The 57671-nt window shown below is 62.9% G+C and carries 40 protein-coding genes, 1 tRNA gene and 1 riboswitch (2 of these 42 only partly in view); of the genes, 22 read left to right on the top strand and 19 right to left on the bottom strand.

Going from position 1 to position 57671, the window contains the following annotated elements; genetic code table 11:
* The 6 genes from BH682_RS04880 to BH682_RS04855 all read left to right on the top strand — a co-directional run.
* On the top strand, positions 1–1110 hold the 3' portion of the coding sequence (locus tag BH682_RS04880) for an ABC transporter substrate-binding protein (protein WP_075832264.1). Its footprint begins 513 nt before the window's first position; only the last 1110 of its 1623 coding nucleotides appear in the window; its start codon lies off the left edge, out of view; the stop codon is at positions 1108–1110.
* Complete coding sequence (locus BH682_RS04875; protein WP_007734398.1) at positions 1107–2141, top strand: ABC transporter permease; 1035 nt, start codon at positions 1107–1109, stop codon at positions 2139–2141. The genes BH682_RS04880 and BH682_RS04875 overlap by 4 nt, the downstream gene beginning before the upstream one ends.
* Positions 2134–2955, top strand: a complete 822-nt coding sequence (locus tag BH682_RS04870; protein ID WP_070162105.1) for an ABC transporter permease — start codon at positions 2134–2136, stop codon at positions 2953–2955. Before BH682_RS04875 ends, BH682_RS04870 begins: the two co-directional genes overlap by 8 nt.
* On the top strand, positions 2952–3869 hold the full coding sequence (locus BH682_RS04865; RefSeq protein ID WP_075832262.1) for an oligopeptide/dipeptide ABC transporter ATP-binding protein: 918 nt from the start codon (positions 2952–2954) through the stop codon (positions 3867–3869). The genes BH682_RS04870 and BH682_RS04865 overlap by 4 nt, the downstream gene beginning before the upstream one ends.
* 1 nt (position 3870) lies before the next feature.
* On the top strand, positions 3871–4518 hold the full coding sequence (locus BH682_RS04860; RefSeq protein ID WP_075832260.1) for an ABC transporter ATP-binding protein: 648 nt from the start codon (positions 3871–3873) through the stop codon (positions 4516–4518).
* Between the two features lie 70 nt (positions 4519–4588).
* Positions 4589–5887 (top strand): HNH endonuclease signature motif containing protein, encoded by a 1299-nt coding sequence (locus BH682_RS04855; RefSeq protein ID WP_075832258.1) that lies wholly within the window; start codon positions 4589–4591, stop codon positions 5885–5887.
* Between the two features lie 85 nt (positions 5888–5972).
* Here BH682_RS04855 and BH682_RS04850 read toward each other — a convergent pair whose 3' ends face one another.
* Both BH682_RS04850 and BH682_RS04845 read right to left on the bottom strand, forming a co-directional pair.
* Positions 5973–8120: a glycosyltransferase family 39 protein gene (locus BH682_RS04850; RefSeq protein WP_075832256.1), complete on the bottom strand. Its 2148-nt coding sequence runs from the start codon at positions 8118–8120 to the stop codon at positions 5973–5975.
* Positions 8117–9358, bottom strand: coding sequence for a glycosyltransferase (locus BH682_RS04845; protein WP_075832254.1), 1242 nt, complete (start codon positions 9356–9358; stop codon positions 8117–8119). The genes BH682_RS04850 and BH682_RS04845 overlap by 4 nt, the downstream gene beginning before the upstream one ends.
* Positions 9359–9445: 87 nt before the next feature.
* Here BH682_RS04845 and BH682_RS04840 point away from each other — a divergent pair, with 87 nt between their 5' ends.
* The 3 genes from BH682_RS04840 to BH682_RS04830 all read left to right on the top strand — a co-directional run bounded on the left by BH682_RS04840 (position 9446) and on the right by BH682_RS04830 (position 11801).
* Entirely contained in the window at positions 9446–9874 is a 429-nt protein-coding gene (locus BH682_RS04840) for an HIT family protein (protein ID WP_042449536.1), read from the top strand.
* A 238-nt stretch (positions 9875–10112) separates the two neighbouring features.
* Positions 10113–10748, top strand: a complete 636-nt coding sequence (locus BH682_RS04835; protein ID WP_064443148.1) for a ScbR family autoregulator-binding transcription factor — start codon at positions 10113–10115, stop codon at positions 10746–10748.
* A gap of 156 nt (positions 10749–10904) precedes the next feature.
* Complete coding sequence (locus BH682_RS04830; RefSeq protein WP_054188096.1) at positions 10905–11801, top strand: serine hydrolase; 897 nt, start codon at positions 10905–10907, stop codon at positions 11799–11801.
* Positions 11802–11872: 71 nt separating this feature from the next.
* Here the strand turns inward: BH682_RS04830 and BH682_RS04825 are convergent, their stop codons facing one another.
* From BH682_RS04825 to BH682_RS04795, 7 genes are all read right to left on the bottom strand, one after another.
* On the bottom strand, positions 11873–13492 hold the full coding sequence (locus BH682_RS04825; protein ID WP_058039306.1) for a PucR family transcriptional regulator: 1620 nt from the start codon (positions 13490–13492) through the stop codon (positions 11873–11875).
* Positions 13493–13539: 47 nt separating this feature from the next.
* Positions 13540–14655, bottom strand: coding sequence for an o-succinylbenzoate synthase (gene menC, locus BH682_RS04820; protein ID WP_075832252.1), 1116 nt, complete (start codon positions 14653–14655; stop codon positions 13540–13542).
* Positions 14652–15590 (bottom strand): GNAT family N-acetyltransferase, encoded by a 939-nt coding sequence (locus BH682_RS04815; protein WP_202426978.1) that lies wholly within the window; start codon positions 15588–15590, stop codon positions 14652–14654. Before BH682_RS04815 ends, menC begins: the two co-directional genes overlap by 4 nt.
* 2 nt (positions 15591–15592) lie before the next feature.
* The gene (locus tag BH682_RS04810; RefSeq protein ID WP_075832250.1) at positions 15593–16687 is read right to left on the bottom strand and encodes a M20 family metallopeptidase; all 1095 of its coding nucleotides are present in this window, start codon (positions 16685–16687) and stop codon (positions 15593–15595) included.
* Between the two features lie 143 nt (positions 16688–16830).
* Positions 16831–17688 carry a tryptophan 2,3-dioxygenase gene (locus tag BH682_RS04805; RefSeq protein WP_003945883.1) on the bottom strand — a complete coding sequence of 286 codons (858 nt, stop codon included), beginning with the start codon at positions 17686–17688 and terminating at the stop codon, positions 16831–16833.
* Positions 17689–17702: 14 nt separating this feature from the next.
* Positions 17703–18983: an MFS transporter gene (locus BH682_RS04800; RefSeq protein WP_037132270.1), complete on the bottom strand. Its 1281-nt coding sequence runs from the start codon at positions 18981–18983 to the stop codon at positions 17703–17705.
* Positions 18984–19191: 208 nt separating this feature from the next.
* Positions 19192–20037 (bottom strand): M55 family metallopeptidase, encoded by an 846-nt coding sequence (locus BH682_RS04795; RefSeq protein WP_007734371.1) that lies wholly within the window; start codon positions 20035–20037, stop codon positions 19192–19194.
* A 203-nt stretch (positions 20038–20240) separates the two neighbouring features.
* On the opposite strand from BH682_RS04795, the gene BH682_RS04790 reads away from it, so the two are divergent.
* Positions 20241–21716 carry an amidohydrolase family protein gene (locus tag BH682_RS04790; RefSeq protein WP_058039182.1) on the top strand — a complete coding sequence of 492 codons (1476 nt, stop codon included), beginning with the start codon at positions 20241–20243 and terminating at the stop codon, positions 21714–21716.
* A 47-nt stretch (positions 21717–21763) separates the two neighbouring features.
* Positions 21764–23074, top strand: a complete 1311-nt coding sequence (locus BH682_RS04785) for an alanine racemase (protein ID WP_075832248.1) — start codon at positions 21764–21766, stop codon at positions 23072–23074.
* Between the two features lie 24 nt (positions 23075–23098).
* Here the strand turns inward: BH682_RS04785 and BH682_RS04780 are convergent, their stop codons facing one another.
* Entirely contained in the window at positions 23099–24550 is a 1452-nt protein-coding gene (locus tag BH682_RS04780) for a sensor histidine kinase (protein WP_003945873.1), read from the bottom strand.
* Complete coding sequence (locus tag BH682_RS04775) at positions 24547–25263, bottom strand: response regulator transcription factor (RefSeq protein ID WP_007734368.1); 717 nt, start codon at positions 25261–25263, stop codon at positions 24547–24549. Before BH682_RS04775 ends, BH682_RS04780 begins: the two co-directional genes overlap by 4 nt.
* 164 nt (positions 25264–25427) lie before the next feature.
* Here BH682_RS04775 and BH682_RS04770 point away from each other — a divergent pair, with 164 nt between their 5' ends.
* The 6 genes from BH682_RS04770 (at position 25428) to BH682_RS04750 (ending at position 29763) form a co-directional block, all read left to right on the top strand.
* Positions 25428–25928, top strand: a complete 501-nt coding sequence (locus BH682_RS04770; RefSeq protein WP_075832246.1) for a hypothetical protein — start codon at positions 25428–25430, stop codon at positions 25926–25928.
* Positions 25915–26361 carry a hypothetical protein gene (locus BH682_RS36640; protein ID WP_223304389.1) on the top strand — a complete coding sequence of 149 codons (447 nt, stop codon included), beginning with the start codon at positions 25915–25917 and terminating at the stop codon, positions 26359–26361. Before BH682_RS04770 ends, BH682_RS36640 begins: the two co-directional genes overlap by 14 nt.
* A 51-nt stretch (positions 26362–26412) precedes the next feature.
* Positions 26413–27186 (top strand): hypothetical protein, encoded by a 774-nt coding sequence (locus tag BH682_RS36635; RefSeq protein WP_223304388.1) that lies wholly within the window; start codon positions 26413–26415, stop codon positions 27184–27186.
* Positions 27187–27229: 43 nt separating this feature from the next.
* Positions 27230–27295: riboswitch (guanidine-III (ykkC-III) riboswitch) on the top strand.
* 14 nt (positions 27296–27309) lie between these two features.
* Positions 27310–27624 (top strand): DMT family transporter, encoded by a 315-nt coding sequence (locus tag BH682_RS04760; protein ID WP_007734365.1) that lies wholly within the window; start codon positions 27310–27312, stop codon positions 27622–27624.
* Between the two features lie 47 nt (positions 27625–27671).
* Positions 27672–28487 (top strand): hypothetical protein, encoded by an 816-nt coding sequence (locus tag BH682_RS04755; RefSeq protein WP_003945831.1) that lies wholly within the window; start codon positions 27672–27674, stop codon positions 28485–28487.
* Positions 28488–28965: 478 nt separating this feature from the next.
* Positions 28966–29763 carry a GAF and ANTAR domain-containing protein gene (locus BH682_RS04750; RefSeq protein WP_075832244.1) on the top strand — a complete coding sequence of 266 codons (798 nt, stop codon included), beginning with the start codon at positions 28966–28968 and terminating at the stop codon, positions 29761–29763.
* A gap of 70 nt (positions 29764–29833) precedes the next feature.
* Here BH682_RS04750 and BH682_RS04745 read toward each other — a convergent pair.
* Positions 29834–29905 (bottom strand) — tRNA-Thr (locus tag BH682_RS04745).
* A 122-nt stretch (positions 29906–30027) separates the two neighbouring features.
* Here BH682_RS04745 and BH682_RS04740 point away from each other — a divergent pair.
* On the top strand, positions 30028–31455 hold the full coding sequence (locus tag BH682_RS04740) for a threonine/serine ThrE exporter family protein (protein ID WP_007734361.1): 1428 nt from the start codon (positions 30028–30030) through the stop codon (positions 31453–31455).
* 83 nt (positions 31456–31538) lie between these two features.
* Here the strand turns inward: BH682_RS04740 and BH682_RS04735 are convergent, their stop codons facing one another.
* The 4 genes from BH682_RS04735 to BH682_RS04720 form a co-directional block, all read right to left on the bottom strand.
* Entirely contained in the window at positions 31539–31787 is a 249-nt protein-coding gene (locus BH682_RS04735; protein ID WP_003945538.1) for an MbtH family protein, read from the bottom strand.
* Positions 31784–33130, bottom strand: a complete 1347-nt coding sequence (locus BH682_RS04730; protein WP_007734359.1) for a lysine N(6)-hydroxylase/L-ornithine N(5)-oxygenase family protein — start codon at positions 33128–33130, stop codon at positions 31784–31786. The genes BH682_RS04735 and BH682_RS04730 overlap by 4 nt, the downstream gene beginning before the upstream one ends.
* Positions 33131–33280: 150 nt before the next feature.
* A complete protein-coding gene (locus BH682_RS04725) occupies positions 33281–49990 on the bottom strand; it encodes a non-ribosomal peptide synthetase (protein ID WP_075832242.1) in 16710 nt (5569 codons plus the stop codon).
* Positions 49991–50075: 85 nt separating this feature from the next.
* Positions 50076–50660, bottom strand: a complete 585-nt coding sequence (locus BH682_RS04720) for a class I SAM-dependent methyltransferase (protein ID WP_003945672.1) — start codon at positions 50658–50660, stop codon at positions 50076–50078.
* A 143-nt stretch (positions 50661–50803) separates the two neighbouring features.
* Between BH682_RS04720 and BH682_RS04715 the strand changes: the two genes are divergently transcribed.
* The 3 genes from BH682_RS04715 to BH682_RS04705 all read left to right on the top strand — a co-directional run bounded on the left by BH682_RS04715 (position 50804) and on the right by BH682_RS04705 (position 53825).
* The gene (locus tag BH682_RS04715) at positions 50804–52951 is read left to right on the top strand and encodes an MMPL family transporter (protein WP_073512094.1); all 2148 of its coding nucleotides are present in this window, start codon (positions 50804–50806) and stop codon (positions 52949–52951) included.
* Between the two features lie 103 nt (positions 52952–53054).
* Positions 53055–53465 (top strand): DUF302 domain-containing protein, encoded by a 411-nt coding sequence (locus tag BH682_RS04710; protein WP_003945447.1) that lies wholly within the window; start codon positions 53055–53057, stop codon positions 53463–53465.
* Between the two features lie 90 nt (positions 53466–53555).
* Complete coding sequence (locus BH682_RS04705; protein WP_007734349.1) at positions 53556–53825, top strand: metal-sensitive transcriptional regulator; 270 nt, start codon at positions 53556–53558, stop codon at positions 53823–53825.
* 59 nt (positions 53826–53884) lie between these two features.
* Here the strand turns inward: BH682_RS04705 and BH682_RS04700 are convergent, their stop codons facing one another.
* Complete coding sequence (locus BH682_RS04700) at positions 53885–54688, bottom strand: alpha/beta fold hydrolase (RefSeq protein WP_003945829.1); 804 nt, start codon at positions 54686–54688, stop codon at positions 53885–53887.
* Between the two features lie 110 nt (positions 54689–54798).
* On the opposite strand from BH682_RS04700, the gene BH682_RS04695 reads away from it, so the two are divergent.
* Entirely contained in the window at positions 54799–55734 is a 936-nt protein-coding gene (locus BH682_RS04695) for a methionyl-tRNA formyltransferase (protein WP_007734348.1), read from the top strand.
* Positions 55735–55778: 44 nt separating this feature from the next.
* Here the strand turns inward: BH682_RS04695 and BH682_RS04690 are convergent, their stop codons facing one another.
* Positions 55779–57566 carry an ABC transporter ATP-binding protein gene (locus tag BH682_RS04690; protein WP_411561096.1) on the bottom strand — a complete coding sequence of 596 codons (1788 nt, stop codon included), beginning with the start codon at positions 57564–57566 and terminating at the stop codon, positions 55779–55781.
* A gap of 11 nt (positions 57567–57577) precedes the next feature.
* On the bottom strand, positions 57578–57671 hold the final stretch of the coding sequence (locus BH682_RS04685) for an ABC transporter ATP-binding protein (protein ID WP_080726624.1). Its footprint extends 1661 nt past the window's final position; the window shows 94 of its 1755 coding nt (coding positions 1662–1755); its start codon lies beyond the right edge, outside the window; it ends in the stop codon at positions 57578–57580.

Here is a 57671-nt window from a genome sequence, read left to right as displayed (position 1 = left end):
GGCATGGTCCCGTCGGAATCCCTCGCGACACCCGGACTTGCCGCCGAATCGCCGTTGAACACCGCGCCTGTCGGTACGGGTCCGTACACACTCGTCGATCTCTCACCGGATCGAGCGGTCTTCGAGGCGAACGAGAACTACTGGGACGGTGCACCGGAGATCAAGAAGCTCACTCTCCTCTACGTTCCGGACGACAACACCCGCGCCCAACGTATGGTGTCGGGCGAGATCGACGGAACCAATCTCCCTCCACTGCTTGCCAATACGTTCTCAGGCAAAGACAACATGTCGGTGACTGCCCATCAGTCAGCGGACTGGCGCGGTCTCTCACTTCCGACGAACAATCCCGTGGCAGGCGACAAAGCCGTACGGATGGCGCTCAACCTCGCCGCCGATCGCCAGTCGATGATCGACAACGTCCTGGGCGGACACGGCCGCGTCGCCGCCACTCCGATCCCCGAGGTCTACGGCGATTCGTACAACCCGAAAGCAACCTTCGCCTACGACCCGGCCGAGGCCGAGCGAATTCTCACCGAAGCGGGCTGGATCGAAGGTGCCGACGGAATCCGTTCGAAAGACGGTCAGCGGGCGCAGTTCACGATCATGTACAACTCCGTCGACACCGTTCGACGTGATCTCGCTCAGGCATTTGCCTCCGATGCTCTCGCTGTCGGCATCGAGGTGGATCTCGAAGCGCTCTCCTGGGACCGCATAGACCCTCGAATCAACCAGGATTCGACGCTTCTCGGTGGTGGAGACGAACCTTTCGATCCAGACACGCAGGCGTACGACGCGCTGAACTCGAAGTACATAGCGCCCGGGGTCGGCAGCATCTACGACAACGCCAGCGACTACTCCAATCCAGCAGTCGACGCAGGCTTGGAAGTAGGACGCCGCAGCCTGGATCAGGCAACGCGTGACGCCGCGTATCGCGACGTGCAGCAGGCGTACGTCGAGGATCCCGGATTTGTCATCCTCGTATTCCTCGACCATACGTACGTTTCGAAGGATTCCGACTGGCAGATGTCCGGACCTGTACTCGAGCCACACTCACACGGTGTGACCTGGGGCCCGTGGTGGTCACTGCAGACGTGGGCCAGAGGGCAATGACAGCGGTCGACGTTCGGGTAGACGCGCGGCAATCGCTCGACCACCGTGGCAACTCCCGCCGAAAGGCCATCCTCACGATGGTCGGTCGGCGGGCGTTGTTCATCGTGCCGGTGATCGCCGTGGTGTCCGCGGGACTCTTTGCCGCCGCCGCGATCTCACCGTTCGATCCACTTGTCGGCTACCTGGGCACGCGATACATGACGACCAGCGACGCGGACAAAGCGTTGATCGCCGATCAGATGGGTTTCGACAACCCCTGGTACAGCACGTACTGGAATTGGCTCCAGGGCGTGTTCACCGGTGATCTCGGGATCTCCAGATCGTTCAATCAGCCTGTTTCCCAAGTTATCTCCGAGCGTCTGCCATGGACCCTGCTGCTGGTCGGTATCTCACTCCTCATCGCGATTCTCGCCTCGCTGACACTCGGTGTTCTCGCCGGAATCCGCAGTGGAGGATTCTTGGACAAGACCGTGTCCGGGCTGAGCGTCGTGGTCCAAGGACTTCCGCCGTTTGTCTTGTCGCTGGGTGCCATCGCGCTCTTCGCGTTGACTCTCGGCTGGCTCCCGGTCGCCGGGTTGACCGACGGGGGTGCCGATCCCACACCGGGACAGGTGATCCGGCACTTGGTCCTACCGGTGACGGTCCTCTCCATCTCGCAGATGCCGTGGCTCCTACTCGCGGTCCGAGAATCCGTCGTGGGTTCGAAAAGTGAGGGATTTGTCGCGGGCGCCGTAGCACGCGGAATCCCGACGCCGACCATCACGAAACGCCACATACTGCCGACCTCACTGGCGCCTTTCGTGAACATCGTCGGCGTGCGACTGCCCGAGCTGATAGTCGGGGCAGTGCTGGTGGAAGAGGTCTTCAGTTGGCCAGGGATCGCCGGCGCCATCGTCTCGTCAGCCCGTGACCTCGACATGGCACTGCTCGCGTTCCTCACCGTCGGTACGACATTGACGGTCATGCTCGGCTCACTGATTGCCGACGTCCTCGTTGCAGTACTCGACCCGAGAGTGAGTACCGATGGCTGAACGACGCTTCAAGATCGCCGTCGGCGTGCTGATCCTCGTGGCGCTGTACGCGGCGTTGGTCCCATGGTTGGCCGACGTCGACGACCGAGTCACAGACTTCTCGGCGGCTCGCCTGGCTCCGTCGTTCGATCACCCGTTCGGAACTGACTCGGCGGGCCGAGATCTATTCGTGCGCATAGCTGCAGGCATTCGAACCTCACTTCTGATCGCACTCGCCTGCGCGCTGCTCGCCACGGTGATCGGCGTCGCCGTTGGCACTACGGCCGGACTGGTCGGCGGCTGGGTGGACAGGTTCGTCATGCGCGGCACCGATGCCGTCAACGCACTCCCCCACCTGTTGCTCGGCATCGTCATCGTCGCGATGTTCCGTGGAAGCATTGCCGCCATCGTGCTTTCGATCGCACTGACCCACTGGACCCAAGTGGCCCGGATCATCCGCTCCGAGATCTTGAGTCTGCGCGAGCGTCCCTACATCGACGCCGCCATTCTCGCGGGAGCCAGTCGACGTCACGTGATCATGCGCCACCTCGTGCCGGCGACGGCGCCGCAGGCTTTGATCGCAGTCGTTCTCCTGCTGCCCCACGCCGTCTGGCACGAATCGACGTTGTCCTTCCTGGGATTCGGCCTTCCCCCGCACAAGCCCAGTCTCGGGACGCTTCTCGAAGAGGCACGCAGTTCTCTGCTCCTCGGCGGTTGGTGGACGCTGGTATTCCCCGCCGCAGTTCTCGTGATCGCCACCGTCGCAGTTGCCGTCGCCGGTTCGGCCCTGCGGTCGATGCTCACGCCCCCTCGACCTTCGGAGTTGCGACTGTGAACCACGGCCTGCGCATCGAATCTCTCACCGTCAGGATCCCTCTACTCGGAGGATCGGTAGTTCACGCTGCGAGCGACATCGACCTCGACGTTCCAGCCGGCACGGTGACCGCACTTGTCGGGGAATCGGGGTGTGGCAAGTCGATCATCGCCACCTCGGTCATGAACATGTTGCCGCCGAATGCTTCTCGAACCGGAACGGTCACCGTCGGAACACCGGACCTCGAGATCGACGTCTTCTCCGGCACCGCGTTCCGTGGGCGGCACGTGGCTCTCGTTCCACAATCCGCCGCAACACATCTCACCCCCGTCCGGACTGCGCGATCGCAACTACAGGAGACGATCGACGCACTCGGCAGCGATCACACTTGCGATGCCTTGGCACTTCGCGTCGGACTCGAACCGTCGGCCCTGGACTGCTACCCGCACGAACTGTCGGGCGGCATGGCGCAACGCGTGGCCATTGCCGGTGCGCTGGCCGGGAATCCGTCGGTGATCGTCGCAGACGAACCCACCGCCAACCTCGACCGCGAACTCACCGACCACGTCATGGGATTACTTCGAGAGTGCGCTGACTCCGGGGCGGCTGTCCTGCTCATCACCCATGACCTTGCATCACTCACCCGCAGCGGTGTCGCTGATCGACTTGCCGTCATGTACGCATCACGCATCATGGAGACCGGTCCGGCCACAATGGTGTTCAAAGATCCGCTTCACGATTACACCCGAGACCTTCTCGGCGCCTTACCTTCCAGAGGTTTGACTCCCATGCCGGGATCGCCACCGCAACTCACCGATCTCCCCGAGGAGTGCGTCTATCACCTACGACGCCCGGAGTCGAAACAATCCGGTGGCCCGACCGAACTCGTCACATTGGGTGACCGCACGTACCGAACGCTGCGGAAGGTGGGCTGACATGAGTCTGCAAGCTCTGGGAATCACCAGCGGTTACCGTCGCAACCGGCCAGTTCTCGAGAACGTCTCGCTCGAGATTCCGTCGGGAAAGCTGATCGGCCTGACCGGGCCTTCGGGCACCGGAAAATCAACACTTGCAAGGATTCTCGCCTCACTGGATGCACCGTGGTCAGGCGAAGTGCGGATCGACGGATCACCCGTTGTGGGTACCAGATTCTCGGTACCCGCGGCACTACGCGGCACGGTGTCCATGCTGTTTCAGTCACCTCGCGCATCGACCGACCCTCGGCAGACGCTCGCCTCGATCATCGGCCAACCCGGTGACATTGCCAGTAGGTCAATCGATGTGGCCGCGCTGGCAGCAGAAGTTGGCCTCACTCCCGATCTCTTGTCCCGTAGACCCCACCAGGTGAGCGACGGCCAACTACAGCGCGCCTGCCTGGCGAGATCGCTGGCGCAACAACCGAAATACCTCATCTGCGACGAGGCGACTGCGATGCTCGACGCCGCCACGACGGCCGCGCTCATTCGGTTGATCGAGAGTCGCGCCTCCGAAACCGGCGTCGGCGTATTACTCATCAGCCATGATCGCGAATTACTCGACGCCTGCTGCGACGTGGTCCACGACCTCGACAGTATTAGCGCTTAGCCCCTGCGAAATCCACCCTTGACTCGAACGGGTGTTCGAGTATCCTTTGGGGAGGGGATCGGGGGATTCAATGAGTGTCTTGTTGTCGGATGTGGTGTCTGGTTCTGCGGTGGGGTTGCGCGGACGCCTGTGGCAGTTGTCTGCTTCTGAGTTGCGTGCTGCTGCTGTCGAGGCGAGTGCGGAGATTCTGCGTCTCGAGGCTGTGCGGGTGGCGGTGGTGGACGGTTTGTCGTTGCGTTCCGATGATCAGGTGATTGCCAGCCGCGGGGTGGGTGCGTGGTTGGCGGCGAACACGATGCTGCAGGTTCGGGACGGGAAGAAGATCGCCGCGTTGGGTGCGGCGTTGCGGCCGTTTCCGGCGGTGGCGGCTCGGTTCGATGGTGGGGATTGCTCCTTCGATCATGCCGTGTTGATCGTGGCGTTCTGCGAGTCACCGCCGAAAGGCATGCCGGAGGAGGCATTACCGAAGTGCATCGATTTGTTGTTGGCTGCTGCGTCGGGTGTGGAGGCGACGACGACGAAAGTGCGGAACGTGATCGCGACCCTGGAGCGGTTGTTCGAATCGGATGAGATCCCGCCCGCCGAGGATGTCGATCTCAATGAGTTGCGGATCGCTTCGACGCTGAACGGTCGGGTGGTGGTGCGTGGGGATTTCGATGCCCTGACCGGTGAGATGTTGCTGTCGGCGTTGTCGAGTCTGACGATGCCCACCCCGGCACCGGACGGGACGCCGGATTCTCGGTCGGCGGCGAAACGGACCGCGGATGGGTTCACGGAACTGATCCGCCGTTACCTGGACTGCGCGAAGACCGGTACGGATGGTGGTCAGCGTCCGCATGTGAACGTGCACATCAATGCTCGGGATCTGGCGGAGCATCGGGACTGCGCCGCCGCGCCTTCCGATGGTGAAGAGTCTCCGTCTGATCTTGATGTCGGGCACATGCCCTGGCTGGGACCGCTGTCGGTGTCGCAGACCAGACTCCTTGGGTGCGATTGTTTCCTGTCCACTGTTCTGCTCGACGATCACGGCGCGCCCTTGGATGCGCAACCAGGAAAGAGGTTGGTCACCGCCGAACAACGGACTGCGTTGATCGCCCGAGACAGAGGCTGCGCGTTCCCCGGCTGCACATGCGTGCCCGCCTGGACCGATGCGCACCACATTAAGCACTGGGCCAACGGCGGCCCGACGGTGATGAACAACCTGGTCCTGCTGTGCCGTTCACATCACCGGCTGATGCACCGAAAAGCCGGGTTCGTTGGGAAATGGGTGATCCGAATCGGAGTCGACAACAAACCCTGGTTCATCCCGCCACCCTCGATCGACCCGCAGCAGCAACCACGGCCGGCGAATACCACCTTCAAAACCTGAGGACGAACCTCAGGCATACAACTTCACGCCAGGTCCGCATCGGAGGAAGCACCTCCGATGCGGACCTGGCGTGCGTTCATTATGGTCAGCCTGCAACCGTCAAGTCGTAGAGGGTTACTCCGTCTACCGTTGTGGCGGTGAAGTTTTCGGTCACCCACGTCGAGATAGCGGTAGCGGTGCCTTCGGCGTTCATACCGCCACCCATCCCACCGCCGGCGATGAAGAAGTGAATCTTGCCCTCTGCCACGTACTGCTGGAACTGCGCGAGCGTCGGCGACGGATCGCTCCCGTTGAACCCTCCGATAGCCATGACCGGTGACTGCGTCGCAAGCTGATAACCCGATGCGCTGTTGGACCCGATTGCGGCGGCTACCCACGTGAACTGGTCGGAGTTCTCTTCGAGAGTGGACACAACAGCGGCTCCCGGCGTGCTGCCCTGCAGTAGACCACCGGCACCGCCTCCCATTGCGCCTCGCGTCCCGTCGGTGGTCGGCGTGGTACCGCCCGGAACTGTTGCACCACCGGGCATCTGACCCATTCCTACAGGGGGCGTGCCCGGCATTCCGGTCCCAGCCCCGTCAGTCCGACGGCTACCGCCATCAGCCGAGCCACCGAATCCACCGAAGCCTCCGCGGCCACCGCCGGGCCCGCCCATTCCACCTTCGACGCTCGGTCCGGCCGAAACTATGGAACCGGTATGCGGAGTGTTGATCGTGTCGATCGCGTATGCAGTCGGACCTGCCAGACCGGTGAAGATCGCTGCGAGAATCACTGCCACAGCCAATCGACCTCGCGTCACTGCCGGAATCAGCACTGCCACGGCACTGACGATGCCGACCACCAGAATGGTCCAGCGAAGCCACGGTACGAACGAAGGCGAGCGTCCGAGCAGTACCCACGCCATCGCGACGGTTGCGGCCAAGGACACCGCCAGAATGATGCGAACCCAGAGGACGTCACGATGACGCCACGCCACTACCGATCCTGAACCGATCAGCGCGGCGATCGCCGGCGCAAGCGCAACGGTGTAGTAGGCGTGGAAGATTCCCGCCATGAAACTGAAGGTCAGTCCGGTCACCAACAGCCACAGTCCCCAGACGATGAATGACGCGCGCTGTGTATCAGCGCGGGGTGCCCTGCCTCGCAGCACGATTCCAGCCACCAGAAGTATCAGCGCAGCAGGAATCAACCAGGCGATCTGTCCGCCCTGGGCCGATTCGAACAGTCGGGTAATGCCGGTACTCCCCCACATACCACCGCCGGCCGCACCACCTGGTGCCATACCTCCCCCGGCCATACCGCCTGCGGCCTCGCCCATACCTGGGAAACCGCCCGCAGCAGCGCCGGCCGCGGCATCACCAGCACCGCGCATTCCGCCGCCGCCGACGCTTCCGGTCTCGTTGCCGCTCAAGCGCCCGAGCCCGTTGTAGCCGAGCGTCAGTTCGAGAATCGAATTGTTCTGTGAACCACCGATCCACGGACGCGAGTCGGCCGGCCACAGTTCGACGATTGCCAACCACCATCCGGCGGAGACGATCAGTCCGCCCAGTGCCGCGAACAGTTGGAGTACGCGCTTACCCAGTTTCGGCGGTCCGGCGATCAGATAGGTGAGCGCCAGCGGTGGAACCACCAACATGACCTGTAATTGCTTTGTCAGGAAACCGAATCCGCAGAAGATACCGACCAACACGAGCCAGCGGGTGCGGCCGTCCTGCACGGCGCGCATCATCGCCCACACTGCTGCGATCATCAGGAGCACCAGCAGAGCATCCGGGTTGTTGAACCGGAACATCAGCGCCGCTACGGGTGTGAGCGCAAGTACCAGGCCCGCGAGGAGGCCGGCGGCCGCACCGAAATACCGTCGAACCGTTCCCCACAACAATGCAACCGATCCGACCCCGAGGAGTGCCTGCGGCACCAACATCGCCCAGGAATTGAGTCCGAAGATGCGAACCGACAGCGACATCAACCACAGGGACATGGGCGGCTTGTCGACGGTGATCGAGTTTGCAGCGTCCGAGGAGCCGAAGAAGAAAGCCTTCCACGACACCGAACCTGCCTGTACCGCAGCGGCATAGAACGAGTTGGCCCATCCGGACGCGCCCAGGCCCCAGATGTAGGCAACTCCGGTGCCCACTAACAACACTCCCAGCGCCCACGGTTCCCAGCACACCTGACGTTGCGGTTCCGGCGCTGGCAGCGGCGCGGCGAGTGTCCCTGCAGTGGCGGTCATCGATTGGCTCCTACGGATTGTGCGGTGCGAAACACCCAGCGCAGTGCGATGAATCGACTGACTGTGGCAACAAGATTGGCGATGACGAGTACGGCAAGCTCCACGTGCTTGGAAGCATCGGGCGCCATGACGTCGAGCACGAACAACGATCCGCTGGTGAGCAGTAGACCGAACCCGAACACGAGCAGTCCCTGCATCTGGTGACGAGCGGATCCTTCCGACCCTCGGATCCCGAAGGTGAAGGCCCGGTTGGCGGCGGTGTTGAATACCGCGGTCACCAGCAATGCGACGGCGTTGGCCCACTGCGCACCCATGATCGAGTGCAGAGCGAGGTAGAGCAGCGCGTACGCGAGCGTCGAAATGACTCCCACCACGGCAAAGCGTGAGAGCTGCCCGACCATTCCTCGTGGAACTCCGGGAACCAACGGTTCACGTCCGAAACTTGCCCTGAGCTCGGTCAATGGAAGGGAACCGGTAGACAGTGCTCGCCCGACACGGACCACACCTTTGAGGTCGGCAACTGCCGTGGCAATGATGTCTACCCGACTGTCCGGGTCGTCCACCCAGTCGACAGGGACCTCGTGAATCCGCATGCCCGCTCGCTCGGCCAGCACCAGCAATTCGGTATCGAAGAACCACCCGGTGTCCTCCACCAGCGGAAGTAGTTGCCGTGCAACATCGACGCGCATGGCTTTGAATCCGCACTGGGCGTCGGAGAAGCGAGCATGCAGTGCGCTTCGGAGGATGAGGTTGTAGCTACGTGAGATGAACTCACGCTTGGGGCCGCGCACCACGCGGGACGATCGTGCCAGCCGGGAACCGATGGCGATGTCCGAGTGTCCGGAGAGCAACGGAGCAATCAACGGCATCAGGGCGTTGAGGTCGGTCGAGAGGTCGACGTCCATGTACGCGACCACGTCGGCATCGGACTCGCTCCATACCTGCCGCAGTGCTCGACCACGACCCTTCGCATCCAGGTGGACGACCCGGACGTCGTCGAATTCTTCGGCGAGGGAACGGGCGAGTGCCAACGTGCCGTCGACACTGGCGTTGTCCGCGATGGTAATTCGTGCAGAGAATGGCACCTGCGTGCGTAAATGCCGGCGCAGGCGCCGCACGCACGTCTCGAGGCCTGCCTCTTCGTTGTATACCGGGACGACCACGTCCAGCACTACAGTCGTCGCGGAGACCTCCTCTGCGTCCGTGCTGCCCGCGGTCTGCATGGCTTCTGTCGTCATGCGTCCTAGATTTGTCGGGCCGGCTCCGACGAACCTGCGTCCAGCCTGGGAGTTTCCTGGCAACCGGACGCGGGCTAATCTCGGGGTATGCCTTCAGTCTTCAGTGCCATCATCAACGGGGATCTACCAGGACGTTTCGTGTGGGAGGACGAGGACGTCGTCGCGTTCTTGACCATCGCGCCGGTAACGCAGGGCCACGTGCTTGTGGTTCCGCGAGCCGAGGTCGATCAGTGGCAGGACGTGGATCCTGAACTCTTTGCCAAGGTCACCGCTGTTGCCCGCAACCTCGGCCAAGCCGTGCGTAAGGCGTTCGACGCGCCTCGGTCGGGTCTCCTCATCGCAGGTCTGGAAGTTCCGCATCTTCACGTTCATGTTTTCCCCGCATACGACATGGGGAACTTCGACATCAGTGGCGCCGACACCTCGCCGTCACCCGAATCTCTCGACGAGGCACAGACCAAACTCAAGTCGGCGCTACGCGACCTCGGCTTCGAGGCAACTGTCTCGACTCGTTGATCGCATACCTTCGACCGAATTTCGCTGGCCGATAACTGGACTCCCCGCCGCAGCCTCCAACGGAGGTTGCGGCGGTCGCATTTGTCGCTCCTACCGACCGTGACCTGCGATTGCACACCGAACAGTCCGTTTCGCGCTGTCGCGCGAGCACGAGATTCGCTGCTACCGTAGGTCGCTGGTCCGGGACCTAGGGCCCTAAAACTGGTTCACGTGTTAACAGTCGGAGGACAAGGGAGCAATGCAGGAACGTGCCAAGATCAGTCGCCGACAGATTCTTCAAGGTGCTGCTGATCGGTTCGAAGTCACGGGGTACGGCAGCACGAGCATGAATGACATCGTGTCCGCGGCGCAGATGACCAAGGGCGCGGTCTATTTTCACTTCTCGTCCAAAGACGAACTGGCTCAGGCGGTGATCGAAGAACAGCACCAGATCTCGATCAGTGCCTTCACCGCAGTTGCAGCCACAGGCGCACCGGCACTGGAACAGCTCGTCATGGTGTGCCACGAGATGGGCCGCCAACTCGTCGCAGAACCTATTGTTCGTGCGGGAATCCGACTTACCCTCGAGTTGGCCTCTGCCGACGGTTCGCAAGGCCCGTACGTCGCGTGGATCCGCGAGCTTCGAAAACTGGCCGAGGCCGCGAAGCTCGAAGGCGACATCCGCGACGATGTGGAGCCGGAATCGGTGGGTCGCGTGGTGATCTCGGCATTCACCGGCGTTCAACTGGTTTCGAACGTGCTCACCAGACGAAGCGATTTGAACGACCGTATCGACGAATTGTTCGCCCTCCTGTTGGCAGGCGTGGTCTCCGACAAGCGACGCAGCGCCGTCGCCGAACTGGTCGGATGTCGCCTCGAAACTTATGTGTCCTGATCCGGAGAACACCCCGACGCCCGGATGATTCGGCGCATCAGCACCGAACCGTGCGCCAACCTTCGTCGATTCGTACAAGACCCCCCGTCGTCGACTCACTATCGTCAGATCCACGAATAACCCAGATACATGGATACCGACGAAAGGGCTTCTCGAATGACCGAAACCGCCACGTACGTTGAGAGCGCACAGCAGGAGATCGCTGCTGTACTCGCCGAAGCGAAGACCGATGCCTACGTCCACGCACGCGACATCGATTCCGGCGAAGAGTTCGGCTACGGCGCGGACGAAGGTGTCATCCTCGCCTCCGTTTTCAAGATTCCTGTTGTGCTTCAGTACGCCCGTGAAGTAGCGGCAGGCACCCTTGATCCGACCGAGCACGCCACGGTGACCTCCGAGTTCCGCTCCGGCGGCATCGGTATCGGCGGCTGCGCCGACGACGTGACTGCAAGCTGGCGAGACCTCGCTCTGCTCATGATGAGCTTCAGCGACAACGCCGCCACGGATTTCTTGTACGAACGTCTCGGACTCGACAACATCGTCGCAACGCTGCGCGGGCTCGGTTTGGAGAAGACCAACTTGGTCCGTGACTGCCGAGGCCTCTTCAAGACGGTCTACGACGACCTCGGCGTCGACAAGGGCACCTTGCTGGAAATGCCCCCCATCGAAATTCTTCGGACAATTTCCGTCATGGATCCCGCCCGCTCCAATTCCAGTACTCCTCGTGAGATCACAATGTTGCTGGCTGCAATCTGGAGGGACGAAGCCGGCCCCGCATCGGCTTGTGAAGAGGTCCGAACCATCATGAGCAAGCAGGTCTGGCCGCACCGCCTTTCGTCCGGTTTCCCCGACGAGGTCACTGTCGCCGCCAAGACCGGAACGCTGGGACTGGTACGAAACGAAGCCGGCGTCGTGGCGTACCCGGACGGCAAGCGTTACGCCGTCGGTGTCTTCACCAAGTCCCACGAGCTCACCCACCGCGCCCCGAAGATCGACGCCTCCATCGGAACCGTCGGCCGCATCGCTGTCGAAGCACTTCGCAACAACAGCTGATCCGAACCCACTGACAAAGAATGCGGGTCGCGCTGAGAAATCAGTGCGACCCGCATTTTTCGGCTTTCGAGCTAGCGTGGACCGCGCAGACGAAGATGCACCATCAACCGGAAGCGGACGTTGGGGTCGTCGAGATCCAACGCGGCCATACCCTTCAACTTGCTGAGGCGATACCGAAAGGTGTTGGGGTGCACGTGCAATGACGCCGCGGCGTCACCGACATCACCGAACGCGTTGAGCCACGCATCGAGAGTGTCCACGAACGAGGTCGCATGAGCGGCGTCGTGGCTGGCGATCGCCTCGATCGGTCCGAGGTCCGAGAACCCTTCGGCTGCAGCTTCCGACGCGATCTCCAACAGGATGGCATCGACGTGGACGCTACTGAAGGTGGCGACGCTGCCCGACGCTCGTCCCGCCAACAACACTTCGAGGGCATGTTCGGCGTCGCGCTTCGATCGGCTCAGCTGCGCCGGTCTGGTCACGACCCGGCCGATCCCGATGATCGTGTCGCCGGACGCTCCGGTGCGGTCCAGGAAGTCCGAGGCCACACGGAACGCCTGCAACTCGGCTTCGGCCGGGGAATGCCCTCGTACAGACAGCACCGCGTAGCCGGTTCCGTTGACCAAGGCTGCCGCCGACTGCGAGTGGACGGCGCCGAGGTGCATGGCCAGAGCGTCGGTCAGTCGCACCACGTGGGCGGCATCGTCCGGCTTCGACGATCCCTCGAAAGACCTACGACCCAAAGCCATCACGAGTGCGGGGCCGGTCCCGAGACCGAGGCGATTCATCGCGTCGACCGCACCTGACCCACCGTCGAGAAGGGTTGCGATCAGGTCTGCGCGCAGTCGGCGCTCGGCGTCGGCACCGCCGCGCAACCGCAACATCTGCAGCGCGATCAACCCGGCTGAATCGCGCAGAGCACGCATCCGGTCGTCGGACATCGGCTCACCGGTTGCCACCCACATGGAGCCGAGGAACTCGTCGCCGGCTCTGATGGACACGGCGATACGACCCATTTTGGTACCGAGGGTCTCGGCCGAGACCCACACCGGATCGTCGCTGCGATAGAGCCGGTCGAAGACCCCGGCCTCTTCGAGCACTCGAATGTACTGGTCAGGAACTTGCCGCTCCAGAACGGTCGCGATACGTGGACCGTCTCCTTCTTCCTGGCGGCCGGAGAAGGCGATGACCCGTGAGCTGCGGTCCTCGATCGTGATCGGCGCATCGAGAAGTGCGCTGACAGCGTTGGCGAAGGCGAACAGATCGCCGGCCGGGCCGCCTCCGCGTGAGTGGATGTGCCCGACTTCGTTTCGGGCCGAGAGCACCGAATGAAGCAGGCTTGTCAGCTGAACCCACGAGACTCCTCGCGCCAAGGCCAACAGCACGACGCCCGAGGCGATGACGGATTCGCGGTCCGCATCGCTGACCTCGGCGGTCACTCGCGCGACCACCACGCGTACTCCGCGCTCGGCCAGGCCGGCCACGGACTCCGCGATACGTTCGCCTCCGGTGACGCCGACGAGCAGCACCATGGAGTCCGGTGTCGAGGGTGAGTCGTCGTCGGGGTCGTGAATGACCACCGAGGCGATCTCCTGGACCGCCTCCGGGTCGCCGACAACCGGATTCAGCACCGTAGTTCCCACGTCTTCGAGAAGCCGCACCAAACTGATGCGAGGTCGTACGGTGCCCACGTCTATCACTCCTTCGTCCGGTGAACGAAGTGTGTCATAGTGATTCGTCAAAGCCGATCCATGCCGATCCATTCGACCGACGTGGTAATTGCTTCGAGCAGGTCGGGGATCGGTTCGACGCCGATGCCCGGTCCTTCCGGAACCTTCACGTAACCGTTGTCGAGTACGAACGGCTCGGTGATGTCTTCGGCGAAGTACCGGTCGGAAGCCGATGTATCGCCTGGTAGGACAAATCCGGGGAGCGCGGCAAGCGCGACGTTGGCGGCCCTGCCGATTCCGGTCTCGAGCATTCCGCCGCACCACACGGCAATTCCGTTGGCCTTGCAGACGTCGTGGATACGACGCGATTCCAGATAACCGCCCACACGTCCCGGTTTGATGTTCACCACGCTGCACGCACCGATTGCCAGCGCGTCGGCGGTGACCTTCGCGGAGGTGATCGACTCGTCGAGGCAGACCGGCGTCCGCATCATCTCGGCCAGCCTGGCGTGGCCGCGCAGTTCCTCTTCGGGAAGCGGCTGCTCGATCAGCAGGAGGTCGAAGTCGTCGAGCCGCTGGAGATGGCGGGCGTCAGCCAGGGTGTACGCGGTGTTCGCGTCGACCTGGAGGAGTACGTCGTCGCCGAACCTCTCGCGGACTGCGCGAACCGCCTCGATGTCCCAGCCCGGTTCGATCTTCAGTTTGATGCGCAGGTATCCGGCATCGAGGAACCCGCCTACCTCCTCTAGCAGCTCATCGATCGAATTCTTGATACCCACCGAGACACCCGCGGGTACGCGATCGACTACTGCACCCAGGTACGAAGACATGCTCGTCCCGGCAGCCCGTAACTCGGCGTCGAGAAATGCGGTTTCCAATGCCGCTTTGGCCATGGGGTGCCCGGCGAACTGTTCCATCGTCGCGCTCAGTGCGTGCACGTCGGGATCGGTGAGTTCACCCAGAGACGGAATCAGGAACTTACGAAGGACTTCGGCGGCGCCGTCCGTGTATTCGGAGCAGTAGCGAGGCTCGGACATCGCCACGCACTCGCCCCAGCCCTCCGACTCCGAGGTGACGACTTTGACGAACAACACGTCCTTGGTGGTCGCGGTGCCGAACGAGGTACGGAACGGCGCTTTCAACGGCATTGCCGCCCGGCGTAATTCAACTCCTTCGATCTTCACGATGTAACCTCCGCTGTTGTCCTGCCTGCCTGTGTTCCCGGCGCACGGTCCAGCACGTACTTTCCGGTTCTGGTAACTGCGAGAACCACTCCGTTCTCGGCGAGCACACCACCGAGAGTCTCGCGGACTGCCAGGCGCCAGTCGTTCGCTGCCGTCGGGTCCGACTTACGCAGTGTGTACACGTCATTCGGTGTAGCCACCGTGACGAATCGATTCTTGGTCGACTTCAACACGGGCAGGCCGGCTTCGGAGACGGACAGCAGTTCGCTCGCCCCCAAGGACTCGGGAGTCGGGACTTCTCCCGAACCGGCGACGACGTCGGCAACCTTGCTACTACCGATTTCCCAGTCGATCAGCAATCGGTCGCTGTCTGCGCCGCCGTTGAGACTGTCGTTCATCGGCGCGTAGAAACGCGGCAGATACTGGATCGGGAACGCACCGAGTTTCGAGACGTTGAAGTAGGCATTGCGTGCGACGAGCGGGTCGAAAGTCCACCGCACGTGGAGAATTCCCCGTTCCAGTGCCCACGCTCGCTGGAACAGTTTCAACGCGAGGCCGATGTGCCCGTTCTGCACGTTCGGGAGGATCCCCGTGATGTGTGAATGCAAAGAACGATGTTGCGGTTCCTCGAAGAATGCAACCGAGCCGCCGATCAGATCCCCGCCACGAAACGCGCCGGCGACGTAGTTACCGGAGTGTGCGAGCGCTTTCATCATGTCCCGATGGACGGGAGGGTTACCGCTCTCCGGCTGCCATACCTTCTCGAACAGACCGAATACCTGTTCCAACTCGGCATGCCCGGTGACGGTTTCGATAGTCACACATGCAAGCAGGGCGGCCTGCTCGGCCTGGCTGATTGCTTGCCGCATCCGTGAAGGCGATACACCTCCGAATGGTTGAACGGTCTTGCGTTGGACATTGTTCGGCGACGTCATAGTCACAGTCCTCCCTCCAGGATTCGAGTCACCAGACCGGCCAACAAGGTGGCGCGCGGGATCATCTGATCTATCTCTACGTGTTCTGTCGCTGCGTGGGCGCCACCGCCGACGGCACCGAGGCCGTCCAACGTGGGAGTTCCTACTGCGGCAGTGAAATTTCCGTCCGATGCACCGCCGACGGCGCAGTCGCGCAGCATCCCCAAACCGCTCTCACTGCTGACCTGGTGAGCGAGAAAGTACAGCTTCTCCGAAGACACTGATTCCAGTGGTCCACGGTTGGGGCCTCCGGACACCGAAATTCGACTTTCGGCCAGCGCCGGTGTCAGTGCACGGATCGAACGGTCGATGCGTTCCTGTTCCTTCGCCGACCACATGCGAACGTCACACCACAGTTGCGCTTGCGCTGCAACAGTATTGGTGGTCGTGCCGCCACTGATCACGGACGGAACCACCGACGTTCCCGCCACCGGGTCCGCGAGCTCCACCACGGCCTGAATCTGGTGTGCGAGCTCCACTACGGCGTTCACACCTCGTTCCGGTTCCAGTCCGGCGTGTGCAGCGCGTCCCTCGATGTCGACGCAGTACAGCGACATACCCTTGCGCGCTGTCTTCACTGCCCCTTCGGCTGCGGCTTCGAGGACCAGCACCGCGTCGACCTGACGTGCTTGCTCCTCGATCAGTGCGCGCGAGGTCGGGGAGCCGATTTCCTCGTCGGAATTGAGGAGCACGACCACCCCGTCGAGCGACGGAAGCGATGCGAGCGCGTGGAAGAGCTGGACGATGCCGGCCTTCATGTCGAAGACTCCGGGTCCGGTGGCGATGTTGTCGGTGACAGACCAGGGCAACTCCGCGAGCGTTCCGAGCGGCCAGACGGTGTCGAAATGGCCCAGGAGCATCACCTTCGGCTCCGCGCCGAACGACCAACGCAAGTGCTGGCGCCCGTCGATGCGGATACGTTCGGGGGTGCTTCCGAGGTGGCGTTCGCCGATGTCGGCCACCACGTCCGCACATGCATCGACTGCGCCGAGATCGGAACTAGGCGACTCGGCGGTTACCAACGCCGCCAGGTCTGCCACCATTGATTTCTTGTCCACTCCGACGCTCTCCTGTCACCGACTTGCAACTTCGCAGTCAAGCTTGGTCGAAGCGACCCTGTCGGATCTTGTCCAAGACTCCTGTCCTTCGGGCTCGGATTCGTCGTGTGTCACGAACAGCTGGGTGTCATCAAGCAGGTGTGTCAGGTACCGATCTCTGTTCGGGCGGCAAACAGCTCGGGAAAGAAGCTCAACTCCAGCGCACGTTGCAGGAAGCCGGCACCACCACTCGAACCGCCGGTCCCCTTCTTCATGCCGATCACCCGCAGCACCGTCCGAAGGTGCCGGAACCGCCACAGCTGAAAGCTCTCCTCGAGGTCGACCAACTCCTCGAACGCTTCGTACGCCGTCCAGTGCTGTTCGACGTTCTCGTAGATTGCTTTGACCAGCGGAATCAGTTCGTCGTTTCGCACGTAGGGCGCGCTGACGTCTCGTTCGAGAGCCGACGCCGGAACGTCGTACCCCTGCCTGGACAGGTACCGCCAGAACTCGTCGTACAGTGTCGGCTCCCCGAGCAGGGTCTCCAACAATCGATGGGCGGACGGATCCGATTCGAACACCTTCAGCATGCCCGCGTTCTTGTTTCCGAGCACGAATTCCACGGCGCGGTACTGGTACGACTGGAACCCCGATGAGTTGCCGAGAACGCCCCTGAACTCCGCATACTCCGCCGGCGTCAGTGTCGCCAGCACCGACCACTGCTCGGTCAAGGTGGCCTGAATGTGTTTGACACGTGCGATCCGCTTGAACGCGACCCGAATGTCGTCGGCAGCGATCGCTGCTCTGGCCGCCCGTATCTCGTGGAGAAACAGCTTGAGCCACAACTCGCTGGTCTGGTGCTGAATGATGAACAAGAGTTCGTCGTGGTGTTCCGGCTCGCTCACCGGGTGCTGCGAATCCAGGAGGGTGTCGAGTCCGAGGTAGGCCCCGTAACTCATCTTCCCGGAAAAATCGGTGACGACGTCGTCTTCGATCTTTCGTGTGCCGTCCGTTGCCGACATCTTCGGTCTCCTTGTCAGAATTTCGCCGGGGTCTGAGGAACGATCATGGCCACCAATGCGGCAGCGCTCGTCGCTCCGACCAGGACTCCGAATGCAGCCATGTACGAGAACTGGTCCACCATCCATCCCATCACGAGCGGGGTGATGAAACCGGCGAACTGACCACAACCGTTGATCAAACCCATTCCGGAACCGAGGAATTCGGCCGGAAGTGCCCGCAACGGCATCGCGAAGATCGACATCGAACACAGACCGCTGATGCCTAGAGCCAACGTCTCGTAGAACGTGAACATCGCGACGGTGTCAGCGGTGGTCATCAGGAACAAAAGGACTGCCGACGTGGCCATACACGGAACCAGAAGGATCCTGGCCCGGTCGTGGAAGTACTTGTCCACCAACCGCCCGCCCACAATCGTGGCCAGCGCCGTGACGATGAAGGGGATTGCGGCAAAGATTCCCGTGTCGATCAGCGAGAGTCCCTTGTCGTTGAGCAGATAACTCGGCACCCAGGTCATCAGCCCGTACGCGGACATGTTGGCCAGGCAGAACAGAATCGCGAACTTCCACACCGACGCGGACTTGAACACCGCGGCGCGAGAGTGCTCGCTCGCCAGAGGTTGCAAGGCTGCCTCGGGATCTTCCGAGATTTCCGTGTCCAGCGGTGCGGGCAGCACCAACCACACCACCGTGCCGATCACTGCGCCGACGATCGCCACCAGCCAGAACGCGTCACGCCACCCCACGGCCATGAGGACCGGCGCGATGATCAGCGGTGCGATGCCGGGGCCGAGGTTGTTGGCGCCGAGCATGAAACCCATCGCGGTCGCTCTGGTTTTCGGACGGGTCCGCTCAGCCAAAGCCTTGAACGACGCCGCTGGAAAGAGCCCCTGGCTGATGCCGAACATCGCACGCATGACCATCAGCGAGACGAGACCCCACGCGAACCCTGTCAACGCTGTGAACACCGACCACAGGATCAAAGCAACGATCAACAGGGGCCTGGGTCCGAAGCGGTCGGCCAACATTCCGCCGGGGACCTGCCCGAGCATGTAGAAGATCGCGAATACCGAGACCACGCCACCCAACTGCGTACTGCTGAGCGAGAATTCGTCGCCGATCATCGGAAGCGCAAGCCCGATCATGACGCGATCCACCATGTCGATCAACCAGATGGTACTGAGCAGCCCCACCGTAACGGTGGTCGTACGACGAATCGACCTGTTGTCCATCATATTTCGAACCGGACCGTCGCTCGCCCGCGACGGTCCTTCCACTGTGACGCGTTCCGCCTTCATCAAGCCTCCCGAATTGTCCTGTGCCGCATGGACTGGAACATTGAAAAGACTGATGAAGTGTGACAGCGAACACGTCTACCGCATTGGTCCGTTTCACCAATAGCCGAAGCAACGATTGGTCGGTCGGAACATGTTCTGCCCCAAGAGATGACAAATGCCGCCGGCGCACACGGCGTCGGCGGCATTTCGCGATGGAGTCGCTACTTCACTACGTGCGATTGGCGACTGCCACGATCGTCGAGACGCCTGCGGCTGCAAGCCGGGCATTGACAGTGATCAGACCGAGAATGTCGTCGACGCTGCCGAGTGTGTGCGAAATCGTACGATCCGAAATCCGTCGCGAGCCGGGAACAGCCTCGGCGAGTTCAGCTCCCGTGGTGGTGGGGTGAACGATCTCGAGGGTCCATTCGTCACGCAGCTCGACCGGCTTCAGTGTGTCGGCCTTACGCACTGCGCGCTCGGCTCCTGCTCGGATCTGCTCGCACGCCAGCGACGGCGGCAGCGAATTGGTTGCCGACCATCCATGTGCCTTCTTGACCTCGACGGTCTCGGTTGTCGGCGAGGCCGCGTCGACCAAGCCGCAGATGATGTCGTCACCCGTCACCAGGCCGACGGGAACGCCCTGGGTGGCAGCGTAGAGGGTGTTGACGTCGGTCTCCGAGACGGACTTGCCGTCGAGGCGGACGTCGGCGAACAAGCTCGAGAACGTGTGCGCCAGGACGCCGGGCCCACCGGCGGGTGCGTGATAGCCGACAAACAGCGCGACGTCGTGATCGGACGTCAGTCCCTCCGCCATGCACTGCATCTTCGGTGTTCCAAAGATCAGACGCGCCCGTGGATCCAGGTCGGCGTGAAGCAGATTGTCCATCGTTCCGTGGCTGTCGTTGACCAGGACGCTCGTCGCACCGGCGTCGAACGCACCGGCGATCGCGGCATTGGTCTCGGCGGTCATGAGCATCTGCGCACGGTGGTAGCCGCCACCGCCGCGGATCGTCTGATCGAGCGTCGCGATACCCGCGATACCCTCCATGTCCACCGAAATATAGACGTGCATTCCTGTCCTCCATCGATCTCAATCGGCTGAATTGATAACTTCGCTTTCACCTTCACACTCGAGCGCATCCGTTTCTTGTCCGCTCGAACGGTGAGTCGGCCTCCATTTGGGACGTTCACACCAGAATCCGATACCCGAGCCGTGAAACCATCGGGACATTCGCCGGGCCAGGCGGTTCGACCAACGACAGGAGTGCAGCGCTGATGCAGGTCCACGACATCGTGTTCACCGGCGGCCGTGTCGTCGATCCCGCATCGGGGACCGACGAGGTTCGGGGCATCGCGATCACCGACGGCAAGGTCTCGGCGTGGGGTCGCGACGCGATCGAAGCCCGGCAGACGATCGACGTGACCGGTCAGGTCATCTGCCCCGGATTCATCGACCTGCACAGCCACGGACAGGAAATCGCCGAGCAGCGACTTCAGGCATTGGACGGAGTCACGACGGCCCTCGAACTGGAAGCCGGCGTCATTCCTGTTGCAAAGGCATATGCCCGGGCCGGCGCCGAGGGCCGCCCGATCAACTACGGCTACGCGACGTCGTGGGCGCACGCCCGAATGATCGAACTCTCAGGGGCCGATCCCGACGGCGACATCAGAACGCTCCTGCACCATCTCGGTTCCCCGAGCTGGCAGGGCGAGCCCACCGCCTCTCAGCGCGCCCACATTCTCGAACTCCTCGAAAACGATCTGGCCGCAGGCGCTCTCGGCATCGGCGTGGTGGTCGGGTACGCGCCGAAATCCGATCCGGTGGAGTACCTACAGGTGGCGGATCTCGCGGCGCGAGCCGGTGTTCCCACCTATACCCATGCGCGCCCTCTCATCTCGGCCGATCCGTCGAGCCCGGTGGATGGTGCCGTCGAAATCGCCCGTGCAGCAGCCGAAACCGGCGCACACATGCACTACTGCCACGTCAACAGCACCTCGGGAATGCACGTCGACCACGCGCTGTCGGTGGTGGCACAGGTTCAGGCAGCCGGATCGCGCGTCACGACGGAGGCGTATCCGTACGGTTCCGGGTCGACGGCCGTCGGAGCTGCATTTCTCGATCCCGACAAGCTGCACCTGATGAATCTGACACCACGGTCGCTGACATTCGTACCCACCGGTGAACGTATCGCGGACCGCAAGCAGCTGGAACATCTTCGGGCCACCGACCCCGGTGGACTGGTGCTGGTGGAGTTCCTCGACGAGAACGACACCGTGCAGCGCGAATTCCTCGAACGGGCGATGACTTTCGATCGCGCCGCCATCGCGAGCGACGCGATGCCACTGACCTGGCCCGGCCGTTCGCCTGCCGACTCATTGCAGTGGCCACTGCCGGAGAAGGCACTCGGCCACCCCCGCGGCGCAGGCACCTATGCACGTGCGATTCGTACGCTGTACCGCGAGCGTCGGCTGCTGTCGCTGTCGGAGATCATCGCGCGCTGCTCGTTGATCCCTGCGCAGATTCTGGAGGAGTCGGTTCCCTCGATGGCGACGAAAGGCCGGATCAGCCCCGGTAGCGACGCGGACATCCTCGTTTTCGACCCCGAGCGAATCACCGACAACGCCACGTACATCGACGGCACCCGCCCCTCCACCGGTATCAGCCGCGTGCTGGTCGGCGGAGTACCCGTCGTCGAAGACGGTGTCGTGGTCCAGGACGCGTTGCCTGGTCGCCCGGTACGCCGCTCGTAGCCGGATCTCATTCTGACCTGCATAGTTCTGACAGAAAGTCACCACACATGAACACATCGTCTGCAATCAACGGCACAATCGATGCCATGACGGATTTCGCGAACCCCCCGATCGGTTGGCAGCACAAGGCCTTCGGCACCGACCTCGAAGGTCGCGACGGTTCCGACCTCGAGCCGCTGGGGATCTCGGCACTCGACGGCAACCTCCTGCTACCCGTGATGACACTCAACCGTGCAGCGATCGCGCACAATGTCGACCTCATGGCGCAGTTCTGCTCCGACCACGATGTGGATCTGGCGCCTCACGCGAAGACCACGATGAGCCCCGAACTGGTTCGACGGCAACTCGACGCCGGGGCTTGGGCGATGACGGCGGCAACCGTTGCGCAGGCACGCATTCTGCGTGAGTTCGGTGTGGACACCATCATCATCGCCAGCCAGGTTCTCGATCCCGCCGGTATTCGGTGGATCTGCGACGCCCAGGCCACCGACCCCGATTTCTTCGTCACCACCCTCGTGGACTCGGTCGAGAGCGTCCGCCTGATGGAACAGTTGATCGCGAAAGTCTCACCGGCCAGCCGTATCCGGGTTCTCGTCGAACTCGGCTACGACAGCGGACGCGCGGGCGCTCGCACTGTCGAGCAAGCACTCGACGTCGCACGCGCAGCATCGCAGGCACCTTCGTTGATACTCACCGGAGTCGAGGGGTTCGAGGGCATGATGCCCGGAGCCTCGGTAGCAGCCCGCCGTATCTCCGTCGATTCGTATCTCAAATCCGCGCGGGTTTTCACGGAAATCTGTGTGGCCGAGAACCTGTTCGAGAACAACTCCGCGAAGGCTCCCCAGCCACTGGTCACTTTCGGCGGCAGTGCGTTTCACGATCTCGTTGTGCGCGAACTGGCCGGACGGTGGGCACTCGACAACGGTGTACGCATCGTGCTGCGCAGCGGTTGCTATATCACCCATGATCACGGTCTCTATGCCGAAACTTCGCCGTGGGCTGACGGTCCGCGAACTCTGCAGGGAGCCGCAGAGGTCTGGGGCGTAGTGCTCTCCATACCTGAACCCGGACGGGTGATCCTGGGCTTCGGCCGCCGCGATGCCGGTTCCGACGCAGGCTTTCCCATAGTCCTGTGGCGCCGACGCGACGGATCCAACCGATCAGCGCGAGAGCTGACGATCACCGCACTCAACGACCAGCACGCGTACGTCGACGTTCCGGCTGACTTCGACGTGAAGGTCGGCGATCTGCTCGGTTGCGGAATCTCGCATCCCTGCACCACATTCGACAAGTGGTCACTGATTCCCGAGGTCGATTCGGATTACCGCGTCGTCGGCACGGTGCACACCTACTTCTGAGGGGCCGGTTGCGGTAATCCGGCGTCAGTCGTCCTTCGGGTCACGCGGCAATTCGACGCGGAACGTCGTCCCCTGCCCGAGGGAGGTCTCGACGCTGACGGTTCCGTCGTGCGCTGCAACCAAAGCCGAAACGATGGACAGGCCGAGACCGGCGCCCCCGGTCTCACGGGTGCGAGAGGTGTCGGCGCGGTAGAAACGCTCGAAGATCCGCGCGGCATCCTCGTCACTCAAACCCTGACCGGTATCCGAAACCTCGACCACCGCGGAGTTCTCGGTCGTACCGACACGAACGGTGACCTGCGCATCCGGCGGCGTGTGTTTGATCGCGTTGCCCACCAGATTGGCGACTACCTGACGCAGCCTGGCCTCGTCACCATGCACTTCGGGCAGGCCTGGGCCGCCGGTCATCTGAAGTTCGACAGTTCGATCCGGTGCGATCGCTCGTGCCGCCTGTACCGAATCCGCCGCAACTGCAAGCAGATCCACAGGCTTGTTCTCGAGTGGACGCTGTTCGTCGAGTCTTGCCAGCATGAGCAGATCTTCGACCAGAAGTCCCATCCTCGACGCCTCGCCCTCGATCCGGTTCATCAGCGTTTCCGTATCAGTCATGGCGCCTTGGCGATACAACTCGGCGAACCCACGAATAGTCGTCAAGGGTGTGCGCAACTCGTGGCTCGCGTCGCCGACAAACCTACGCATCTTCTCCTCGGAACGCCGGGCCGATTCCTCCGAAGCCTCGGTCGCGGCAAATGCGTGCTGAATCTGCGCGAGCATTCCGTTGAGCGCCACGGACAGTCGACCGACCTCGGTGCGGTCATCGCGCTCCGGAACACGTCGATGAAGGTCGCCGGCGGCAATGGCAGCGGCAGTTTCCTCCACCTCGACAAGCGGACGGAGGCTCCGACGAACCACGAAATACGCTGCGCCGCCGAGGATCAGCAGGACAACGAGGCCGATGCCGAGTTGCAGGCCGACCAAGTCGTCGACGGTCTGCTCGTTATCCGTCAGTCGCACACCGATAGTCGTGGTCGTGCCGTCGCGGACCGTCGTGAGAACCCGCCAGTTCACGTCCGAACCGTCGCTCGATCCGACGGTGATCGGGCCGTTGGTGGAATCTTTCGACAGGTCGGGTTCGGTCGTCGTCGACTTGTCGTTCAGGATGATCACCCGTCCGTCCGGGGTCACGGTCCGAACGAAGAAGGGGCTGGGTGGGCGGGTGCCCGGGCCGACGTCACTGGGCGGCTGCAGGTCTCTACTGTGCGGCTTTGCCCAACCGTCGACCGCTTCGTACAGCGTTTTGTCGGTTCGCTGGGTCAGTGAATTCTCGAGAGCAGAAGTGACCGCTACACCCGACGCCAACAGACCCAGCGCGGCCAACACCAGCAAGGCCGCAACCAGGGTGAAGCGCAGCGGCAGTGAATGGAGACGGAAACGACCCCGCTTCGGAAGCTGATCGTTTTCCGCGGCGGCGATCATTGCCGCGGTTCACGCATCACGTAGCCGACCCCACGCAGTGTGTGAATCAGCGGTGTCTCCCCCGTGTCCACCTTGCGCCGCAGGTAGGAAACGTAGGACTCGACAACTCCGACCTCCCCACCGAAGTCGTAATTCCAGACGTGGTCGAGAATCCGCGGTTTGCTGAGAACCGTCCCGGCGTTGACCATGAAGTATCGGAGCAGTGTGAACTCGGTGGGCGAGAGTGCAACCAACTCGCCCTTCTTCCAGACCTCGCGGGTGTCGTCGTCGAGTTCGATGTCGGCGAACTTCACCCGCGGCGACTGCTCCGGCGCGACCCCGCGACCGGCGCGGCGCAGGATGACCCGCAACCGCGTCACGACTTCTTCGAGGCTGAACGGCTTGGTCACGTAGTCGTCCGCGCCGAGGGTCAGGCCGCTGATCTTGTCGTCGAGCGAATCCTTCGCCGTCAGAAACAGGACGGGCGCGTCCACACCGTCGGCGCGCAGGCGTCGAAGCAGACCGAAGCCGTCCATCCCGGGCATCATGACGTCGAGAACGATCGCGTCGGGACGGAATGTCCGTGCGACGTCCAGGCCTTGGGCGCCGCTCGAAGCAGTTGCCACCTCGAAACCCTGGAATCGGAGGCTCACGGAGAGCAACTCCACGATGGTGGGTTCGTCGTCGACAACGAGGATGCGGGCTTCGGGGGTCTTGTCGGTCACGAGAACCATCTTCTCCCCTGCCACTGGATTCCCGCTGTATGTTCCCTGGGAGCTTCCTGTGAACGGCCGAGTGCATGTGATGGACTGAGTACAGGTGAAAAGCCAGGTGCAGGTGAAAAGCCGGGTGCAGCTGAAAAGCTGGGGTGCAGGCCCACGAACCGGAAGGATGCGGCATGTCACTACCCCCACTGTGGAACATGGAGTGCTTGACCTGGCGTATTCCTCTGTTCACCAACAACTCCGATACCGGCGAGGATCCCGGCTTCGCGCCACCGGAGTCTTGGGCACAGGCCCTCGCAGGTGTTGCCCAAGATCTGCGTTGCCTGCGATTCGGACCTGAAGTTGTTGTCGACCGTTTGATCTGGGAATTTTCGATCAACAGCGACTACAACGTCACGATCGGCTGGCAAGGCACACGTGACATCAGCGGATTCAGCTACTTCAACGCACTGTCGATGGAGACTGCATTCGCGGACGCTGCGGTGTGGGTCGCCGACGCAGTTCAGACAAATTTGGCCGGCTACGACTTCGTTCAGTGGCCGAGTCGAGGACGCCATCTGCTGGTTCCTCGACTTCGAGACGGGGAACCGGTGTGGATGGATCCGCACGGCGATGTGACGATCAGTCGTATCGGCGGGTTGTGCAAAAATTCGACGAATTATGCAGCAACGTAGCCCAGTTCAAATCGCTCAGCTCTACGGTCCTGTGGCGTCCGCGCTGGTCGGCGGTGTGGTAGCCGCGTACGCAGTGGCCGAGTCCCGAGTTGACGACTTCTCCTTCTCCGACGCCGGCGTTATCTCGGTGGTGATCACGCCGCAGTGGGCGGGAGCAACTGCCGCTGTGGTTGCGGCCGTCGGCGTAGCGCTACTGCATCGCTGGGGACGTGGCGGTCTCGCGAGTGTCTTCGCTGTAGTCGGCGCCCTCGCCATCGCGCTACCTGCATTCGTCCCCGTCTCCGCCCAGATTTCGGTGACTCTGAACGCAATCGGAGCAGGCGCTTTCCTCGCGGCAGCGGCATTTCCGACGAAGGGGCACCGCGGAGCACAAACCGCTCTCGGACTCGGCGTAACCACGACGACCCTGTACTTCGGCGCAGCGGACTTATGACGCGATCGCGTCCCCAGGTGGTCGCTCACACTTCCGGGCGATTCCTACCCCGTGCCGTCCACGGTTCCCGTCTGGATTCTGCTCGCCGCAACTCTTCTCGTGGGTGGAGTCGCCGCACTCGCACGACCGAATCAGGAGCCGGGCGACATCGACGCACGCCTGGTGAAGCTGGGAGTTGTTCTGCCCCTGGTATTCACGGCTCTCTATGTGTGGTTGGGCTCGACGACATCACCTGGGTCATGGGTGATCGCGGTGGTATTGGCGGTTGCCGTTACCGTCGCACTGGCTTGGCGGTTGCCGCCACACGACGGTCGTTTCGTACTCGTCGGACTGGCAGTCAGCGCGGTTTCGGTCAGCTCGATTTCCTTTCCATCCGACTGGACCTGGGCGATGCCCGCGGGAGCTGCTGCCCTGGCGTTGGGCGTCGTCGTCGGCTGGAGAAGACCGATGCCGCAACTCGGGCTGGGACTCCTTGCCGTGACTGCACTCTCGGGATTGCTGGATGCCGCCCCGACCACGGTTGCCTACGTCCTCATCCTCCCGCTTGCGCTGGGACTGGCCGTCACGTCATGCATGCCTGTTGCCGTCGAAGCAGTCTCGAGCGGGGCGATGCTGCCCGTCGCTTTCACGTTGTTCTCGGTTTCACCGACCTTCTTGGACCCGGGCTCGCGGGAATTCGGGTGGTCTACCGGTGTGCTCGTCGAACACGGACCGGCCGCCGTGAACACGCCGATTCCTCTGACTGTTCTCGCTGCGACGGCGACGATCGTGGTGTCCGTGTCGACCATCCATCTGAAGAGAGTTCGAACGGCGGTGGTGACCTAAATCGCCAGCTGATCGGGTCGGAACGCAGAATTCTGTTGCTATGGTTGGGTGGTCAACGACGACATCCGGACGAGCGCACCGTACCCGGCCAGCGAAAAGACGGTGCCTTGGGAGTTGTTCACCATGGCATGGATCGTGCTCGTCATTTCCGGACTTTTCGAAGCTGTCTGGGCTACCGCACTCGGTAAGTCCGACGGATTCAGCAAGATGTCGCCCACCATCGTCTTCGTCCTCGGCCTGATCGTCAGTATGGCCGGCCTCGCGTATGCAATGCGTACCCTTCCCATCGGGACTTCCTACGCGATCTGGGTCGGCATCGGCGCCGCCCTGACCGTGGGATATGCGATGATCACCGGCGCGGAGTCCACGTCGATCGTCAAGATACTGCTGATCCTGGGCATCGTCGGCTGTGTCGTCGGTCTGAAGGTCCTTCACTGACCGGCGATCCTGGTGAGTGTTTGTGTGTTACCGGTTACAGTTAACGCATGAAACTGCTGGAGATGCTCACGCTTCCCCTACGCGCGGGCATTGCAGCCGCAGAGATCAGTTTGGGAATCGCCGAGCTGACGGTCACGACAGTTCGTATCGCCGTCGGCAATACCGGCGCGGTGACGGCGGGTGCTGCCGGCTTGGCAAGCCCCCGCGGACCCATGCAGATGATCCAGCAGTTGTCATCACTCACCGCTGACGATCGGCCCATCGGGCAGGCCTTGGCCCCCGGTGGGCCACTCGATCGACTTCTCTCCCCCGGCGGTCCGGTCGACAAACTGACTGCACCCGACGGCACTCTCGAACGACTACTCGCTCCCGGCGGACCACTCGAAAGACTTCTTGCCCCCGGCGGACCGCTGGATAGGGTGCTCGCCGAGAACGGCGCATTGGAACGCTTGCTCGCGCCGGACGGTCTCCTCGACCGAATGATGGCGGAGGACGGTCCGCTTGAACGCCTGACAGCGCAAGACGGTGCCGTCGAACGCCTGACTGCCAAGGACGGTGTCATCGATCGCGCACTGGCCGAGAACGGCATCCTCGAAACACTCCTGGCAGAGAACGGCGCCTTCGAACGGCTCATCGCCGAAGGCGGCCCGCTTGACCAGATCGTTGCACTGTCCGACACCTTGACTTCCCTCGCCCCCAACCTCGAGCGGATGAGCGCGAGCATCGAGGTCCTTCAGGAAACCGTCGGAATCCTCAGCGCTGCAGTCGGTCCACTCGGAGAACTTGCCGGCAAACTTCCCAATCGGTGGCTCAAGAGCAAGAGCGACCGCCCAGGGCCGGACCTTCCGATCGAATCGGCATAACAAACGGTTACTCGCCGATTACGCGGTCAGTTGTTGATCACGATGTTGAGGTTGATGATGATTCCGCCGAAAGTCAGGATCGTGTTGGCCAAGCCAACGGTCATTCCACTGTTCAGAGCCGCGATCAGTCCGTTCATCGTCGTATCCCCTTCACTGTCTACGGGTTACGCGTACAAGATTGTGCGCTGGCGCTGACAATAGGCCAAGTTCGTGACCTGCGCGCCATTGCGGAGAAAACTTGTACCCCGGTCGCAGTTTCCACGTTAACTGTTGCAGGACAACATAATTCCAAGATCGGCGCGGTACCCGCTAACGGCCGAATCAAACATCACGATTGGGCATACGCAGACCACTTCACATAACCGTCCGCCCCATCAGACACTTGTCCACCGAAACAGAGTGCACAACAGTTAGTCCGGTGCAACAATGAGACGAATCGGACATGCCTGCGACGTGATGGGGAAGGGTGGTTGAGACAATGACGGCGCCGCGCATCGCCAGAGGACACCGCGGCCCCACCGGGGGCCGAAATTCCGCGTCACAGAACAGCCTGGACGCCGCCTCGGACGCCCTGCAATCGCTGTACGCGCACCTCGATCCACATGCCCAGGCCGAGCAATTTCTCGAACAAGTCTGCAGGCATGCCGTCGATCTCATCGCCGACGCCGACATGGCCGGAATTACCATCGGCGGTTCGGACACGACATTCCGAACCGTCGCCGCCACCCACCAACTTGTTCGCACCGTCGACTCGATCCAATTCCGACTGGACTACGGACCGAGTGTGACGTCGTCACGCACGGGAACCGTTGTCCGCGCACATGCCAGCGAAGCCCACAGCCGGTGGCCTCAATTCGCAAGCGCGGCAAAGGCAGTCGGCGCCGTCAGCTTCTTGTCCATGCCACTGCCTGGCCGGGAACGCCCTCTCGGAACCCTCAATCTCTACAGCCACGACCTCCGAGGTTTCACCGGCGCCGACGTGGCATTGCTCCAACTGTTCGCCGTGACCTCGGCCTACGCGCTGCACAGCTCGCAGCGCCTCGACATCGCCAGAAAGCACGCAATGGACCTCGAGCGAGCACTCGAATCGCGAGGCGTCATCGAACAGGCCAAGGGCATCATCATGGGCACCCACCACGTCGACGCCGACCGAGCCTTCCGCATTCTCATCCAGGACTCGCAGCGCAGCAACGTCAAACTGCGAGTGATCGCCCAGCAGTACATCGACGGCGCGATCGACCCGCGCCAGGCTACGAACAAGCCCGAGACCAACTGAACCGGGCGCCTATCGGCACCTCAGCAAATACAGAGGCACCCACCACATTGGTGAGTGCCTCCTCTTTCGGAGCCTCCTGTCGGGATTGAACCGACGACCTTTCGCTTACAAGGCGAGTGCTCTACCACTGAGCTAAGGAGGCGAAGACCGACGCGTTGCCGCGACTGACTTTGCGGAGCCATCATATCCAAGCCGTCACGGTGGCCGCGCGCGGGTCACGTTAGATAGCGTGGGCCCCATGCGCAACTCCCACTCCGCCCCCTGATGGCGAAATTCACCGAAGTACTCACACGCCTGACGGGAAACCGGCAAGCCACCGTCGACACGGTCACGTCGGCTCCCGCACCGCTTCAACCGATCGACCTGACAGACGACGCCGTCGTCGCAGAGGTCCTGGACCTCGCGGTTCGGGTGGGCGAAGTCCTCCTCGCATCCGGAACCGCGGCCATGGACACCGCTGAGCAGGTGCAGTTCATCGCCGCCACGTACGGCCTTGCCCAGTGTGACGTCGACGTCACTTACAACTCGATTGTGCTCTCTGCCTATCGCGGCCCGACGCGACCGCCGGCGAGCACGATGCGCATCGTCCACTACCGCTCGATGGACTTCACGCGGCTGGCGGCCGTCGACCGTCTGACACGTCGTATCCGCCGTGAGGCGATCACACCGGACCAAGCGCACGACGCGCTCACAGCCATCACGACGGCGCCGCACCCGTACAACCGGTGGACCGCGACCATGGCCTGGGCTGCGATGGCGGCTTCGGTCTCCGTCCTGCTCGGCGGCGGGTTCCTCGTTGCCACAGTCGCGTTTCTGACGACGATGGTCATCGATCGAGTCAACCGCGTACTGAACCGGTTCGGATTACCGTTCTTCTTCCAGCAGGTTGTCGGTGGTCTCATCGCGGCTGCGCCCGCCGCCACGCTCTATACATTTCAGGACCAGCTGGGGATCAGTATCCGGCCGTCGTTGGTCATCGCGGCCGGAGTGGTCGTTCTACTGTCCGGGCTGTCGTTGGTGGGCTCGGTCCAGGACGCGATCATGGGTGCACCCATTACAGCTGTCGCGCGATTCTTCGAAGTGGTGATGATGACGGGCGGCATCATCGCGGGCGTCGCAATCTCGTTGCGAATGACCGGGATGTTGGGTTCGACGCTTCCACCGATCAATGTGGAAGTCTCCACCATCACGCAGTTGCCGATCCTCATGCTCTCCGGTGCGTGTGCGTCGGTGTTCTACGCGCTCGCCTGCTACGCCGAGCGGCGTGCACTCACCGCGGCGTTCCTGGGCGGTGCGGCAGGCAGTGGTGTGTCGATCTTCGTGCAGACACTCGACGTCGGTCCCGTGATCGCCGCCGCAATCGCCGCAACCGTGGTCGGTCTTGCCGGTGGTCTGATGGCTCGCCGCGCACTGACGCCTCCGCTGGTTGTCGCGGTCGCAGGCATCACTCCGCTGCTCCCCGGTCTGTCGCTGTACCGAGGCCTGTACGCGCTGCTCAACGACCAGGTACTGATCGGATTGACTGCCTTGCTGTCGGCCTTCGGCATCGGCTGCGCCCTGGCCGCGGGCGTCACGCTCGGCGAATGGGGAGCGCGCACGCTGCGTCGTCCACGGATTCTGATGCGCGTGGACTCGCTACGTCGCCCGATGGTCCGCAAGCGCAGGCGTCGAGTTCCCGTCACCGAGAAGTAGGCGTCGTTCAAGCAGAAAGAGCTGGGCACCTGACGGTGCCCAGCTCTTTTCTGTTCACTCGGGGGTTCCGAGCGGTGAGAGAATCAGCTCTCGACTGCGTGCTTTCCACCGGCAGCCTGATCGGCTTCCATGGCCTCACGCAGGCTCTTCGGACGCATGTCGGTCCAGTTGGCCTCGACGTATTCGAGGCACGCCTTGCGGCTGTCTTCACCGAACACCACTCGCCAGCCGGCGGGGACCTCGGAAAACGTGGGCCACAGCGAGTGCTGGTCCTCGTCGTTCACCAGCACGTAGAAGCGGCCGTCTTCGTCATCGAAAGGGTTAGTGCTCATCTCGCCTCACTCGTTACGTACGTGTCTTGTGCGCCCAGACTAGCAAGCGCACCAGTTCGGTTCTGGTGGCTCAGCACCGACGCCAGAATCTCCCCCGCCCGCACTGCCACGTTCGACAGCAGCGACGACGTCAATCCGTGAGTCTGTTCTGTCCCACCCTGCAGATAGATACCGCCTGTCACGTCCTCCGTTACAGCCAGTCGATAATCCCGACTGACGTTACGCGGAACGGACGAATCCGGCACGAGTTCACCCAACAAATCGTCCAGAGGTGCCGGGGTGAAACCCGTGGCCAGAATGAGTGCGTCGCACGCCAGCGTGTCGGTCAAGCCGTCGAGATTGCTACGGACAGCCAGTTCGATGCCGGATTCGGTCTCCACGGCACTCGTGATCTCCGAGGCCCGACGCATGAACAGTCGCCGCGGCCCACGAACCATCTCCTGATACTCGGTGGCATACAGCTTGTTGATCAGTTCGATGTCGACGACCGAGTAATTGGTACTGCGGTGCAGATCGAGCAGTCGGCGTCGTTCCGCGGCGTCTGCACCGTGCAGCTGATCGACGGCTTCGGGATCGAAGATGCGGTTCGCGTACGGGCTGTCGTCTGCCGGGCTGTAGCCGTAGCGGGCAAAAACACTGTGAACTTCGGCGTTCGGGTAGTTCGCGTGCAGGTAGTCGACGATCTCCGCGGCACTCTGGCCGGCGCCGAGAACGACGAACCGGTTGTGTACGGGCTCCGGCATTGCTTCGAGATGGAAGAGGAACTGGTGATTGTGGAAGCACCGCGACGAAGGCGTCGCCCACTCCGGGATCCGCTCTTTCAGTCCGGCTCCGACAACGATGTTGCGCGCGATCACCGTTTCACCGTCGGCGGTGCGAACCGCAAAGCGATCGACAACGCCGTCGGAGTTCTTGATGCCCTCGACCCCGTCGACGGTTGTACCGAACTGCACGTCCGCGTCGACTCGTCGAGCTGCCCAGCACAGGTAGTCGTTGAATTCGTGGCGCGTGGGGAAGAAGGTCTGGTGGTTGACGAAGTCGACCAGTCGACCCTGCTCGAACAGATACGAGAAGAAGCTGTATCCGCTCTGTGGATTCCGGAACGTCACCAGGTCCTTCGGAAACGCGATCTGCATGGTGGCACCGTCGAGCAGCATCCCGGGATGCCACGCGAACTGAGACTGCTTTTCGAAGAACCGCGCGTTCACCCGATCAACGGCCGCACAATTTGCATTGTGTTCTTCGACAGCAATGGCCAACGCGAGGTTGGCCGGACCGAACCCGACGCCGACGATGTCGACAATGGCAGGTTCGGCGCTGGAGTCTCTTGGTGATTCACTCATTACAGGTAGTCCATCCCCGACGGAACGACCTGGTACGGCCGCCAATCGATGTCCCGAAGTAAGTAGCAAAGGCTACCCTTAATGAGGTGAGGGTATCAACACTGTGAGCCCCCGTATAGCGGTCGACCCCACGGAGCGATGCGACGTATGTCATAGTTTTGCCCCCTCGCTCGCGTCATCCCCTTCGGCGGCAACTGCAGCCTCGATCACGTCGACCAATTGACCTGCCCATACGCGGACTGCACCCGCATCGACGCGGTCGGCACGGAACCCGAGAGTTGCAAAGACAGGCCCATCGCCCACCGGCTCGTAAAAACTCAACGTCACATCCGCATGGGGCACTCCCACCGGAATCGGTACGAGAGAACCGAAGTCGCCGAGCCCGTCCAAATCCGCCTGCTGGTGATGGATCACCATCACCTGAGGTCTCATGGACGCCGGATTACCCAGCGCCTGCTCGACATACACATATGAGACGTCCTGATTGCTCAGCGCTTCCAGATTGTTTTCCCGGATGCGAGCCAGCAATTCTGCAAACGTCGGACTACCCGACGTATCCGTGCGCAGGAGAACAACATTGAAGAACGATCCGATCATCGGTTCGAGACGGGGATCCGACCTGCCCGCAACCAATGAACCGATGGGAAGATCAGTACCCGCGCCGGCCTTCGTGAGAACGCTGGCCAGTGCGGCCTGCAGGACCATGAACATGCTCGTGCCGGTGCGCGCAGCCAGCGCGTCGATTCCGGCGTGCAGACCCGCGTCGATGTCGACGGCGATCACGTCACCTCGAGGCTCCGAGTCACCTTCCGGCAACGGAAGATTCACACTGGTCGGTATTCCGTCGAGCGCATCCCGCCAATATGCAAGTTGCTTCGACGCACGGCTGTCGACGTCTCGGGGGTCTCCCAACAGCTCGTCCGACCACACGGTGTAATCGGCGTACGTCAATGCAGGCTCGTCCCAAACCGGTTGATCTCCCTGCGACCGGGCTGCATAAGCAGAGACCAGATCTCCCAGCAGCGGCACTACGGACCACTCGTCGACGGCGATGTAGTGCATGACGAGAAGCAGTGTCCTAGAGCCGTCTTCACCGAGCACCAGATGAACCCGCAACGGTGATTGCTCACGCAGATCCATCGGAAGTTGAGCCAGTTCGAACACCACTCGACCCACATCGCCGGCGCCGACATCGACCACATCGACAGTCGGACGCACCGATTCTCTTGCCACGACGATACCGTCGACCTCGACGAAGGTGGTCCGCAGGGGTTCGTGCCGCGAAGTCACATCGTCCAAGGCGTGCCCGAGAATCTCCGGATCGATCTTCGATTTCAGGGTCAGCGCCAGAGCGTGGCTTGCTTGCGGTTGTGCGCCGGACGCGCGGAACAACTCCCATTGACGACGTTGCGGCGCAGACAGACCCATCGTCTCGGGACGTTTCACCGCCGGCGCCAGGATCGGACGCCCACCTTCCGAACGCGCGACGACGGCCGCCAACTCCGCAACACTCGGCGCGTCGAATACGTCTCGAATACTGACGTCCACGCCGAACGCTTCCCGAATGCGACCGACCAGTTTCATCGAAGCCATCGAATGGCCGCCGAGTTCGAAGAAACTGTCGTGGACTCCGACGCTCGGTAGCTGCAGGATTTCCGCGAACGCAGCCGCAACCGTGGACTCCACTGCCGTGCGAGGAGCAACATCACCCGCCAGCTCCGACCAGTCCGGAGTGGGCAACGACTTGCGGTCGAGCTTTCCGTTGGGCGTCAACGGCAGCGGACCGTCAAGGGCGACAACCATGGTCGGAACCATGTAGTCGGGCAACGACAGTGCCGCGAGGTTCCGCACTGCCGTCGTGTCGACGACGACACCGGGTTCCGGTGACACGTAACCGACCAGGCGCGTGATTTCGCCCTGCCGATCCGCGACGACCGTTGCCTGCTTCACCGAAGGATGGGCACTGAGAGCTCCGATGATTTCGCCCAACTCGATTCGGAAACCGCGGATCTTGACCTGGTCGTCGACGCGGCCGAGGAAGTCGATGTTCCCGTCAGTGCGCCACCGCGCGCGGTCCCCGGTGCGATACATGCGATCGCCCGCGGTGAAGGGATCGGCGATGAATCTCTGTGCCGTCAGATCGAATCGGCCCAGATAGCCTCTCGCCAGGCCGCGTCCCGCGATGTACAGCTCGCCGGATACTCCCGGCGGAACCGGACGCAGTTGATCGTCGAGCACGTACGCCTGTTCGTTGGGGTCAGGGATTCCGATGGGCACGGGACCGTTCCAACCGGGTTCCGCCTGCCACAGTGTGTTGTTCACCGTGGCTTCGGTGAGTCCGTACGCGGCAAGCAAATTCAGCCGCTCCGCCCATCGCCCGATCAGCTCCGGTGGCACCGTCTCGGTTCCGACCAACACGGTGCAGCCCTGCGGCACTTCACATCCTGCCGGCAGAGCGGCCAGCAACGAGGGAGGGATGATCGCGTGGGTGACACGATTGCTCGTCATGAAATCGGTCAGCGCCGGACCGGCAACTCGTGCATTCTGCGGCACGATCACCAGGGTGCTGCTCGTGCACAGTGCCATCGCCAGCTCGAATACCGCGACGTCGAAGCCGACCGAAGCGAACTGCATCACCACCGAACCCGGTACCAGTCGCATCCGAACCTCAGCTGTGGCAACAAGACTCGGAATACCGTCATGGGAGAGGACGGCTCCCTTCGGCTTGCCGGTCGATCCCGAGGTGTAGATGACATAGGCAGCGTGGCTGACGCCAACTGGTGGCCGGGGAGTTTCGACGATCACTGCCTCGTCCAGTTCCGCACGGATCAGCGGATCGTCCAGGAGGATTCGCTCGACGCCGACCACATCCTCGATCCGCGAGCTTTCCTCCGCAGTGGACAGAAGTACCGAGGCGCGGGAATCGGTGAGCATGTATGTGATGCGCTCGCTCGGGTGACTCAAATCCAGGGGTAGATACGCGGCCCCCAGCTTGAGCACGGCGAGGACCGACGCGACCATTTCCACCGAGCGCGGGACGGCAAGCCCCACCACGTCTTCGACCGACACTCCGCGGCGATACAGCACGCCGGCGATCCGATCACACTGCTCGGAGAGTTCGCGGTACGTGGCCTGCCCCGCCTCGTCGCGCACCGCAATCGCCTCGGGCGTAGCAACGACTCCACGCGCGAAAGCGTCGTAGAACGTCTCTTCCGGCACGTCGACGGCGGTGTCGTTGAACGAGGTGACAACTTGCTCGAGTTCGCCTGGCAAGAAGATGTCGATGTCGCCGATCTCGATGTCGGCCGATTCCACGACTGCCGCGATCACCGATTCCAATCGGTTCGAAATCCGCTGTGCTGTTTCGCGATCGAAGAGGTCGCTGCCGTATTCGAGTCGGACGTCGATGCAGCCTTCGTCGCCGAGGTACTCGGTGAAGTTGAACACCAGATCGAACTTGGCTGTGTACTCCTCGAGTTCGAACGGATCCCCTCCCATCTCCTCCCGGCTGTGATAGCCGACCATGACCTGGAACAGCGGATTACGTGCCAAGGTGCGCGACGGATTGAGGCGTTCCACCACAGTTTCGAAGGGAACGTCGGCGTTGGCGAAGGCCTCGAGGTCTCTCTCACGAACGCGATCCACCAACTCCCAGAACGTCGGGTTACCTGACGTATCCGTGCGCAGCACAATCGTATTGACGAAGAAGCCGACCAAGTCGTCGAGCCCTTGTTCACTACGTCCGGCTACGGGAGCGCCGAGGGGAAGGTCCTCACCCGCTCCGAGCGCAGTCAGCAACGCCGCCGACGCCGCGTGCAGGACCATGAACATCGAACTCCGGCTCTCGCGCGCCAGATCTCGCAGTGCGGCAGTTGTGTCCACACCCAACCGTGTCACCACTGCGCCACCGGAGAAACTCGGTCTGGCCGGTCGGCTCCGGTCGGTGGGAAGCAGCAGTTCTTCGGGGGCTCCGTCCAAACTCTTCGCCCAGAAGTCCAACTGCGTGCTCAGGATGCTCGACGGATCGTCGGCGCTGCCGAGTAATTCCCGTTGCCACAGGGTGTAGTCCGCGTACTGAACCGGTAGCGGTTCGAAAATTGGATCTTCGCCCTGGATCCGAGAGGAGTAGGCCGACATCAGATCGCGCAGGAATGGCCGATCGGACCATTCGTCCGTAGTGATGTGATGCAGGACGATCACGACCACTACGGCACCGTCCACCTCGGCACCGTCCACCCGGATCAGACGTGCGCGGATCGGAATCTCGTCAGACAGGTCGAACGGACGACCCACTGCCACGGCAATTTCACCGGCGACACCGGATTCGTCTCGATGAACTGTCTCGACCGGAATCGTCGCCGATTCGAGAATTATCTGCTCCGGCGATCCGTCCACCAACCGGAACACCGTACGCAGGGATTCGTGTCGTTCCACGACGTCGCCGAGCGCCGCGGCGAAGACGTCCGCGTCCAGTGCGCCGTCCAAACGGAGCACGATCGGGAAATTGTAGGCCGCGGAGTTCTCCTCCATCTGTCCGATCAGCCACAATCGCTGTTGAGCGGCAGAAAGAGGAAGGTGGTCCGGCCGCGGCTTCGCTACCAGCACCGGTCGCGTCGATCCCTGCTCGGCCACAATACGTTCCGCAAGTTCCGCCACCGTCGGCGCTTCGAAGAGATCACGCATGGTCAGACTGTTCGGAATGGCGATCCGAGCTCGACTGATCAGCTTGGTGGCCAGAAGCGAGTGCCCACCGAGGTCGAAGAAGTTGTCGTCGACCCCGATATCGCCCACATCGAGTACGTCGGAGAAGAGGTCGCAGAGGACCTCTTCCGTGTGGTTACGCGGTGCGATCGACTCCCCACTCCGCTCCCCCAGCACCGAATCAGCGGTGGGCAGTGCCTTGACGTCGAGCTTGCCGTTGACGGTCATCGGTAGCGTCTCCACCTCGATCACCACGGCCGGAACCATGTAGTCGGGTAGGAGAACTCGCGCCTGCGCGCGGTAGTCGTGCCCGGCGCCGAGTCGCACGGGCGTCACGTAGCCGACGAGCCTCTTGACTCCACCTGCCCCGACGTCGACCACCACTGCCGCTTGCCGCACATGTTCGTCGGATTCGAGAACGGAGACGATTTCGCTCGGCTCGATGCGGTGACCTCTGATCTTCACCTGATCGTCGGTGCGGCCGAGGAAGTCCAGGTTGCCGTCACCGCGTCGCCGCACGAGATCCCCGGTGCGGTACATACGTTCTCCGGTCCCAGCCGGATCTGCGACGAAGCGCTCGGACGTGAGCGCGAAGCGTCCGAGGTAGCCGCGAGCCAAACCGGCTCCGGCAATGTACAGTTCGCCGGCAACTCCATCGGGGACCGGACGCAGCCAGCCGTCGAGAATATGCGCGGCGGTGTTCCAGATCGGTTTGCCGACGGTCGGGGTGTCACTGTCGAACGTTCCGCCACCGAGCGTGTTGATCGTGTATTCCGTCGGACCGTAGAGGTTGTAGCCCACGGTTCCCTCGGTGTCGCGCAGCCTGTTCCACACCGAATCCGGAACGGCTTCACCGCCGAGCAGGACCAACGGCGGGCGGTGGTGTCCCACACCGTCGTCGAGAAGCCCGCTGTCGATCAGGTGCGTCGCGTAGGTCGGTGTCACGTTGACGACGTCGATGTCCATTGCGTCGCAGTATGCAACGAGTGCCTCGGCATCACGACGCAGATCCTCGTCGCAAATGTGCACCTCGTGGCCTTCCACGAGCCACAGAAGTTCCTCCCACGACATGTCGAAGGCGAAGGACACGGTGTGCGCGATCCGCAGGCGCCGGCCCGCCGCGGCGATCACGGGTTCGAAAATCGCCTCGCGGTGGTTGAACTGCATGTTCGTCAAGCCACGGTAACCGGTGATCACGCCCTTGGGCTTGCCGGTCGAACCGGAGGTGTAGATGACGTACGCGGGGTGGTCGAGTCGATGCGGTGCCCCCGGAGCGAATGCTCCGAGTTCCGACGCGGAGAGCGCCCGCGCCGAGATCGTCAGTCTCCTTGCTGCTGTATCGGGTTCGTCGATCACGATAGTTCGGACGTCGGCACCTTCGAACGTCCCTGAGGCCGAAACGGTTGTCAGCAACACGACAGGATCCGCGTCGTCGATCATCACGGCCAACCGTTCGGCCGGATGATCGAGTTCGAGGGGTAGGTAGGCAGCACCCGTGCGCAATACCGCGAAGAGCGCGACGACCATGTCCACCGAACGTGGTAGGCCAAGAGCGACAATCTTTTCCGGGCCGGCGCCGTAATTGATCAGCAACCGCGCCATCCGGTTGATCTCGCCGTCGAGATCGGCGTAGGTCATCCGGCGCTTCCCGAACACGAGTGCCGTGTCGTCCGGTTGCGCCGACGCGACTTCTTCGAACAGGTCGGCAATGGTGCGCTCCGGCAACTCCCGGATCTGCGTCTGCTGCGCTACTGCGGGAACCGGAGACGCAACAACCGATCCCGTCATGTCCTGCGACCAACTCTGCAGCAGGTCGACGAAGTGACCCAGTAGGTCCTCGGCCCGGCGCGCGGTCACCAGATGCGGATGAAATTCGAACTTGACGTTGACGGTGGCACCCGGTGTGACCACGACGGTCAGCGGATAGTGCGTGTGATCGATACTGTCGCTTCCACTCACGTCGTGAGCGGCGTTGAGCGCGTGGACTTGCCTCTCGTCCACGAAGTTCTGCAAGACCATCAGCACGTCGAAGAGTTGACGATGCTCGGAAACACGCTGGATCGATGCCAAACCGAGGTAGTCGAAAGGCATCAGCGAAAGTCGATCCGCCTGTGTCCGACGAAGAAGTTCCTCGACGCTCTCGTTCGGATCCAGTTGCAGCCGAACGGGAACGGTGTTGAGGAACATTCCCACCACGGTGTCGATTCCCGGTACCTCCGGTGGCCGTCCGGCAACCGTGGAGCCGAAGACGACGTCCTGTCGACCGGTGGCCGACGCCAGCACGAGGGCCAGCGCTGCATTCAGTACCGTGTTGAACGTGACGCCGGACGCGGCAGCGCGCTCACGCAACGCACGCGAAAGCGTTTCCGACAGAACCGCATCGCGGCGATCCGGAAGCTGAACTTCGACGCCGGGCATCGGCTCGGCAACAAGCGTCGGCTCCTCGAGTCCTGCGAGCGCTCCGCGCCACCCCTCGTCGGCGGCTGCACCGTCGCGATCGGCCAACCAGGCGAGGTATGTCTCGAACGACCCCTCGGGTTCGCCGAATGCGCTGTCGTCGCCGCCGGTATCGTAAAGCGCCAGAAGCTGACTGACGACAAGGCCGTTGGACCAGCCGTCCCACAGCAGGAACTGCCTGTTGATCACCAGACGATCCTGGCCGCCAGGCAGATGCAGCACACTCATACGCCACAGCGGCGGCGCGGTCAGGTCGAATGGCGTCACTCGGTCTTGGGCGGCGACGGCCTCGGCACGCTCACGAGCAACCGAGTCGTCGAGTTCGCGGAGATCGTGGACGACGACCGGAACATCGAGTCCAGCGCTGAAGAACTGCACCGGCTCGTTCAGCCCTTCGCTCACGAAACCCGCTCGCAACGTGGGATTTCGTCGTTGAAGTGTCCGGGCGGCCGCAGCCAACCTGTCGACATCGAGGGTGTGCCCGAAGTCCATCGAGAACTGTGCCGTGTAGATGTCCCCACCACTGCTGCTGTCGCTGCTGCCCGCGTAGCCGGCTTGGAAGTACAGACCTTCCTGCAACGGTGAGAGTGGGAGGATGCTGCTGACACCTGCCGGACTCGCATCGGCTATCGCGTCGATCTCGGTCTGACTCAGGTCGAGCAACGTCACATCGGACGGGGTCAGAATGGGAGGCCCGGCGTGACGCGCGGCCGCAGCCGCCAGATCGCCGAGGGCCGAAACCCAGCCGTCGGAGAGTGACTGCGCGTCCTCCTCGGACAAATCTTCACTTGCCCAGGCAAACTCGGCGCGGAGCCCCGAATCCACGCTGACGACATTCACGATCAGTCGGTACGGGCCTCCCATGTCTGCGTCGGGATCGGTGGACAAGGCTTCGGATTCCGCTGCCAAGGACCATGCTGTCGATCCTGCTGTCGTCGTACGTCCGAGATAGTTGAACAGGATCTGAGATTCGGAGCGCCCCGCCAATGTCGATGCCGTGCGGGCATTCACGTATCGCAGCATCCCGTAGCCGATACCGCCGTCCGGAGCCGCCCGCAGGCTCTCCTTCACCTCGCGTAGCGTGTCCACCGGGTCGATTCCGCCGTGCAGTCGCATCGGGGCAATCGTGGTGAACCAGCCGACTGTTCGCGACAGATCGATGCCCGCCACCAACTCCTCGCGGCCGTGCCGTTCGAGATCGACCAGCAATTCGTGCTCACTGCGGCCGGTGGAGCGGCGCCAGCGATCGACGGACATCGTCAGCGCTGCCAACAGAACATCCGTTCCCTCGGCACCCACCATTGCCGCAACCGATCCAAGTGCTGCCTCGGAGATTGCTCCGTCCACCGTGACCGTGCGCCTCGAGCCTCCGGATACGACGGCATCGCCCGCGGCGTCGGGGATCAACTGCGCGCCCGGAGCGGTCACGGTCAGCCAGTGATCGAGTTCGGCGAATCGATGAGCACTGTATGCGTGTTCGGCCACCGTACGGGAGAAGGTACGGAGCGAAGTTCCGACGGCATCCAGTGCGGCGGGCTCTCCGGCTTCGACTGCCACCCAGGCCATCGCGAGATCCTCGAGCAGGGTTCCCCAGGAAACCCCGTCCACGACCAGGTGGTGCGCGACTATCGCGAGTCGGCCCAGACTCTCAGCGCCGCAATCGAACCAGACCACCGAGACCATCCGCCCTGCAGACGGATCCAATCGACTGGTCGCAGTTTCAGAGTGCTCAGTGACGAGTCTTCGCAACTCGGAGTCATCCAGTCCCCGAGCATCAACGCGTTCGACCAGGTTCGCTGCCCGGACACTACCGGGTTCCTCGATCCGCGCCGACCATATCCCGCGGTCATGTCGGATCAAGGTTTGGCGAAGTCCGTCGTGGTGATCGAGCACGGCCTGCAATGCGCCGGTGATCGAACCGAGAGATGTTGCCGGAGAGTGGATCAGAACTGCCTGGTTGAAGCGGTCGGTACCACCCGTCCATTCGGACAAGCGGTGAACCACCGGCAGCGGAACCAGCTCACCCACGCCGATGTCGGCCGTGACGGTGGCATCCGAGGTGGCGACATCACCCACCGCTGCAGCGATCGCGGCGGGAGTGCGCAATTCGAAGATCTGACGCGGGGTCAGCACTACCGAATCACGACGAGCCAGGTTGACCAGTCGGATCGCCAGGATACTGTCGCCGCCGAGAGTGAAGAAATCGTCGCGCACCCCGACACGGGGCAGTCCGAGAACCGTCGCGAAATGCCCGGCGAGGAGGTCTGCAACGCCCGAGGAAACCACTCCCGTCAAGTCGCCCACCTGTGCCGCAAAATCCGGTGCAGGTAGTGCTTTTCGGTCGAGCTTGCCACTCGGGCTCAGCGGCAGCGACTCGAGCCGCACGAAGGCACTTGGCACCATGAACTCCGGTAGCACTGACAACAACTGAGCTCGAACCGCAACATCATCAGCATCTCCGACCAGGTAGGCGACCACCTGTGCGCGGTTGCTCGGACCGTCGGTTCGGACGATCACGGCACTTGCCGTGACTCCGGGGCACAGCGCCAATTGCGCTTCGATTTCGCCGAGTTCGATTCGGAATCCACGAACCTTCACCTGCTCGTCGGCACGGCCGAGGTACTCGAGAACGCCGTCGGCATTCCACCGCACGATGTCACCGGTCCGGTACATCCGCGAGCCGCCGTCGCTGTACGGATTCGCCACGAATCGTTCGGAGGTCAATCCCCCACGTCCGTGGTAACCACGCGCCAGTTGTGGCCCTGCCAGATAGAGCTCACCGGTGGCACCGGCCGGGACGTTCTGCAGGTAGGGATCGAGAACCAACAGGCCGGTGTTGGCGGCAGGTGCGCCGATCGGGACGCTGACGGCGTCTGCCGGAGTTTCCTGCACCGACGGTTGCCAACTGACGTCGACGGCGGCCTCGGTGGGGCCGTAGAGGTTGTCCACCAGAGTATTCGGCAGGATCTCGGCGACCTTGCGTGCAACGTGAACGGGCAGTGCCTCACCGCTGCAGTTGACGATCTCGAGCGAAGAGCACAGTGCTGCTTTCGGCTCCGCGAGAAACACGTCGAGCATCGACGGAACAAAATGCACTCGGGTCACGGAATGTTCGACGATGACGTCGGCCAGATAGCCAGGGTCCTTGTGCCCGTCCGGCTCGGCCATCACGAGAGTTGCCCCCATCAGGAACGGCCAGAAGAATTCGGGAACGGAGACGTCGAAGCTCGACGGGGTCTTCTGCAGCATCCGGTCGGAGACGTCCATCGGACGTATCTGCTGTGCCCAGAGCAATCGGTTGACCACACCCTCGTGGTTGACCACAACGCCTTTGGGGCGACCGGTCGAACCCGAAGTGTAGATCATGTACGCGGCATCCGCGGGCGATCCTGGGACACTCAGCGGATCGGCGGGGAACTGCGCCGACTCCGATACCGTCACCCGCGGAACCGAACCCGAATCGAGTGAAGAATCTTCCGACACCACGACGCACACAGGATCGGCGTCACCCAGCATGTACGTCAGCCGCTCCGCCGGGTAGCCGGTGTCGAGGGGAACGTATGCTCCCCCGGCCTTCCCGATGCCGAGTATCGCGACCATCAGATCAAGAGAGCGAGGCAAGGCCACCGCTACCAACGATTCGCGTCCGACGCCACGTTCGCGCAGCAGATGCGCAAAACGATCAGCGCGAGAGTGAAGTTCGGCGTAGGTCAACGACTCTTCACGGAAGATCACTGCGGTGGCTTCGGGCGTACGCCCGGCTTGATCCTTCAGCAGCTCGGTCAGCGTTGCGCGCGGCCGATCCAAGGCCGTGCCGACGCTCCCCGGCTGTGCGGGTGCCAGCGCGATCCGGCCGATGACCTGATCGAGATCGCGCGAGAGCTCGGTGAGTACGACTGCGAGAGTTTCGGCCAGCGACGCAGCGGCGTCGCCGTCCACCTGAGCAGCGTCGTACTTGAGCTCCAACGCCAATCGATCGCCGGGGACGACGATCAGGGTCAACGGGTAGGCCGGTCGCTCGTCGAATCGAATTCCCGTCAGTCGCACCGAGTTCGTCGGATCAGCGATTGCCGTGTCACCGAGTGGATAGTTCTCGAACACGACGAGTGATTCGAAGTCCTGCTCCAGTCCGCCGGTCCGTCGCAGTTCGGGTAACCCCAGGTACTGATGGTCGAGTAGTTCCGATTGTTCCCTCTGCCAACGGGAAAGCGCTTGCGCGGCTGTCTCTGCCGGATCGAACCGCAACCGAGCCGGCACGGTGTTGATGAACAAGCCCACCATGGACTCGATCCCGGGCAGGTCTCCACCGCGTCCCGATACGGTCGATCCGAACAGCACGTCTGTTCGGCCGGTCATTCGGCCGAGCACCAGCCCCCAGGCGCCGTGCACGAGCGTGCTCAGCGTCAGGCCATGGGAGCGTCCGTTGATCGCCAGTGCGCGAGTATCACTGTCGGACAGCTCGACTCGGGTGGCACAGACGCCGCTGCTGCCCGCGCTCGGCGCGGGAAGTTCGACCGCGGGCCCGGGAGAGTTCAGCGCTTCTCTCCACACCGCTGCCGAGGCCTCGTGATCGTGGCCGGCCAACCATTCGAGATAGCTGCGGTACGGCGCCGGAGTCGGGAGCACCACGCCGGAGTCGCCAACGCTGTACGACGCCATCAGCTCCCGCAGCATCACCGGAACCGACCATCCGTCTGCGACCGCATGGTGAATCGACTGCAGCAGAAGGTACTTCTCCGAAGAGGCACGGACAAGCGTGTAACGGACGAGCGGCGGTTGCGCCAGGTCGAACCCGCGCGCGCGGTCGGCGGAAAGCAGTTCATCGACATCGGCGCCGGCCACCTCGACTACCGCCATCTCCACGACAGCGCTCGGGTGCACCACCTGCACGACCCGGCCGTCACCCAGGACCGAGAATCCGGTGCGCAGCGCCTCATGCCGATCGACGACGGATTGCAGCGCGCGGTGCAGCGCCGCACTGTCCACGGCTCCGGTCAGTTCCACAACCTGTTGCACGACATACTGATCGGCCCCCGGATCGGCAAACGCCGAATGGAAGTAGATCCCTTCCTGCAGCGGAGTGAGTGGGAGAATCTCTTCAGCCTTCGGTAACCCGTCCACGTCTGCCTGAGCGAGCGCCACCAGAGGGTAGTCCGAGGGTGTGGCTCCGCCGAAGGCTGCGAGCCCGGACACGGCCTCGAGCGAGTCCAGCCACAACCGCGCAAACTTGTCGATATCGCTACGCAGGAAGATGTTCGACGCCCAGGTCAGGGTGGCTCGCAGGCGTGGTCCACCGGCGGCGTCCTCGGCTACGACGTCGACAGACAACGCGTGACCCATCGGCATGGACGGATCGGCAGCACCGTCCATCGACACCGGGAACCAGTCCCCCTCCGCTGCGGCAGTGCGTCCCAGATAGTTGAGCACCACCTCCGGCGCTGCGAAACTACGCAACTGATCCGAGCCGCCGAGGTATCGCAATGCTCCGTACCCGAAGCCGGCGTTCGGGACCCGTCGAAGTTGCTCCTTGACGCTCTTGAGAACCCCCGCCAACTCGCCGCTCGCGTCGAGATCGGGAGCGGCTGTACCGATCTCGAGCGCCACCGGAAACACTGTGGTGAACCATCCGACGGTACGAGTCAGGTCGACGTGCGCATCGCCGTCACCGCGAACGATGTCCTCGTCGCGTCCGTGCCCCTCCAGATCGATCGTCACCGATCCGGCACCGCTCCAACGGGTCAGCGCCACGGCAAGTGCGGTGACCAGCACTTCGCTCACATCGGCTCCGAACGCCCGTGGGACACTGCCCAACAGCTGATCTGCAAGTTCTGTAGGTAGGGTGATCGACCGCGCTGCAGCGGTGCGCGCGAGGTCAACTGCCGGGTCGAGTGCCCGACGGCCGAGAGATGCCCGTTGTGCGGACGTCACCGAGTCCCAGAACTCGATTTCCGAGTCCAGTCGCCCGGCTCCGACCGCATCCGAGACGAGTTCGGCGTACCTTCGCACCGACGTGCCGACCGGAGCGAGTGCGGGTTCGTCGCCATTCATCGCTGCGATGCCGGCGCGCGCGAGGTCCTCGAGGATGATGCGCCACGAGACGCCGTCGACCACCGCGTGGTGGATGACCAGCAACAGCCGTCCGGGACCGGTCACAGGGCGGAACAGAACAGCGCTGACCATCGTGCCGTCGGCCGGATTCAGACGGCCGACAGCTCGCTCGGTCTCGGCGACGATCAACGGTCCGCATTCTTCGAGCGGTGCCGGTAGTGCACGGGTCTCGAAGACCACAGCCACTTCGTTTGTCTCCGGGACGAGCAGTCTTCCTTCGGGCGTCAACGTCGCACGAAGTGCATCGTGGCGAGCCACCAGGGCGTCGAGCGCCGCCTGGACATGCTCGGACGTCAAGGCTGACGGGGTCTGAATCAGCGCACGCTGGTGGAAGGTTCGTACTGCGTCCGACACTCCGAGAACCCTGGCGGCAATCGGCGTCGTGGCTACGTGGCCGATCGGTTGGTCCGCGTGGTCGACGATCTCAGCCACTCGGGAGGACTGGGCACGCGCCATAGCCTCGGCGGTGCGCAGTTGGAACACCTCGCGAGGACTGATCGACAAACCGGCAGCACGAGCCGCGGTCACGAGTGAGATCGCGACGATGCTGTCGCCGCCCAGTGCAAAGAAGTCGTCGGTAACGCCGACCGAATCGAGGCCGACTGCCGACGCGATCAACGTGCAGAACTGTTGTTCGACTTCGTTTCTCGCAGCGACATGTGCACTCAGTTCGGCGAGATCGGGCTCGGGTAGCGCGCGACGGTCGAGTTTGCCGTTTGCCGTGAGCGGAAACTTGCCGAGGACGGTGACGGTGGTCGGGACCATGTAGTCGGGCAGCTTGCTCGCAGCCCACTCGCGAAGCTCACGTGAGTCGATCGCGAGGTTCGTCCCCGACGCTGCGCTCACGTAGGCGGCGAGATACTTTGCACCGGTTGGTGCTTGGCGCACCAGAACTGCCACGTGACGCACTGCGGGGTGCGAAATCACGGCGGCTTCGACATCCTCGAGTTCCAGGCGCATGCCACGGATCTTCACCTGATTGTCCGTGCGTCCGAGGAAGTCGAGGGTGCCGTCGTCGGTCCATCTGGCCAAGTCACCGGTGCGATACATGCGGGATCCGGCCAGATCACCTGAGACGAAGGGATCCGCGACAAAACGAGATGCGGTCAGTGCCGAAGCACCCACGTATCCGCGTCCCAGCAGGAAGCCCGCGGCGTAGAGTTCGCCGCCGGTGCCGATCGGAACCGGCTGCAAGTCGCCGTCCAACACGTAGAGGCGAGTGTTGGGGTTCGGGCGACCGATGGATGTGGCGATTCGTTCCGCGTCCTCGCGGTAGATCACATGGGAGACACCGATGGTCGCTTCGGCCGGGCCGTAGCCGTGATACAGCGTCGTGGACAGTTGATCGCGGAACCGATCGAAGAGTTCAGGCGTGAGAACCTCACCGCCGCACCACACGTGCTTCAACGAATCGAGCTGATCGGTCCCGTTCGCCAGATCCAGAAGGATGTCGAGCATCGACGAGACCAGGTAGACGAAAGTGACCGATTCTCCGGCGATCAGGTCGAGCAGGTATTGCGGGTCGCGTTCCCCCTCGGGCTTCGCGATCACCAATCGACCGCCGGAGACGAGCGGGAGCAGGATCTCGTTGATCGAGATGTCGAACGAGAGTGGGGCTTTGAACAAGGAGGCATCGCCGGACCCGAACCCGAGAATCCGCTCCCGCTGCCACAGCAACCTTGCGCAGATTGCCTCGTGGCGGATCATGGCGCCCTTCGGACGTCCGGTCGAACCGGACGTGAAGATGACGTATGCGAGTTGGGCACCGTGACTACGAATGTCGGAGGTCATTGTCTCGGACAGGTCCGAGGGCCCGTCCTCGTACGCCCACGCGGAGAGATCGACCGGAACGGAGTCGTCTACACCGTCCGAGGTGAGCACCAGTGTGGCGCCCGCGTCGGCAAGTACCGATTCGCGGCGTTCGGCAGGCCATGACGGATCCAGCGGAACGAAGGCACCACCGGCACACATGACGGCCAACAACCCCACCACCATCTCGGCGGATCTCGGAAGCCCGATCGCCACAACGGTTTCGGTCGCGACACCGCGAGAGATCAAGTGCGCGGCGAGCTGTGATACCCGACTTTCGAGTTCGCCGTAGGTCAGCCGGACGTCGCCGTCGACCACGGCGACAGCGCCCCGATCGGCAGAGAAGCTGCTGCGCAACAAATCCGGCACCGTCGTGATTGGCTGCGGCTCTGCGGTGTCGTTCCACCCGTGGAGCACGAGTTCTCTCTCCGCGAGCGACATGGGGTCGAGTGCCGAGATCGGAAGCTGCGGCTCGGCTACGAATCGATCGAGGAACTGTTCGATTCTCGCGGTGTGATCGGCCAACTCCCTGTCGAATCCGGCCGGGGCGCGGACGTCGATCTCGATCGGCTCCCCGTCCTGACCACCGCGCACACTCAGATCCAGGTCACTGACTCGACCGGTTACCGAATTACGCACGCGCACCGGGCATCCGCCGAAGGTGAGTGTGTGTTCGAACATCATCGAGTTGATGCCGGGGCCGAAGACCTGACGGTCGGGATCGATCGCCCGAATGTCGCGAGCAAGATCCTCACCTCGGTACCGCCCGTGCTTGAGAATCGAGACCAGGGCGGTGTCGAGACGAGTTGCCAACTGGCCGATGCTTTCCGAGCGTTCTACCCGAATACTCAGCGGCAAAATCGTCGACGCCATCGAAGGAGTGCGACGCATGTCGCGCCCCACCCGAGCGGCCATCGGTACCGAGACGACAACGTCGTGCTGTCCCGTGGTTCGTGCGATGTACGCGATCAGCGCGGCCATGGGCAGGCGAGTTCGTCGAATCCCGGCGTCGGCCGCATACCGGTAGAGCTGTGCCGCGCGATCAGCGTCGAGCGTGAGTATCGCCGAGATCGGCGGCAGCGAATCATCCACCTGCCCATGCAGAATACGCGTCGCTTCCGGTCCCGATTCAACGCGTTCGACCCAGTACTGACGGTCGGTCTGGAATCGCGGAGAGTTCCGGTAATCCAGATCGGCTGCAACCACGGCGTCGAGTGACCACTGCGGCGCGGCAGTCCCGAGATTCGGATCGTCGTATCGCTCGGCGACGTCGGCGACGATGAGCGAGATGCCGTACCCGTCGATCACGCTGTGGTGATAGCGCTGATACCAGATGACTCGGTCGTCAGCGGTCAGCAGAAGCACCTGGCGGAACAGCAGATCGTCCGGACCGAAGACCCGAGCCATGTCGGTGTCCATCCACGACTGCGCAGTCGAATCGGGATCCGCCTCGGCCCGAAGGTCGAGAATTTCCACGTCCCAGCGCGCATCCGGAATCGGCACCTGGATCAGCTGGTTGTCGGCATCGACCTCGAAGTGCACGAACAGCGCTTCGACGCGTCCGACGCTGGCCTCGATCGCCGCTGCCGCGCGCTCGACGTCGATCATGCCGTCGACCTCGACGACAAGTCCGATGTTGTAGACCGGACTGCTCGGATCCACGTTCTGAGCAACCCACACCTCACGCTGAGCGGCCGTCGCCGGGAGCGCTGCGTCCAGATCGGCACCGCCCGATACCGCCGGGTGAGCTACCTGAGAGTGGTCAGACATCAAGAATCCGATCATCGTCGTTCATGCTCATCGAACGACGAACACCCTCGCAAGTTTAGGGTAGGCTACCCAGGAACGTGAAGGTGCGCTCCCGCCCTGGTCAGACCTGTTCCCACGGACCGAATTCGAGCAAAACGTCAATTGCCGTCTTACCGTCCTGCGGCCGAACGACATGTTCGAGGGCATAGACCCTCGATCCCTCCGCAGCGCGAGCGAGATCGGAAATACCGGGCAGAATGGTCGGTTCGGGTGGACCGCCCACACCACGATGGAAGTTCTCGATGGAATGCCCCAAATAGAGGACCCGTCCGCCGGGCGTCAGCCACTCCCCGACGCGCTTCAAGGTTGCGGCCAGATGGTCGACCTCGAGGTGAAGAAAGCTGACCAACACCAGGTCGACCAGCCCTTCCGGCTGCCACTCGGTCGCGTCGCCGACCTGCCAGTCGACAGCCTTGTCCCCGTCACTCGCCCGTGCCAGATCGATCGCCACCGACGAGTAGTCGACCGCAGTCACCGACCAACCTTGCCCAGCCATCCACCGCGCGTGACGGCCGTCGCCGCAGGCCAGATCGATTGCGGTGCCCGGTCTCAGATCGGAAATTCTTGTTGCGACGGTTCCCGCCGGGTCGACTCCCCATGGCTCCGTCACCGCTCGGTATCGCTCGTCCCAGTCGCGTGCGTCCATGATTGCTCTCCCATATCCGTTTCACCGTTTCAGATCGGACGGTGCCCCCAGCAGCATAGAGAACCCTCGAATGTGACAGATCGATACCCCTGGGGGTATACAGGTGACGGACAGGAATACCCCCACCCGTATCAGGAGTGAAGATGTCAGCGACCAGAACAGTCACCGCGGACCCACCCACCCGAGCCGACGGCATACTTGCGCGTCTCGGTCGATCGATGGCGACTCACACCCGCCTCGTCGTCGGCGTCTGGTTGATCGCGTTGATCGCACTCGGCGCCGCAGCACCCAGCGTCTTCACCTCCCTGGCCGGCGCGGGTTGGCAGGCAAACGGATCCGAATCCGTGCAAGTTCGCGAGTTGGCCGAGCAGCATTTCGGTGGAAATTCCTCCGCCGCAGTACAGGTGGTCGTTCACTCGGATTCTCTACCCATCACGGATCCGTCGATGCAGCAAACCCTGGCCGCGGCAACGGAAATCTTTTCCGCGGACCCTCGCTTCGGCGAAGTGATCGCCCCGCAGCCCGGTATGACCATCAGCCCGGACGGACATACCGGCATCATGGTCGCGGGCGCCAACGCGAGTACCGACGAGATGGTCAGCGCGGTAGACGAACTCGGCAAGAAGCTCACGGGCTTGTCCACCGACACGATCGAGGTGTACCCGACGGGTGCGTCGGCGTTGTGGAGCGATTTCAACAAGGCCAATCACGAAGCCATGATCAAAGCCGAAATGATGTCGTGGCCCGTCACTCTCGCGATCATGGTGTTGGCCTTCGGCTCCCTGGTTGCCGCGGGTCTACCACTACTGCTGACGCTTGCGGGCCTGGTCGCTTCGGCGGGCGGGCTTGTAATCCTCAACGAGATCACGCCGATTTCCGTGTGGGCCATGAACTTCGCGATGATGTTCGCTCTCGCGCTGGGCATCGACTACGCACTCTTCCTCGTCGCAAGGTTCCGGGATGCATTGCGAGCCGATCCGGATCCAAGGGCCGCCGTGGCTCAAACCATGGACACCGCCGGCAAGGCTGTGGTCCTTTCCGGCCTCACAGTTCTGGTCAGTTTGTCTGCGGTTCTCATCGTTCCAGCCCCGGCCGTACGCACGATGGCTGTCGGAATCATGCTCGCTGTGATCTTCGTTCTCGCCGCAACACTCACCCTGTTGCCTGCCGTGCTCGGCAGGATCGGCGCGAAGGTCAACGGCGGTTCTCTACCGTATGCAAAGCGCCAGCAGCACCGCTCCCCGATGTTCGCAGGTTGGGCATCATTGCTGCACAAGCACCCGTGGCCATTCGGCTTCGGCGCCTTACTCATCCTGATCGCACTCGTTGTTCCGGTCTTCGGACTGAAGGTGGCAATGCCCTCCATCGCCGTGGTTCCCGAGGACGCCCCGGTTCGCCAGGGCTATGAACTGGTGCAGCAGCAATTCGGGGACGGCGCCCCGGGGATGTTGCAGATCGTCACGTCCGCCGACGATGCAGCCGACACCTCACGTATTGCCATGAGCGTTGACGGCGTGGCCATGGTCACCCCAGCGCAACAAGCTGCCGACGGGTCCGATCTTGTTATGCTGCAAGCAGTTCCCACCGTCGACCCGTCAGATCCTGCGATGGAAACCATCCTTGCCGACCTTCGGTCGCAACTGCCGGAATCGGCGCTCGTCGGCGGCGCTCCGGCCGAAAATCTCGACCTTCAGCAGGCACTCGACGACTACCTTCCCATCGTCGTGGTCGTGATTCTGACGCTCGGATTCCTGTTGCTGCTGATCGCCCTCCAGGCGCCTTTGATCGCCTTGATCGGCACGCTGGTCAGCCTGCTGTCCACTGGGGCCGCATTCGGAATCGCGAAGCTGATCTTCCAGGACGGTCACGGAGCAGGCCTACTCGGCTTCACCCCCCAGGGTTTCCTCAACGGGTGGGGTCCGGTCTTCTTCTTCGCCATGATCTTTGCGATCGCGATGGACTACACCGTGTTCCTGCTTTCGAGTGCCAAGGAGCACTACGAACGCACAGGCGACCCCGCGATCGCACACATCGACGGCCTCGCGCATTCAGGTCGGGTCATTGCGGCGGCAGCAGCGGTGATGGTTGCGGTCTTCTTCACTTTTGCGCTCGCAGATCCCTTGCCACCCAAGGAAATGGGCATCATCCTCGGCGTAGCTGTGCTCCTGGACGCAGTGCTCGTCCGCTTGGTGCTGCTGCCCGTTCTCCTACGCCTCACCGGCCGGGCAGCCTGGTGGGCGCCGGCATGGCTGCGTCGCGTCCTGCCGAACATCAGCTTCTCGCATGGCTGATCGTGTACCCGACATCACTGTCCTACTGATACCCCCAGGGGTATGATGGAGACAAGAGAAATCAAAGCCGGCGACAGTGACAGCCAACGACGAGGAGCGCGCAATGACAACACCCACAGAACCGATAGCGATCGCAACCAAGGTCACCGGAACCTTCGACGACGTCGTCACCCGCACGCGTGGCGCTCTCGCCGAGCAGGGCTTCGGCATCCTGACCGAGATCGACATGCAAGCAACACTCAAGGCGAAGCTGGACGAGGACATGGAAAAGTACCTGATCCTGGGTGCCTGTAACCCACCGTTGGCCCATCGGGCAGTTTCGGTGGATCGTCAGATCGGCCTCCTGCTGCCGTGCAACGTCGTCGTCCGCGAAGATACGACTACCGAGAATTCGTTCTTCGTCGAAGCGATGAATCCTGCTCTCATGGTTCAGGTTTCCGGCGAACCCGGCCTCGAGTCCGTGGCAGCCGACGCAGCCGTCAAGTTGCGCGCGGCCGTCGACTCGCTGATCTGACACCGCAGCCGGATCAAACACTGAATCAAGCATTGACATGCCCCCAGGGGTACCCTTGACCGCAGCACGAACACTCGAGAAGGGGCCACCATGACCGGCGACGAAGAGAGCATTGCGCTCGTATTGAACAGACTGCGTCGTGCCCACGGCCAACTTGCCGGGGTCATCTCGATGATCGAGAACGGCCGCGACTGCAAGGACGTCGTCACGCAACTCGCCGCCGTGTCCAAGGCGCTGGACCGAGCAGGGTTCAAGATCGTCGCTTCCGGGCTGCGTGAATGCCTGAGCGGTGACAGCGCGGAAGGTCAGGAACCGATGACCGAGGCCGAACTCGAGAAGCTGTTCCTGGCACTGGCCTGAAACATGAGAAGGGCCTGACCTGCAGTTAGCAGGTCAGGCCCTTTCTCGCGTGCGGAAAACTACTTCGCCAGGAAGTCGATCAGCACCTTGTTCACGGCCTCCGGACGCTCGAGGTAGCCGTAGTGCCCGGCGTCGGGAATCTCTTCGTACGACGCCGTAGCGATGCAGTCCGCCACCTCGCGGGAGAGGTAGGGCGGGATCATGCGGTCGTCGGCGAAAGCGACGGACAGGCACGGGCGCATGATCGACTTGTACGCACCCCGTCGATCGAAGGCGCGGTCCATACCGAGCTGCGCGCGAACACCCGGTGACGTTGCGCCGCCGGTGAACTCGAAGATGTCCATCCAGTCGCGCGCCGAGTGATCGTCTGCCAGCGTGGCCGGCGAGAGGTTCATCACCGCGGTCACTGCGGCACGGTACTTGGCCGGCAGAGCGACGCCACTGTCGAACAACTGGCGCTCACCCTCGGTCAGGACCTGCTGGAAATGATCCATCCGGGCGTGACCGGCGAGGAACACTGCTTTGCGAACCAGATCGGGCCTGGCGAGCGTCAGTTCCTGCGCCACCCGGGCGCCCATCGAGGTGCCGATGACATGGGCCGGACCGCCACCGAGGTGCTCGATCAGTCCGGCGGTGTCTGCGACCATGTCGGGCATCGTGATGCCGCCGAGGCTCTCGCCGGACGGTGCGATTCCGCGGTTGTCGAAGGTGCAGACTCGGTAGCCGGCGGCCACCAGCGCCGGGGTCTGGTGCAGATCCCAGACGCGGCCGGGGCTGCCGGTCCCCATGATGAGCACCACCAGATCTCCATCACCCTTGACCTGGTAATTGATGGGGATTCCGTTGATTGTGGCGACCGTCATGTCAGCCTTCCTCCTCGTACGTGTGATCAACAATTTTGGTTGGATAGCCTAAGCTGATGGGCGGTCGTGTGACCGCAACCCCAGCCCATGCTCGTCCAGGAGGACCCCCGTTGAGAGTCGCTACGCTCGGATACCAAACCTGGGGCCACCGTACCCTGCAGGCCTTGATCGACTCCGATCACGAGGTCGTGCTGGCAATCACACACCCGAAGAGCGAACACGTCTACGAACAGATGTGGGCGGACTCGGTTGCAGATCTGGCGGCCGAGAACGGTGTACCCGTTCACGTGGCGAACAAGCCTGACGATGCCTTCAAAGCCGCGCTGGCCGAAGCAGCTCCCGACATCATCGTCGCCAACAACTGGCGTACCTGGTTGCCTGCGGAGGTCTTCGACGCACCCAAGTACGGCACCCTCAACATCCACGATTCGCTGCTGCCCAAGTACACGGGATTCTCCCCGCTCATCTGGGCTCTGATCAACGGCGAAGAAGAAGTCGGGCTCACGGCGCACCTGATGGACGAGGAACTCGATGCGGGCGACATCGTGCTGCAGCGTTCGACGACGGTCGGCCCGACCGACACCGTCACCGATCTGTTCCACCGCACGATCGACATGATCGGCCCCATCACACTCGACGCCCTGGATCTGATCGCGTCCGGCCGTACCGACTGGACGCCGCAGGACCGATCGCAGGCCACGTTCTTCCACAAGCGCGCACCGCAGGACAGCCACGTCGACTGGTCCTGGCCCGCCGAGGTCATCGAGCGTTTCGTCCGGGCACAGTCCGATCCGTACCCCAACGCTTTCGCCGAGTTCAAGGGCCAGCGCATCCGCATCCTGAAGGCGTCCGTCTCACGCGGGCACTACGGCGGAACCCCCGGCCGAGTGTTCATCCAGGAAGACGACGGCATGGTGATCGTCGCGGGCCCCGACGCGTGGTCGGGCAAGAACAAGGGACTGCGGATCGAGCGCGTCCGACTCGACGACGGCAGCGAGTACACCGCCGCCGAGTTCTTCCCCCACGGCGGCGGGTACCTCACCTGATCGCCGGATCAGACCCCCTCAGTACAAAACCCAGTACAAACCCCTCAGTCGCGACCTTCCCAGGCCGCCCACAGTTGTGCGTAACGCCCGCCCGCGGACACCAGTTCGCGGTGCGGGCCTTCTTCTACGATCTGACCGTGTTCGAGCACGATCACTCGGTCGGCGCCCGCAGCCTGCGTAAGCCGGTGTGCGACAACCAGAGTGGTGCGGCCCTCCGTAGCGGCGTCGGCAGTCGCTTCCAGTTCCCGCGCTCCGGCGCTGCCCGCCTCCGCTGTTGCCTCGTCCAGTACGGCGACGGCGGGATCGGCCAACACCAGTCTCGCCAAAGCCAACTGCTGCGCCTGCGCCGCCGTCATCTCGTGCCCGCCTTCGCCGACGACGGTCAGCATTCCCTCGTCGAGAGCCTCCACCCACTCGTACGCGCCGACCGTCCGCAGTGCCGCGGCAACGTCCTCGTCCGAGGATTCGGGAGCCGCCAATCTCAGATCCTCGATCAGAGGTCCGGCAAAGACATGAACCTCCTGACTCACGATCGCGATGTGGCGTCGTAGGTCATCGAGGTCGGCAAGCGGGACACCGCCGATCGACACCCGGCCCGACGTCGGAGTGATCGAACCGGCAGCGATCGCCGCGAGCGTCGTCTTTCCGGCTCCGGTCGAACCGACGAGCGCCACGCGTTCCCCCGCTCGCAGTGTGAGGCTCACTCCGTGGAGAACCTCATGACCACCGTCGTAGCTGTGCCGAATGTCATCCAGACGCAGCGAACCGTCGGCCGGAACGGAACCTGCATCCGTCGAAGGCTCCGTTTCCTCGATCTCGACGACGCCGACCAGTCGCGCGAGGCTGGCGCCGGCCGACTGCACTTCGTCGAAGGTGTAGAGCAGTGAGCCGATCGGGTTGAACAGGCGGTGGAACAGCAGGGCAGCAGTCGTCGTCTGGCCGACTGTCACGACGTCCTCACGGACCAGCAGGAATCCGACGACGAGAATCATGGACAGGCCCACGAATTCGGCGCGGTTACCTCGACCGGCGAACCTCGTGAACAGGCCGAACACTCCGACTGCCAGATCGCGCGCTTTTGCCGACGCCGCATCGATCTGCCCGAGGTGTTCCTTCTCGAGGCTGTACGCACGGACCGTCTTCGCACCCTGGAGACTGCTGATCAGCGCTTGTGAACGAGCGCCCATCGCTACCCGCTCGGCTGCGTAAACGGGAGCCGAGCGTGGCAGGTACCACTTGAGCGCCAGCGCGTACATCGGCAGCGCGACCATTCCGGCCAGACCGAGTCGCCAGTCGAGTCCGAGCATGGTCACCATGCTCAGAGCCACGAGCAGAACCGCCGCGATCATGCCGGGAACCACGTCGGACACGGCCTTGGCGATAACCGACACGTCGTCGCCGACGCGCGAGAGCAGATCGCCCTTGCCGACCTTCTCGACGGTCTGGATCGGCAGTCGCAGTGCCCGGTCCACGGTCCGCTCTCGCAGATCCGCCAGGATCGTCTCACCGAGCCGCTTGATCAGATAGGCAGCCACACCGGTCAACACACCGCCCACGATTGCGGCAGCGGCGATGATCACGACCACCCCGACGATCGTCGACGTGGGCGCGTTGTCCCGGACCCGGTCGACCAGGACACCGAATACGTAAATCGGCACCAAGGCCATCGCCGACGCCGAAGCCGCGACGATCAGGACCAGCAGGCTCTGCATCCGGTGTTCGGCCAACGCCGCCCGCAACCACCTCCAGGTCTGGCGACCACTCGCGATCGGCAACAACTCGCGCTCTGTCACCTTCTCGGCGTTCTCCCCGGCCGGCATTTCGGTTGTCATGTCCGTGGCCGTCACCGCAGCACCGCTCCTCGGTAGTTCGCGTCGCCGCGAGAGAGTTCGGAATGTGTGCCGATCGAGGCGATCACTCCGTCGTTCAACACGATC

Source organism: Rhodococcus sp. YL-1 (assembly GCF_001942025.1).
Classification (GTDB): Bacteria; Actinomycetota; Actinomycetes; order Mycobacteriales; family Mycobacteriaceae; genus Rhodococcus_F; species Rhodococcus_F qingshengii.
Note: the sequence above shows the minus strand (reverse complement) of the source record. Positions and strands in the feature narration are given on the sequence as shown.

Excerpts from the sequence above, each read along its gene's own strand:
- BH682_RS04725 (WP_075832242.1), bottom strand. The coding sequence starts at position 49,990 with ATGATCGGATTCTTGATGTCTGACCACTCTCAGGTAGCTCACCCGGCG.
- BH682_RS36640 (WP_223304389.1), top strand. The coding sequence starts at position 25,915 with ATGCAGCAACGTAGCCCAGTTCAAATCGCTCAGCTCTACGGTCCTGTG.
- BH682_RS04760 (WP_007734365.1), top strand. The coding sequence starts at position 27,310 with ATGGCATGGATCGTGCTCGTCATTTCCGGACTTTTCGAAGCTGTCTGG.
- BH682_RS04705 (WP_007734349.1), top strand. The coding sequence starts at position 53,556 with ATGACCGGCGACGAAGAGAGCATTGCGCTCGTATTGAACAGACTGCGT.
- BH682_RS04860 (WP_075832260.1), top strand. The coding sequence starts at position 3,871 with ATGAGTCTGCAAGCTCTGGGAATCACCAGCGGTTACCGTCGCAACCGG.
- BH682_RS04740 (WP_007734361.1), top strand. The coding sequence starts at position 30,028 with ATGGCGAAATTCACCGAAGTACTCACACGCCTGACGGGAAACCGGCAA.
- BH682_RS04775 (WP_007734368.1), bottom strand. The coding sequence starts at position 25,263 with ATGGTTCTCGTGACCGACAAGACCCCCGAAGCCCGCATCCTCGTTGTC.
- BH682_RS04835 (WP_064443148.1), top strand. The coding sequence starts at position 10,113 with ATGCAGGAACGTGCCAAGATCAGTCGCCGACAGATTCTTCAAGGTGCT.
- BH682_RS04870 (WP_070162105.1), top strand. The coding sequence starts at position 2,134 with ATGGCTGAACGACGCTTCAAGATCGCCGTCGGCGTGCTGATCCTCGTG.
- BH682_RS04720 (WP_003945672.1), bottom strand. The coding sequence starts at position 50,660 with ATGGACGCACGCGACTGGGACGAGCGATACCGAGCGGTGACGGAGCCA.
- BH682_RS04875 (WP_007734398.1), top strand. The coding sequence starts at position 1,107 with ATGACAGCGGTCGACGTTCGGGTAGACGCGCGGCAATCGCTCGACCAC.
- BH682_RS04805 (WP_003945883.1), bottom strand. The coding sequence starts at position 17,688 with ATGTCGGCAACGGACGGCACACGAAAGATCGAAGACGACGTCGTCACC.
- BH682_RS04735 (WP_003945538.1), bottom strand. The coding sequence starts at position 31,787 with ATGAGCACTAACCCTTTCGATGACGAAGACGGCCGCTTCTACGTGCTG.
- BH682_RS04790 (WP_058039182.1), top strand. The coding sequence starts at position 20,241 with ATGCAGGTCCACGACATCGTGTTCACCGGCGGCCGTGTCGTCGATCCC.
- BH682_RS04785 (WP_075832248.1), top strand. The coding sequence starts at position 21,764 with ATGAACACATCGTCTGCAATCAACGGCACAATCGATGCCATGACGGAT.
- BH682_RS04800 (WP_037132270.1), bottom strand. The coding sequence starts at position 18,983 with ATGAAGGCGGAACGCGTCACAGTGGAAGGACCGTCGCGGGCGAGCGAC.
- BH682_RS04755 (WP_003945831.1), top strand. The coding sequence starts at position 27,672 with ATGAAACTGCTGGAGATGCTCACGCTTCCCCTACGCGCGGGCATTGCA.
- BH682_RS04750 (WP_075832244.1), top strand. The coding sequence starts at position 28,966 with ATGACGGCGCCGCGCATCGCCAGAGGACACCGCGGCCCCACCGGGGGC.
- BH682_RS04770 (WP_075832246.1), top strand. The coding sequence starts at position 25,428 with ATGTCACTACCCCCACTGTGGAACATGGAGTGCTTGACCTGGCGTATT.
- BH682_RS04855 (WP_075832258.1), top strand. The coding sequence starts at position 4,589 with ATGAGTGTCTTGTTGTCGGATGTGGTGTCTGGTTCTGCGGTGGGGTTG.
- BH682_RS04815 (WP_202426978.1), bottom strand. The coding sequence starts at position 15,590 with ATGACGTCGCCGAACAATGTCCAACGCAAGACCGTTCAACCATTCGGA.
- BH682_RS04850 (WP_075832256.1), bottom strand. The coding sequence starts at position 8,120 with ATGACCGCCACTGCAGGGACACTCGCCGCGCCGCTGCCAGCGCCGGAA.
- BH682_RS04700 (WP_003945829.1), bottom strand. The coding sequence starts at position 54,688 with ATGACGGTCGCCACAATCAACGGAATCCCCATCAATTACCAGGTCAAG.
- BH682_RS04710 (WP_003945447.1), top strand. The coding sequence starts at position 53,055 with ATGACAACACCCACAGAACCGATAGCGATCGCAACCAAGGTCACCGGA.
- BH682_RS04840 (WP_042449536.1), top strand. The coding sequence starts at position 9,446 with ATGCCTTCAGTCTTCAGTGCCATCATCAACGGGGATCTACCAGGACGT.
- BH682_RS04830 (WP_054188096.1), top strand. The coding sequence starts at position 10,905 with ATGACCGAAACCGCCACGTACGTTGAGAGCGCACAGCAGGAGATCGCT.
- BH682_RS04690 (WP_411561096.1), bottom strand. The coding sequence starts at position 57,566 with ATGACAACCGAAATGCCGGCCGGGGAGAACGCCGAGAAGGTGACAGAG.
- BH682_RS04795 (WP_007734371.1), bottom strand. The coding sequence starts at position 20,037 with ATGCACGTCTATATTTCGGTGGACATGGAGGGTATCGCGGGTATCGCG.
- BH682_RS04715 (WP_073512094.1), top strand. The coding sequence starts at position 50,804 with ATGTCAGCGACCAGAACAGTCACCGCGGACCCACCCACCCGAGCCGAC.
- BH682_RS04730 (WP_007734359.1), bottom strand. The coding sequence starts at position 33,130 with ATGAGTGAATCACCAAGAGACTCCAGCGCCGAACCTGCCATTGTCGAC.
- BH682_RS04845 (WP_075832254.1), bottom strand. The coding sequence starts at position 9,358 with ATGACGACAGAAGCCATGCAGACCGCGGGCAGCACGGACGCAGAGGAG.
- BH682_RS04780 (WP_003945873.1), bottom strand. The coding sequence starts at position 24,550 with ATGATCGCCGCCGCGGAAAACGATCAGCTTCCGAAGCGGGGTCGTTTC.